The sequence below is a fragment of the Nocardiopsis alba DSM 43377 genome (genome assembly GCF_000341225.1).
GTDB classification, from domain to species: Bacteria; Actinomycetota; Actinomycetes; order Streptosporangiales; family Streptosporangiaceae; genus Nocardiopsis; species Nocardiopsis alba.
In genome coordinates, this window is sequence record NZ_ANAC01000022.1 from 1 (window position 1) to 56,673 (window position 56,673).

At 67.3% G+C, this 56,673-nt stretch carries 62 protein-coding genes; 8 read left to right on the plus strand and 54 right to left on the minus strand.

Going from position 1 to position 56,673, the window contains the following annotated elements:
• Positions 1-162 precede the first annotated feature (162 nt).
• Together D451_RS0120960 and D451_RS0120965 are read right to left on the minus strand one after the other, a co-directional pair.
• On the minus strand, positions 163-567 hold the full coding sequence (locus D451_RS0120960; protein ID WP_234305794.1) for a hypothetical protein: 405 nt from the start codon (positions 565-567) through the stop codon (positions 163-165).
• A 36-nt stretch (positions 568-603) separates the two neighbouring features.
• The gene (locus D451_RS0120965) at positions 604-1,455 is read right to left on the minus strand and encodes a peptidoglycan recognition protein family protein (RefSeq protein WP_026125244.1); all 852 of its coding nucleotides are present in this window, start codon (positions 1,453-1,455) and stop codon (positions 604-606) included.
• Between the two features lie 675 nt (positions 1,456-2,130).
• Between D451_RS0120965 and D451_RS0120970 the strand changes: the two genes are divergently transcribed.
• The 4 genes from D451_RS0120970 (at position 2,131) to D451_RS0120985 (ending at position 9,518) form a co-directional block, all read left to right on the plus strand.
• Positions 2,131-3,585, plus strand: a complete 1,455-nt coding sequence (locus tag D451_RS0120970; protein WP_036568466.1) for a bifunctional cytidylyltransferase/SDR family oxidoreductase — start codon at positions 2,131-2,133, stop codon at positions 3,583-3,585.
• Positions 3,582-5,579, plus strand: coding sequence for a hypothetical protein (locus D451_RS0120975; protein ID WP_017535875.1), 1,998 nt, complete (start codon positions 3,582-3,584; stop codon positions 5,577-5,579). Before D451_RS0120970 ends, D451_RS0120975 begins: the two co-directional genes overlap by 4 nt.
• A 70-nt stretch (positions 5,580-5,649) precedes the next feature.
• Positions 5,650-7,065: a polysaccharide pyruvyl transferase family protein gene (locus D451_RS0120980; RefSeq protein ID WP_017535876.1), complete on the plus strand. Its 1,416-nt coding sequence runs from the start codon at positions 5,650-5,652 to the stop codon at positions 7,063-7,065.
• A 329-nt stretch (positions 7,066-7,394) separates the two neighbouring features.
• Positions 7,395-9,518, plus strand: a complete 2,124-nt coding sequence (locus D451_RS0120985) for an acyltransferase family protein (protein ID WP_017535877.1) — start codon at positions 7,395-7,397, stop codon at positions 9,516-9,518.
• Between the two features lie 16 nt (positions 9,519-9,534).
• On the opposite strand, the gene D451_RS0120990 is transcribed toward D451_RS0120985, so the two are convergent.
• From D451_RS0120990 to D451_RS0121000, 3 genes are all read right to left on the minus strand, one after another.
• Entirely contained in the window at positions 9,535-10,620 is a 1,086-nt protein-coding gene (locus D451_RS0120990) for a DUF6716 putative glycosyltransferase (RefSeq protein ID WP_026125245.1), read from the minus strand.
• A 194-nt stretch (positions 10,621-10,814) separates the two neighbouring features.
• Positions 10,815-11,579 (minus strand): crotonase/enoyl-CoA hydratase family protein, encoded by a 765-nt coding sequence (locus D451_RS0120995; protein ID WP_017535879.1) that lies wholly within the window; start codon positions 11,577-11,579, stop codon positions 10,815-10,817.
• 9 nt (positions 11,580-11,588) lie between these two features.
• Positions 11,589-12,362, minus strand: coding sequence for an SDR family NAD(P)-dependent oxidoreductase (locus D451_RS0121000; protein WP_014910760.1), 774 nt, complete (start codon positions 12,360-12,362; stop codon positions 11,589-11,591).
• A gap of 201 nt (positions 12,363-12,563) precedes the next feature.
• Between D451_RS0121000 and D451_RS0121005 the strand changes: the two genes are divergently transcribed.
• Complete coding sequence (locus D451_RS0121005) at positions 12,564-13,160, plus strand: Uma2 family endonuclease (RefSeq protein ID WP_017535880.1); 597 nt, start codon at positions 12,564-12,566, stop codon at positions 13,158-13,160.
• Between the two features lie 3 nt (positions 13,161-13,163).
• Here the strand turns inward: D451_RS0121005 and D451_RS0121010 are convergent, their stop codons facing one another.
• The 4 genes from D451_RS0121010 to rplM all read right to left on the minus strand — a co-directional run bounded on the left by D451_RS0121010 (position 13,164) and on the right by rplM (position 16,841).
• On the minus strand, positions 13,164-14,192 hold the full coding sequence (locus D451_RS0121010) for an ROK family glucokinase (RefSeq protein WP_199806110.1): 1,029 nt from the start codon (positions 14,190-14,192) through the stop codon (positions 13,164-13,166).
• Positions 14,193-14,349: 157 nt separating this feature from the next.
• Entirely contained in the window at positions 14,350-15,687 is a 1,338-nt protein-coding gene (glmM, locus tag D451_RS0121015) for a phosphoglucosamine mutase (protein WP_014910210.1), read from the minus strand.
• A gap of 157 nt (positions 15,688-15,844) precedes the next feature.
• Entirely contained in the window at positions 15,845-16,354 is a 510-nt protein-coding gene (gene rpsI, locus D451_RS0121020; protein WP_014910127.1) for a 30S ribosomal protein S9, read from the minus strand.
• A gap of 37 nt (positions 16,355-16,391) precedes the next feature.
• On the minus strand, positions 16,392-16,841 hold the full coding sequence (gene rplM / locus D451_RS0121025) for a 50S ribosomal protein L13 (RefSeq protein WP_026125246.1): 450 nt from the start codon (positions 16,839-16,841) through the stop codon (positions 16,392-16,394).
• 1,279 nt (positions 16,842-18,120) lie between these two features.
• Between rplM and D451_RS0121030 the strand changes: the two genes are divergently transcribed.
• A complete protein-coding gene (locus D451_RS0121030; protein WP_017535881.1) occupies positions 18,121-19,128 on the plus strand; it encodes a hypothetical protein in 1,008 nt (335 codons plus the stop codon).
• A gap of 111 nt (positions 19,129-19,239) precedes the next feature.
• Here D451_RS0121030 and truA read toward each other — a convergent pair whose 3' ends face one another.
• From truA to D451_RS27460, 39 genes are all read right to left on the minus strand, one after another.
• On the minus strand, positions 19,240-20,130 hold the full coding sequence (gene truA, locus D451_RS0121035) for a tRNA pseudouridine(38-40) synthase TruA (protein ID WP_234305766.1): 891 nt from the start codon (positions 20,128-20,130) through the stop codon (positions 19,240-19,242).
• A gap of 107 nt (positions 20,131-20,237) precedes the next feature.
• On the minus strand, positions 20,238-20,708 hold the full coding sequence (gene rplQ, locus D451_RS0121040) for a 50S ribosomal protein L17 (protein ID WP_014909900.1): 471 nt from the start codon (positions 20,706-20,708) through the stop codon (positions 20,238-20,240).
• Between the two features lie 66 nt (positions 20,709-20,774).
• Entirely contained in the window at positions 20,775-21,797 is a 1,023-nt protein-coding gene (locus D451_RS0121045; RefSeq protein WP_014908435.1) for a DNA-directed RNA polymerase subunit alpha, read from the minus strand.
• A 180-nt stretch (positions 21,798-21,977) separates the two neighbouring features.
• Positions 21,978-22,382: a 30S ribosomal protein S11 gene (gene rpsK, locus D451_RS0121050; protein WP_013156138.1), complete on the minus strand. Its 405-nt coding sequence runs from the start codon at positions 22,380-22,382 to the stop codon at positions 21,978-21,980.
• Between the two features lie 69 nt (positions 22,383-22,451).
• Complete coding sequence (gene rpsM, locus D451_RS0121055; protein ID WP_026125248.1) at positions 22,452-22,832, minus strand: 30S ribosomal protein S13; 381 nt, start codon at positions 22,830-22,832, stop codon at positions 22,452-22,454.
• A 219-nt stretch (positions 22,833-23,051) separates the two neighbouring features.
• Positions 23,052-23,165 (minus strand): 50S ribosomal protein L36, encoded by a 114-nt coding sequence (rpmJ, locus tag D451_RS27455; protein ID WP_013156136.1) that lies wholly within the window; start codon positions 23,163-23,165, stop codon positions 23,052-23,054.
• A 53-nt stretch (positions 23,166-23,218) separates the two neighbouring features.
• Positions 23,219-23,440, minus strand: a complete 222-nt coding sequence (gene infA / locus D451_RS0121060) for a translation initiation factor IF-1 (RefSeq protein ID WP_013156135.1) — start codon at positions 23,438-23,440, stop codon at positions 23,219-23,221.
• Positions 23,441-23,751: 311 nt separating this feature from the next.
• A complete protein-coding gene (locus tag D451_RS0121065) occupies positions 23,752-24,219 on the minus strand; it encodes a DUF1707 SHOCT-like domain-containing protein (RefSeq protein ID WP_014912703.1) in 468 nt (155 codons plus the stop codon).
• Between the two features lie 87 nt (positions 24,220-24,306).
• A complete protein-coding gene (map, locus tag D451_RS0121070; RefSeq protein ID WP_017535883.1) occupies positions 24,307-25,131 on the minus strand; it encodes a type I methionyl aminopeptidase in 825 nt (274 codons plus the stop codon).
• Positions 25,131-25,790, minus strand: a complete 660-nt coding sequence (locus D451_RS0121075) for an adenylate kinase (protein ID WP_017535884.1) — start codon at positions 25,788-25,790, stop codon at positions 25,131-25,133. Before D451_RS0121075 ends, map begins: the two co-directional genes overlap by 1 nt.
• Entirely contained in the window at positions 25,791-27,104 is a 1,314-nt protein-coding gene (gene secY, locus D451_RS0121080) for a preprotein translocase subunit SecY (RefSeq protein ID WP_014910267.1), read from the minus strand.
• Between the two features lie 282 nt (positions 27,105-27,386).
• Positions 27,387-27,851, minus strand: a complete 465-nt coding sequence (gene rplO / locus D451_RS0121085) for a 50S ribosomal protein L15 (RefSeq protein ID WP_014908878.1) — start codon at positions 27,849-27,851, stop codon at positions 27,387-27,389.
• On the minus strand, positions 27,848-28,033 hold the full coding sequence (gene rpmD, locus D451_RS0121090; protein WP_014912857.1) for a 50S ribosomal protein L30: 186 nt from the start codon (positions 28,031-28,033) through the stop codon (positions 27,848-27,850). Before rpmD ends, rplO begins: the two co-directional genes overlap by 4 nt.
• A 2-nt stretch (positions 28,034-28,035) precedes the next feature.
• On the minus strand, positions 28,036-28,638 hold the full coding sequence (rpsE, locus tag D451_RS0121095; protein WP_014911996.1) for a 30S ribosomal protein S5: 603 nt from the start codon (positions 28,636-28,638) through the stop codon (positions 28,036-28,038).
• Between the two features lie 46 nt (positions 28,639-28,684).
• Complete coding sequence (rplR, locus tag D451_RS0121100; RefSeq protein ID WP_017535885.1) at positions 28,685-29,065, minus strand: 50S ribosomal protein L18; 381 nt, start codon at positions 29,063-29,065, stop codon at positions 28,685-28,687.
• A gap of 2 nt (positions 29,066-29,067) precedes the next feature.
• Positions 29,068-29,604, minus strand: a complete 537-nt coding sequence (gene rplF / locus D451_RS0121105) for a 50S ribosomal protein L6 (protein WP_017535886.1) — start codon at positions 29,602-29,604, stop codon at positions 29,068-29,070.
• A gap of 18 nt (positions 29,605-29,622) precedes the next feature.
• Positions 29,623-30,021 (minus strand): 30S ribosomal protein S8, encoded by a 399-nt coding sequence (gene rpsH, locus D451_RS0121110; RefSeq protein WP_014911657.1) that lies wholly within the window; start codon positions 30,019-30,021, stop codon positions 29,623-29,625.
• A 272-nt stretch (positions 30,022-30,293) separates the two neighbouring features.
• Complete coding sequence (locus D451_RS0121115) at positions 30,294-30,479, minus strand: type Z 30S ribosomal protein S14 (RefSeq protein ID WP_014912578.1); 186 nt, start codon at positions 30,477-30,479, stop codon at positions 30,294-30,296.
• Between the two features lie 10 nt (positions 30,480-30,489).
• The gene (gene rplE / locus D451_RS0121120) at positions 30,490-31,065 is read right to left on the minus strand and encodes a 50S ribosomal protein L5 (protein WP_017535888.1); all 576 of its coding nucleotides are present in this window, start codon (positions 31,063-31,065) and stop codon (positions 30,490-30,492) included.
• Complete coding sequence (gene rplX, locus D451_RS0121125) at positions 31,065-31,370, minus strand: 50S ribosomal protein L24 (RefSeq protein ID WP_014910645.1); 306 nt, start codon at positions 31,368-31,370, stop codon at positions 31,065-31,067. The genes rplE and rplX overlap by 1 nt, the downstream gene beginning before the upstream one ends.
• A gap of 3 nt (positions 31,371-31,373) precedes the next feature.
• On the minus strand, positions 31,374-31,742 hold the full coding sequence (gene rplN, locus D451_RS0121130; protein WP_014911091.1) for a 50S ribosomal protein L14: 369 nt from the start codon (positions 31,740-31,742) through the stop codon (positions 31,374-31,376).
• Positions 31,743-31,846: 104 nt separating this feature from the next.
• Positions 31,847-32,119 (minus strand): 30S ribosomal protein S17, encoded by a 273-nt coding sequence (gene rpsQ, locus D451_RS0121135; RefSeq protein ID WP_014909496.1) that lies wholly within the window; start codon positions 32,117-32,119, stop codon positions 31,847-31,849.
• Positions 32,116-32,370 (minus strand): 50S ribosomal protein L29, encoded by a 255-nt coding sequence (gene rpmC / locus D451_RS0121140; protein WP_014911102.1) that lies wholly within the window; start codon positions 32,368-32,370, stop codon positions 32,116-32,118. The genes rpsQ and rpmC overlap by 4 nt, the downstream gene beginning before the upstream one ends.
• Positions 32,370-32,783 carry a 50S ribosomal protein L16 gene (rplP, locus tag D451_RS0121145; RefSeq protein WP_014912571.1) on the minus strand — a complete coding sequence of 138 codons (414 nt, stop codon included), beginning with the start codon at positions 32,781-32,783 and terminating at the stop codon, positions 32,370-32,372. Before rplP ends, rpmC begins: the two co-directional genes overlap by 1 nt.
• A gap of 3 nt (positions 32,784-32,786) precedes the next feature.
• On the minus strand, positions 32,787-33,578 hold the full coding sequence (gene rpsC, locus D451_RS0121150) for a 30S ribosomal protein S3 (protein ID WP_014911893.1): 792 nt from the start codon (positions 33,576-33,578) through the stop codon (positions 32,787-32,789).
• Positions 33,578-33,943: a 50S ribosomal protein L22 gene (gene rplV / locus D451_RS0121155; protein WP_017535889.1), complete on the minus strand. Its 366-nt coding sequence runs from the start codon at positions 33,941-33,943 to the stop codon at positions 33,578-33,580. The genes rpsC and rplV overlap by 1 nt, the downstream gene beginning before the upstream one ends.
• Positions 33,944-34,018: 75 nt before the next feature.
• Positions 34,019-34,297, minus strand: coding sequence for a 30S ribosomal protein S19 (gene rpsS / locus D451_RS0121160; protein WP_013156115.1), 279 nt, complete (start codon positions 34,295-34,297; stop codon positions 34,019-34,021).
• A 12-nt stretch (positions 34,298-34,309) separates the two neighbouring features.
• Positions 34,310-35,149 carry a 50S ribosomal protein L2 gene (gene rplB, locus D451_RS0121165; RefSeq protein ID WP_014913424.1) on the minus strand — a complete coding sequence of 280 codons (840 nt, stop codon included), beginning with the start codon at positions 35,147-35,149 and terminating at the stop codon, positions 34,310-34,312.
• A 58-nt stretch (positions 35,150-35,207) separates the two neighbouring features.
• Positions 35,208-35,498, minus strand: coding sequence for a 50S ribosomal protein L23 (gene rplW / locus D451_RS0121170; protein ID WP_014908213.1), 291 nt, complete (start codon positions 35,496-35,498; stop codon positions 35,208-35,210).
• Complete coding sequence (gene rplD / locus D451_RS0121175) at positions 35,495-36,166, minus strand: 50S ribosomal protein L4 (RefSeq protein ID WP_014909317.1); 672 nt, start codon at positions 36,164-36,166, stop codon at positions 35,495-35,497. Before rplD ends, rplW begins: the two co-directional genes overlap by 4 nt.
• A gap of 2 nt (positions 36,167-36,168) precedes the next feature.
• Positions 36,169-36,819, minus strand: coding sequence for a 50S ribosomal protein L3 (gene rplC / locus D451_RS0121180; protein WP_014913067.1), 651 nt, complete (start codon positions 36,817-36,819; stop codon positions 36,169-36,171).
• A 12-nt stretch (positions 36,820-36,831) separates the two neighbouring features.
• The gene (gene rpsJ / locus D451_RS0121185) at positions 36,832-37,140 is read right to left on the minus strand and encodes a 30S ribosomal protein S10 (RefSeq protein WP_014908366.1); all 309 of its coding nucleotides are present in this window, start codon (positions 37,138-37,140) and stop codon (positions 36,832-36,834) included.
• A gap of 252 nt (positions 37,141-37,392) precedes the next feature.
• Positions 37,393-38,586 (minus strand): elongation factor Tu, encoded by a 1,194-nt coding sequence (gene tuf / locus D451_RS0121190; protein WP_014908151.1) that lies wholly within the window; start codon positions 38,584-38,586, stop codon positions 37,393-37,395.
• A gap of 83 nt (positions 38,587-38,669) precedes the next feature.
• The gene (gene fusA, locus D451_RS0121195) at positions 38,670-40,781 is read right to left on the minus strand and encodes an elongation factor G (RefSeq protein WP_026125249.1); all 2,112 of its coding nucleotides are present in this window, start codon (positions 40,779-40,781) and stop codon (positions 38,670-38,672) included.
• Positions 40,782-40,829: 48 nt separating this feature from the next.
• Positions 40,830-41,300, minus strand: a complete 471-nt coding sequence (gene rpsG / locus D451_RS0121200; protein ID WP_014911405.1) for a 30S ribosomal protein S7 — start codon at positions 41,298-41,300, stop codon at positions 40,830-40,832.
• A 2-nt stretch (positions 41,301-41,302) separates the two neighbouring features.
• Complete coding sequence (gene rpsL / locus D451_RS0121205) at positions 41,303-41,674, minus strand: 30S ribosomal protein S12 (RefSeq protein WP_014912437.1); 372 nt, start codon at positions 41,672-41,674, stop codon at positions 41,303-41,305.
• A gap of 431 nt (positions 41,675-42,105) precedes the next feature.
• Positions 42,106-43,038, minus strand: coding sequence for a lantibiotic dehydratase C-terminal domain-containing protein (locus D451_RS0121210; protein WP_017535890.1), 933 nt, complete (start codon positions 43,036-43,038; stop codon positions 42,106-42,108).
• Positions 43,013-45,508 (minus strand): lantibiotic dehydratase, encoded by a 2,496-nt coding sequence (locus tag D451_RS0121215; protein WP_161628228.1) that lies wholly within the window; start codon positions 45,506-45,508, stop codon positions 43,013-43,015. Before D451_RS0121215 ends, D451_RS0121210 begins: the two co-directional genes overlap by 26 nt.
• Before the next feature lie 357 nt (positions 45,509-45,865).
• Complete coding sequence (locus D451_RS27460) at positions 45,866-46,012, minus strand: thiocillin/thiostrepton family thiazolyl peptide (protein WP_017535892.1); 147 nt, start codon at positions 46,010-46,012, stop codon at positions 45,866-45,868.
• Between the two features lie 369 nt (positions 46,013-46,381).
• Here D451_RS27460 and D451_RS0121225 point away from each other — a divergent pair, with 369 nt between their 5' ends.
• A complete protein-coding gene (locus D451_RS0121225) occupies positions 46,382-47,596 on the plus strand; it encodes an iron-containing alcohol dehydrogenase (RefSeq protein WP_020379970.1) in 1,215 nt (404 codons plus the stop codon).
• A 61-nt stretch (positions 47,597-47,657) separates the two neighbouring features.
• Positions 47,658-48,467, plus strand: coding sequence for an NshR/TsnR family 23S rRNA methyltransferase (gene nshR / locus D451_RS0121230; RefSeq protein WP_014908930.1), 810 nt, complete (start codon positions 47,658-47,660; stop codon positions 48,465-48,467).
• A 114-nt stretch (positions 48,468-48,581) separates the two neighbouring features.
• On the opposite strand, the gene D451_RS0121235 is transcribed toward nshR, so the two are convergent.
• The 6 genes from D451_RS0121235 to D451_RS0121260 form a co-directional block, all read right to left on the minus strand.
• The gene (locus tag D451_RS0121235; protein ID WP_017535895.1) at positions 48,582-50,447 is read right to left on the minus strand and encodes a YcaO-like family protein; all 1,866 of its coding nucleotides are present in this window, start codon (positions 50,445-50,447) and stop codon (positions 48,582-48,584) included.
• On the minus strand, positions 50,444-52,258 hold the full coding sequence (locus D451_RS0121240; RefSeq protein ID WP_017535896.1) for a hypothetical protein: 1,815 nt from the start codon (positions 52,256-52,258) through the stop codon (positions 50,444-50,446). Before D451_RS0121240 ends, D451_RS0121235 begins: the two co-directional genes overlap by 4 nt.
• 91 nt (positions 52,259-52,349) lie before the next feature.
• A complete protein-coding gene (locus tag D451_RS0121245; RefSeq protein ID WP_014913151.1) occupies positions 52,350-53,051 on the minus strand; it encodes a tpaF in 702 nt (233 codons plus the stop codon).
• Positions 53,041-54,681, minus strand: a complete 1,641-nt coding sequence (locus tag D451_RS0121250) for a nitroreductase family protein (RefSeq protein WP_017535898.1) — start codon at positions 54,679-54,681, stop codon at positions 53,041-53,043. The genes D451_RS0121245 and D451_RS0121250 overlap by 11 nt, the downstream gene beginning before the upstream one ends.
• 11 nt (positions 54,682-54,692) lie before the next feature.
• On the minus strand, positions 54,693-55,307 hold the full coding sequence (locus tag D451_RS0121255) for a TOMM precursor leader peptide-binding protein (RefSeq protein WP_014912030.1): 615 nt from the start codon (positions 55,305-55,307) through the stop codon (positions 54,693-54,695).
• A 15-nt stretch (positions 55,308-55,322) separates the two neighbouring features.
• Positions 55,323-56,669, minus strand: a complete 1,347-nt coding sequence (locus tag D451_RS0121260) for a YcaO-like family protein (RefSeq protein ID WP_017535900.1) — start codon at positions 56,667-56,669, stop codon at positions 55,323-55,325.
• Positions 56,670-56,673: the final 4 nt, after the last annotated feature.

Sequence of the window (56,673 nt, forward strand, 5' to 3'; positions counted from 1 at the left end):
CACAGGAGCGATGAACACATCCGCGTACGCCCACACACTCGCATTACTCGCATTACCCATGAATATCCACCTTTTTTGAATTCGTTCTTCTTTTATGAGAAAACCCGGGGTTTTCACCCCGGGCGCATGGACGGCCCTTCAGGGCCTTTTCGGAAGGGAGGCTCACACCACCCCGGTGGGACGCTGGGTCACCAGCACCGTGAAGGTGGCGTGGGGTTCGGGGACCTCCGGGTCGAACCCGGCGACGACCCCGTCGACCTGACGCACCGACACGATGGCGGCGTCGCCGGCGTGTTCGAGCAGGGCGGCGTGGGCCAGATGGGCCAGGGTCTTGGCGTCGTCACGGTCATCGGCCCAGGCCGAGACGCGCACCAGGGCCTGCTGGGTGATCGGATGGTTCCCGCCCGATTCCTCGCAGCGCACGGTCAGTTCGGGTTCCTCTCCCGGTTCCCTGGACGGAAAGGACTCGGTGACCACGGGGGTCCCCGCCCATTCCGAAGGGAAGTCGGGCAACCGCTCGCGAAGATGGTCGGCGACCAGATCCTCGACGTCGCGGAAGGGTTGCACGATCAACGTCGGTTCTCCTCTCTTGTTCTCCCGTCCTCAGGTGACGGGTGCGTGGAAGGCCTCGTCCCAGGTCTCGCGGCCGATCAGACCATCGACGGTCAGCCCCTGGGAACGCTGGAAGGCCCGTGCCAGGGCCCGGTACTCGGGGCCGTAGACCCCGTCGTTGCCGTGCCGGGCCAGATGGGTACGGCCGCGGCCCACCGACCACCCCCGGCGTCCGAGCTGGGTGGCCCACTCCCGGAGCCACTCGCGGTCGGTCCGTCCGCGGAAGGTGCGCCGAAAGGCACCGGACACGCTCTGGTCCGGGCCGGAGGCGGGGCCGAAGTAGTGGCCCGCGGGCAGGGGAAAGTCGAACCGCGGACCGGGGAGCGTCCCCGCGCCGGGGCTCGGGGCCGGCTCGCCTCCGCCGCCCCCTCCATCGCCCACGGGCATTCCGGCGCGGACCCACGCGCGAAGGTCCGCTCCCGGGCACTCGGTCGAGTTGCCGGACAGACCCCCGTGCCAGGTCCTGGCCAGGGTTCGACCGGAACGCCGGCAGGCCTCGTCGTAGAGACTCCGGATGGAGGCCTTGGCGGCCGGTGTGGCGTCGCCGTCCCGGCCGATGAAACAGACCCCGATATGGCTGGTGTTGTGCGGGGCGGCGTGGGCCCCGGCCACCGTCCATCCGCGTCCCTCGTAAACGGTGCCGGAACGGTCGACGAGGAAGTTGTAGCCGATGTCGGCCCAACCGTTCCCGTCCATATGGAAGTCCTGGATCCGACGCGGGGTCTGGGAGGCCGGGCCGGCCGAATAGTGCACGGTGAAACCGGTACGCCTGCTCCAGGCGACCGTGGTCCTGCCGCGCGGGGACCGTGCTCCCCACGCCGATCTGGAAACGGGTGAAGACATTCTTCGAAGCACTCCTCTCACGCCGGGCACGCCGAAGGGGCGCCGCACGGCGTCGAACAGGTGGGAGGGAAAAGGGGGCGACCTCTCGGAGACGTCACGAGAGGGCCCGGGCAACAAAAAAACCCGGCGGAGGGCCGGGTTTCGGATACAGCTTTCGCGTTGGCGAGAATCGTGCCACAGGGTGGGGCGGCGGGGCAAGCCCCCTCGGTCGATCTTCTCCGGGCCGCCCGCCTCGGGGAGCGGCCGACCCGAGGTCGCTCGCCGGCGAGCGGCACGGCACCTCGGCGGGCACGGACCAGTGCCGAACACCACGGGCCCGCCCGGCGTTTCAGGTGGTCAGCGGCCGGTACCTTCAGAACCAAAGTCCCATATCACGCGTCTGACCTGGATGAACGGGGTTTCTCGGGTTCACGGCGCGGATGTCCTCGCGTGGGGGAAAACGACCGGACACACCGGACGTGTCAACCGGACGATGCCCGACACCGTCATGCCTATAGCGTGCGTTCCCTGAACATCACGCGAACAACCGAAGAATGTCAGGACACCATCTACGGAACGCCTCCCCCGTCGAGGGAGGGCTCCGTGTCTCGACCTCACGTGCTCCACCCCGATCTCGAGCGCGCTGGTCCCCCAAGGTCGGGCACCGCATTCCCACCAGAGCCACGGGAGACGACCTTGCCTGATAACGCCCTTCCCTCCGCCACCAGAACCGTGGCCATCGTCCTGGCCGGCGGCAGCGGTCAACGCATCGGACTGGCCACGCCCAAGCAGCTGCTGAAGATCGCCGGGAAGACGATCCTCGAACACACCCTGCACATCTTCGAGCAGGCGCCGCGCGTCGACGAGGTCATCGTCATGATGAACCCCGGATTCGTCTCCGACGCCGAGGCCATCGTGCGCAAGGCGGGACTGGCCAAGGTCTCGCGTGTGCTGCCCGGCGGCACCTCTCGCAACGCCACCACCCAGCTGGCCCTGGACGCGCTGGCCCACCTGCCCTCCGAGAGCACCAACGTGCTGTTCCACGACGCCGTCCGCCCCATGCTCTCCCAGCGGATCATCGACGACTGCGTCACCGCGCTGGGCACCCACCGTGCCGTCGACGTGGCCATTCCGTCGTCGGACACCATCATCGAGGTGGACGATGACGTCATCACCGACGTCCCCACCCGTTCCCGCCTCCGGCGCGGCCAGACCCCTCAGGCCTTCCGCCTCGCCACGATCAAGGACGCCTACGTCAAGGCCTGGGACGACCCGGACTTCGAGGCCACGGACGACTGCTCCGTGGTCCTGCGCTACTCCCCCGACGTGCCCATCCACGTCGTCGCCGGCGAAGAACAGAACATGAAGGTCACCCAGCCGGTCGACATCTTCATCGCCGACAAGCTCTTCCAGTTGGCCACCGCGGCCACCCCCGAGTACACCGAGCACGACTACACCGAGGGGCTCCAAGGCCGGACCATGGTGGTCTTCGGCGGCAGCTACGGCATCGGCGCCGGAATCGCCGACCTCGCCGAGAAGCACGGCGCCCGCGTCTTCCGTTACTCGCGCGGCGCGACCCGTACCAACGTCGCCAACCCCGAGGACGTGGCCGCCGCCCTGGAACAGGCCCACTCCGCCACCGGGCGGATCGACCACGTCGTCAACACGGCCGGCGTGCTGAAGATCAGTCGTCTGGACCGGACCGACCCGGCCGAGATCGAGGAGACGGTCCGGGTCAACTACCTGGCGCCGGTGCACATCGCCCGCGCGGCCTTCCCCTACCTGGCGCAGACCGGCGGGCAGCTCCTGCTGTACACCTCCAGCTCCTACACCCGGGGCAGGGCCGAGTACAGCCTGTACTCCTCGACCAAGGCCGCCACCGTCAACCTCACCCAGGCCTTGGCGGACGAGTGGTCCGAGGACGGAGTGCGGATCAACTGCATCAACCCCGAGCGCACCCAGACACCGATGCGCTCCAAGGCCTTCGGTGAAGAGCCGGCGGGCTCCCTGCTCAGCGCGGACAAGGTCGCCCACACCTCCGTGGACGTCCTGCTGTCCGACCTGACCGGACACGTCATCGACGTCCGGAGGGAAGATCCTCCCGCGGGTCCGGTCGTGGCCCAGGGCGAGGAAGCGAAGGCCGCGAAGTGACCCCGACCACCGGTAACAAGCGCACCACCCTTTTCCGAACCGGCCTGCTCGGACTCACCTACGCGACGATGCTCGTGGGCGTCGTCACCGGATCCTGGTGGGTCTTCCTGATCGGCGCCGCGGGCAGCTACGTCATGGACGCCCTGCTGCTGCACCGTATGACCGGGTTCGCCAAGACCCTCCAGCAGGTACGACTGGGCATCACGCCCCGCACGCTCCTACGCCAGCTCTTGGCCCTGGGCCTGCTGATCACCACCCCCGAGGCCACCTCCACCGGTATCGGGCTGGTCCTCCTGGCCTTCCTCGTGCTCTTCGGGTTCCAACTCCTGTGCGGTGTCGTCGGACGACTTCTGCGCAACCGTCGGCGCCTGCCCATCGCCACCCGCAACATCCCGCTGGACGCCCTGCGTATCCCCGACAGCCCGCCCATGCCGTTCGTACGCGAACCCATGAGCCGTCTGCTGCCGCTCGATATCTTCCTCATCCTCGGTACCGTCGCCTACGTCGCCCTCGGCGCGGCCTGGCTCACGGTCACGGGCGCCGTCATCACGATCGGAGTGACCGTGATCGCGTTGGCCGTGTTCGTCCGCCACTACCGACGGGCCCTGACCATCCCCGGTGAACAAGAGGTCATGGCGTTCGCCCAGGAATGGCTGGACTCCTACCGCCCCGAGGTGGTCCTGTACTTCTCCGGGTCCTCCGACTCCGTCTACCAGGTCAACATGTGGTTGGAGACTCTGGACCGTCTGCCTCGACGTCCACTGATCGTGTTGCGCGAGCGCACCATCGCCGCTCAACTCGCACCCACACGTATCCCGGTCCTGTGCGTTCCCGCCGCCACCAACCTGATGGCCCTCGACTTCGGCCCGGCCAGAGTGGCCCTCTACCCGGCCAACACCGGCAAGAACATCCACATGCTGCGCAACCCTTCGATGAAGCACGTGTTCATCGGACACGGCGACAGCGACAAGATCGCCAGCATCAACCCCTTCAGCAAGGCGTACGACGAAGTGTGGACGGCCGGACGCGCCGGACGAGATCGGTACTCCCGGGCCCGGGTAGGGGTCCGCGAAGACGAGATCGTCGAGGTGGGACGTCCTCAGCTCGACGAGATCCGCGACGACACCGCGGCCAACTCCGTACGTACCGTCCTGTACGCCCCCACCTGGGAAGGCTGGACCGACGACCCCGGGAACACCTCCCTGATCGAAGCCGGCCCCACGCTCATCGCGAAGCTGCTCGACGCGGAGCCGAAGGTCCGGGTCCTCTACAAGCCCCACCCCTTCACCGGAATCCGTTCACCGGAGGCCCGCAGGGCGCACAAGCACATCGTCGATCTCATCGCTCGGGCGAACCGGGGCGGAGAGGGCTCCGAGGCGGGCCGAGGCCGACTGGTCGAACTCGAGAGACGACTCGCCGCCTTCGACATGGACACCGGGGCCCGGGACGAGGCGCACAACTCACGGCTGGAGGGTGGAGCGCCGCCGGAGGCGGTCTCGGAGTTGAAGGCGCTGACCACCGAGTGGCACCGCGTCTACTGGAACGGCCACGCCGATGAGGAACACCTCGTCGTCCAGGGTCCTCGGCCGAGTCTGTACTCGTGCTTCAACCAGGCCGACCTGTTGATCAGCGACATCTCCAGTGTGGTCGCCGACTTCGTCGCCACGGAGAAGCCCTACGCGATCACCAACTGCGAAGGCCTCACCCACGGCGAGTTCCAGGACAAGCACCCCACGTCCTCCGCCGCGTACATGCTCTCTCCCGACGGAGCGGGACTCGAAGAGGCGCTGGAGGCGATCCACCTCCCCGAGAAGGATCGCCTGGCCTTGGAACGCGGCGAGCTCAGAACCTACCTGTTGGGCGGTCCCGACTCACAGACACGTTTCAACGCCGCCGTCGACGACCTGTACGAACGGGGTTCGCTTCTGCGCCCATTGCCGTCGTCCCCCGAGGCGATGACGAACATCGACTCTCTGGCCCCCGAACCGTCCTGACCCTCCCTCACGGGCTCACCCCCGTGCCGGGCCCCGCGTCGCCCATCCTCCCCAGACCGAAAGCCCCGCCATGAAACGTGTACTCCTCCGCGCCAAGAAGGACCCCTTCGAGATCGTCGGCCCCGGGTCGGCCATCGAACGCAACATCTTCGGCAACAACGCAGGCAACCTGATCTTCAGTCAGGCCTCCTACAAACTGCTGAGCACCTCCGAGACGGAGGTCGTCGCCAACGGCTTTCGCGCCGAGGCCGCCGACGCGGAGCGCATCAACGAGGAGTACGACGCCTTCGTCATCCCCCTCGCCAACGCGTTCCGGGTCTCCTTCATCGGCCATCTCGACGCCCTGAGCTCTCTCATCGAGAAGTTGACCATCCCGGTGGTCGTCCTCGGCGTGGGCGCGCAGTCGAACCTGGACTACGACCTCGGCAGGATGGCGGCGCTCGACGCCCCCGTCACCCGATTCGTACGAGCAGTCCTCGACCGCTCGGCGACCATCGGCGTCCGCGGGGAGTTCACCGAGCGGTACCTCAACAGCCTGGGCTTCCACGACGTGGAGGTCATCGGCTGCCCGTCGATGTTCATGTACGGCGACCGACTCGACGTCTCCAAGGGGCCGGATCGGCTCGACGGGAACAGTCGTATCGCCGTCAACGCCTCTCGAAGCGCCCTGGGCGCGGGAGACGTCGGCGGTATCGTCACGTCGAACTTCGAGCGCTACCCGAACATGCGCTACTTCGCCCAGGAGACGAAGGACCTGGAGCTGCTCTACTGGGGCGACCGCTCCGGGGTGAACGACCAGCGCAACCGTATGCCGTTGCACCGCACCCACCCTCTGTTCCAGGAGAACAAGGTCCGGGTCCACCTCGACCCGGCCACCTGGATCGAGAGCCTGCGCGACCACGATTTCTCCTTCGGCACCCGGATCCACGGCAACATCGCCGCTCTGCTCGCGGGAACCCCCGCCGTGGTCCTATGCCATGACTCGCGCACGCTGGAACTGTGCCGCTACTTCGATATCCCGCATCGTCGGATCAGGGACCTGTCCGCGGAAACGGACGCGGCGAAACTGTACGCGGAGGCCGACTTCACGGCCATGCTCGAAGGGCACTCCGAAAGGTTCTCCCGTTTCACCTCGTTCTTGGAGAAGAACGGCGTCGACCACGTTCACATGGACGGTGAGGACGCCGGGGCCTCTTTCGAGGAACGGGTGCGCACCACCGTCTACCCCCCTGGTGTGGACGCCTGGACCAGCGCGGAAGAAGGTGTATCGGCCAGGATCGGCTGGCTGCGACGTGACCACGCGGACCTCGTGACCAAGACCTCGGAGCTGAACAAGAAGGTCCGTGGTCTGGAGAAGAAGGTCCAGAGGATCGATCGTCTGGAGAAACGTCTCAAGAGGTTGGAGGCGTCCGCCGAGCGGACCCCCTACCGTCGAGCCCGCCGCCTGGCCGGACGCGTCCTGCGCAAGATCGGGCTACGCCGCTGACGGAAGGGTCTCTTCGCCTCACCCATAGAGCGCCCTGCCCGGGGCCGGTCCGCACCTCCCGTTCGGACCGGCCCCGTCGCGTCGCTCGGGGCCTTCGTCCGCGGAGACGATGCGGAGCTATGACCTAGCGCACATTCCCCCTGTTCAGGGCTACGCGTTCACACAGATTCCATCTCGACTCGACAACGGGGCGGCCTTTGCCCGCCGACCCCCCTCGCCGGTTACTGATACTGGTTCGGCGGGGCGCCTCTCTTCGGCCGCACCCTTCCCGCCGAACACACCCCCATGGCCGGCCCCTGCTTCACCTTCGTCGAACTCGAGGCTGTCCAGTGTCCGCTTCCGTCCGAGGCGGCGTCTCCGGGCCCGTCATCTCCCCCGTGACCCCGCCCGTGCGCCACCGCCATCGTCCCGACATCGAGGGGCTGCGCGCGGTCGCCGCCCTCCTGATCGCCGTCTACCACATCTGGTTCGGCACGGTCTCCGGTGGCGTCGACGTCTTCCTACTGCTCACCGGCTTCCTCATCACCGGTTCCCTGGTCCGCGCGATAGAACGCGACGGGCGCATCGCGTTCGGCGCCTTCTGGGCCAAGTTGGTCAAGCGTCTGTTCCCCGCCGGCGCCGTGGTCCTCGGCGCCGTGCTGGCGATGACCTATCTGTTCTTCCCCCGTTCCCAGTGGATGTCCGTCATCGAGAGCGTGCGCGCCGCCGCCCTCTACTACGGGAACTGGCATCTGGCCCTGGACTCGGTCGACTACATGGCCGAGAACTCCGCGGCCGGTCCGGTCCAGCACTTCTGGTCACTGGCGGTCCAAGGGCAGTTCTACCTCCTGTGGCCGCTGCTGATCACCGCCGCCGGCCTGGTCGCCGCGTGGGCCGGGCTACGGACGCGGAGCACCGTCCTGGTGGCCTTGGGCGCGGTGTTCGCCGCCTCGTTCGGTTACTCGCTCTGGATCACCTCCACCGAACCCGTCTGGGCCTACTTCGACACCGGTGCCCGCCTGTGGGAGTTGGCTCTGGGGGGTGTTCTCGCCCTGGTGATCCATCGGGTGAACCTGCCTTCCTTCGTACGCCGGCCGGCGGGCTGGCTCGGGTTGATCGCCCTGATCCTGTGCGGGTTCGTCATCGGAGACTCGCTGCCCTATCCGGGCTACGCCTCGCTCTGGCCGACCCTGGCCGCGCTGCTCGTCATCGTCGCCGGGGCCGGAGAGGAGGAGAACGACCGCTTCTCCGTAGGTCGCCTCCTGGGTACACGTCCGTTGACCTGGATGGGCGGCCACGCCTACACCCTGTTCCTATGGCACTGGCCGATCCTGATCGTCCACCTGGAACTCAACGAGACGGACCGGCCCACCCTGGCCGGCGGCCTCCTCGTCCTGGGGCTCTCGTTCGTCGCGGCCCTGGCCACCTCCTGGCTGATCGACGGGGGCGTCACCCGGGCGACGCGACGGCTTCGCGGTCCGGGCTGGTCACTGGCGGCCGGGGTGATCTTCATCGTCCCGGTCCTGGTGGCGGGGGCTCTCTGGAACCACTCGATCGAGCGGGATCGTCTCCTGCGCCTGGAGCTCAGCTCCAACCCGCTCGCCTATCCCGGCGCGGCCGTCCACCTCACCCCCGGCATGGCCGAGGGGTTGCCGGACCTGCCGATCCATCCGGACACGACGACCGTCGTGAAGGACACGATCGCCCAGACCCGTGACTGCAACGCGCTGGTCGCCGACACCGAGGTCATCACATGCGAGTTCGGTGACCCCGACTCGGACTACACCATCGTTCTGGCCGGCAGCTCGCACGCACGCCATTGGTTCCAGGCGCTGCGGGCCATCACCGAACGACACGACTGGCGGCTGGTCACCATGACCAAGAACGCCTGCCAGTTCGCTTCCGGGGAACAGACCTACCGGGGCGCCCCCTACACGCAGTGTTCGGAGTGGAACGAAGAGGCCATGAGGGAGCTCACGGCCCTCTCCCCCGACGCCGTGTTCACCCTGGCCTCCCTCACCGGTCGTTCCGCCGGGGAGCACGTGCCCGAGGGGTTCGTGGAACGGTGGAGGGAGCTCGACCGGATGGGCATCGACGTCATCGCGGTCCGGGACACACCCCGTTTCGGTTTCCGGCTCCCCGAATGCGTCGACCGCGGCGATTCCTCGGACTGCACCGCTCCGCAGTCCGAGTCGATGGCCGAGACGCCCCCCTTCAAGGACCTGACCAACGTCCCGCACAACACACGTTTCCTGGACATGACCGACTACCTCTGCCAGGACGGGGTCTGCCAAGGGGTCATCGGCAACCAACTGGTCTTCTACGACAGCAACCACTTCTCGTACGCGTTCTCTCGCTCCCTCGCGGTGGTCCTGGAACCCCCGCTGCTGGACGCGGTGGGACGCGCTGTGCCCACGGGCGAGCCGACGTTGTTCGAGGCCGCGCTCGCCCTCCAGGAGGGAGAGCACTCCTAGGTCGGGGCGGGCCCGATCAGGAGATCCGGCCCCGGGTGACGTTGAGGCAGAGTTCGTGCAGCCGCGCCACCCAGTCGTCCTCCGAGGCCGGGTGGAAGTGGTTGTACTCGCCCCAGGCCCGTCTGGGCTTGTGGAAGCGGGCCAGACGGAGGTCGCCGAGGTCGCCGAGCAGACCGCTGTCCTCGAAGAGGTCGCCCCGTTCCCGACCGAAATCGGTGAGGACCAGGCAGGGCACGCGGGCGGAGAGGGCGACCAGGACCGGTTCGGATCCGAGTGCGACCAGGCCTCGCGCGTGGTCGAGTTGTCGCCGTAGGTCACCGGAGGTGACGGTCAGCGCGGACGCGTCGACCCGCCCCGCTCGGGCGAGGGCGTGCCAGGTCTCCATCGGTTCGGGGTGATCCTCGTGCCCCAGGTGCAGGACCACCTCCAGGTCGGGGCGGTTCCTCGCCAGATCGGCCAGGGCCGAAAGGAGGGTCTCGCGTCCCAGGTTCCCGTCGGGCAGCCCGCCCTCGGCGGCGAACACCACCCGGTCACGGCGGCCGGAGACGGGGCCCTGTCCCGTCCTGGGGAAGACGCCCGCCAGGCCCACCTGGGTCCTGATCCCGAGTTTCTCGGCGAGGACGGTGTACTCGTCCATCTCCCGGTGGCTGTGGGCCACCAACAGGTCGGACCTGGACCGATGGAGCCATTCCCCCTCGGTGGCCTCGGGCGCCGGGACCGGCAGGGAGGAGACCACCACCGGACGGTACCGACGGAGGAAGGAGCGGCCGAGCCCGGAGAGGGTCTCGGTATGGGGTCCGGAGCAGTCGAGGAGCACCGCGTCGGGGCGACGGCGTCGGATGAGCCGCCGTATCTGGCCGGTGGTCAGGAGCGGGATGCGTCGCCCCGCCTGCCGGGTGTCCTCGAGCTCGGCCCGGATCCGGGCGGGCGAGGGTGTGGCGGCCGACCGCAGAACGGCCAGACCATGGGCGTGGCCGGGGCCGGGCAGGGTGTCGAGCATGGTGGCCGCGAGGCGGGCACGGGGTGCGGAGTCGGCGATCGCCAGGACCACGAGTGAACGTCCCGGCACGGAGGCCCGGCTCCAGGTGGGTACAAGAGACACTGGTGTCGTTTCCTGGAAGGGACACGCTGAACCCCTTCAGGCTACACAGGCGCGATCACCGGACCGTCCGCCTCAGACGATGGATTCCCCCTGGTCAACAGAGGGACAAAGCATCACATATCCACCATGTCAGGGCGTTCCGGACCGACCGACGGCCGCCCCGAAGGACGGCCGTCGACCAGGTGTGCCCGAGGTCATTCGCCCTTCCATACGGGGGCGCGCTTCTCGGCGAAGGCGATCGCCCCCTCCATCGCGTCCTGGCTGACGAACACCGGGCCGGCCAGCTCGTTCTGGCGGTCCCACATCTCGTCGCCGGACCAGTCGTCCGAGGCACGGATGATCTCCTTGGAGACCTTCACCGCGAGAGGCCCGTTGGGGGTGATACGAGCCGCCAGGGCCTTGGCGCCCTCCAACGCTCCGCCGCTCTCGGTGACCTGGTTGACCAGTCCCAGTTCCGCCAGGCGCCCGGCCTCGACGAAGTCGCCGGTGAGGGCGAACTCCATCGCGATGTTGCGCGGGATGCGGTGCTGGAGACGCAGGAGGCCTCCGGCTCCGGCGACCAGTCCCCGCTTGACCTCGGGGATGCCGAAGCGGGCGTCCTCCGCCGCCACGACCAGGTCGCAGGCGAGTACCGCCTCGAACCCGCCGGCCAGAGCGTAACCCTCGACCGCGGCGATGAGCGGCTTCTTCGGGCCCCGCTCGGCGAAGCCGCCGAACCCGCGCCCCTCCACCACCGGGACCTCGCCCTTCATGAAGGCCTTGAGGTCCATGCCGGCGCAGAAGGTGTCGCCGGCGCCGGTGATGATCCCGACGGAGACGTCGGAGCGGGAGTCGATGTCGTCGAGCGCCTCGGCGATCCGCGCCGCGACCGCCGCGTTCACCGCGTTCTTGGCCTTGGGCCGGTTGATGGTGATGACGGCGACGCCGTCCTCGGCCGTGTAGAAAACCTCGTCGGACACGGTGTCCTCCTACTTCGGGGGCATGCGGAGGGCGCCGTCGATCCGGACGACCTCACCGTTGATGTAGCTGACCTCGACCAGGGTCCGCGCGAGCTTGGCGAACTCGGAGGCGGTGCCCAAACGCTTGGGGAAGGGGACCGGGGCGGCCAACTTCCGCTTGAACTCCTCGGCGTGCTCGCCCTCACCGTAGATGGGGGTCTCGAGGATGCCGGGGGCGATGGTGTTCACGGTGACGCCGATCGCGGCGAGGTCGCGCGCGGCCGGGAGGGTCATGCCGATCACGCCGCCCTTGGAGGAGGAGTAGGCGATCTGGCCGATCTGGCCCTCGATGCCCGCGAGGGAGGCGGTGTTGAGGATCGAGCCGCGCTCGCCGTCCTCGTTGATCGGCTCGGTCCGGGCGATGGCCGCCGCGGACAGGCGCAGCACGTTGAACGTACCGATCAGGTTGACCTGGATGACCTTCTGGTAGCTGTCCAGGTCGTGGGGGGTGCCGTGCCGGTCGACGGTACGGGTGGCCCAGCCGATGCCGGCACAGGAGACCGCGACACGGAAGGGCTTACCGGTGTCGACGGCGGCCTGGACCGCGGCCTGGACCTGGTCCTCCTTGGAGACGTCGGTGGCGACGAAGACACCGCCGATCTCCTTGGCGACGGCTTCGCCGCGCTCGGCGTTCATGTCGGCGATGACGACGGTGGCACCGGCGGAGGCGAGTTCCTTGGCGGTGGCCTCACCGAGGCCACTCGCGCCGCCCGAGACGAGGGCGGAGATTCCGTTGAGATCCATGACCCGCACTCTACAGAGAATGTGACCCACGCACTAGAACCGGGTTCGGTTAATCGTCGACACCCTGCCGACCTGCGACGTCGGGACCCCCTTGACGACCGAGAACGGAAATGTGGTCCTGTCGTCACTCAGCGCCACGGTCCTGTCATGCGAAGAACGACGACACTAGAGTGGCCTCAGGAATCGACCCAGGAGGACTCGATGACCGAGCCGCTCCCCGACTGGTTCCTCACCCCTCCCGGGGGCTGGACCGCCGACGACATGGACGACCTTCCTCCGGAGGCTCCCCGGATGGAACTCATCGACGGAGCACTCGTCTTGCTTTCCCCTCGGACCCGATTCCACTCACGCGTCATGCGTTACCTGGCGAACGCCTTGGAGGACGCGGCACCGAAGAACGTCGACGTTCTCGCCGAGATGACCATGAAGCTGGGAAAGCACCAGCGGCCGGAGCCCGATCTCCTGGTCTACGAATTCGAAGAGGGCGCGGATCGGCACCTCGACTGGTATCGGGCCGCCCACGTTCCGCCCGAAGACGTGCTCCTCGTCATCGAAATCGTCTCCCCCGAGTCCCGGGAACGGGACCGCACCACCAAGCCGATGAAGTACGCCGCGGCCGGGATCCCGCACTTCTGGCGGATCGAACCGGAGGACGAGGGGCCCGCGATCCACGTGTACGAGCTCGACGGCACCACGGCCCCGCGCTACGTCCCGATCACCATCGCCCGGGAACGTCTGAAGCTGGACGTACCCTTCCCGATCGACATCGACGTGAGGGCGCTGACCACCCGACGCTGACCCTCACCGGCCGACGCGTCCCAGACGGCGCCGGTGACGCCGGCGCCGTCCCCGGGGCAGTGCCTCACGCGCGAGGTCGGCGGCTCCGATGAGTCCGGCCTCGTTGCCCAACGCCGCCGCCTCCACCCGGGCCTCGGGCCGGTAGCCGCGCCCGGTCAGCCCCTTCTCGAAGGCCCGTCGGGCCGGATCGAGCAGCAACCCTCCCGCTTCGGAGACGCCACCGCCGATCACGAACAGTTCGGGGTCGAAGGCCGCCGCCAGGTTGGCCAGACCCACGCCCAGCCAGGTGCCCGCCTCCTCCATCAGTTCCCGACAGGCCCGGTCGCCCTTGCGGGCCAGGTCACTGACCAGTGGGCCGGTGATCAGGGTCGGGTCTCCCCCCACCTCCTGCCGGAGCGCCTCCGCCACGGGGGACTCCGCGGCCACCAGTTCGCGGGCCTCCCGGGTGAGGGCGTTGCCACTCGCGTACTGCTCCCAGCAGCCCCGGTTGCCGCATTCGCACCGATGGCCTCCGGGCACCACCGTCATGTGCCCGAACTCTCCGGCGAGACCGTACCGTCCACGCCGCAGAACCCCGTCGGAGACGATCGCGCCACCGATCCCGGTACCGAGGTTGACGACCACCACGTCGTCCACCCCGCGTCCGGCCCCCGCGCGCACCTCGGCCCAGGCCGAGGCGTTGGCGTCGTTCTCCACCACCACGGGCAGCCCCAGACGTACCGCCAGGGCGTCCCTCAGCGGCTCCTCGCGCCAGGACAGGTGCGGGGCGAACAGGACCCTGGAACGTCGCTCGTCGACGAACCCGGCCGCTCCCACGCCCACCGCCCGTACCGGATACCGCCGACGGAGTTCGGACACCACCGAGACGATCGTGTCCTCCACGACCTCCGGGCTCTTGCTGCGTTCGGGCGTCTGGGTGCGCACCCGCGCCAGGACTCTCCCACCCGGTGTCACCACACCGGCGGCGACCTTCGTCCCTCCGACGTCCACACCGATCGTCAGGGAACGTCCGTAACCCGCGTTCATCACCATGACCGCACCACCCATCGTCCCTGGAGGGCCTCGCCCCCTATCGACCCCGTCACGTCGATCACATGAACGAGAACGCGCGCCCGGGCCACTCTGTGCCCGAACGCGCGAGAACGACCCGGCCTCGACCCCACCGGAGGGCCGAGGCCGTCATGGTCCCTCAGGACAGTGCCGTCTTGACCACTCCGGCGAGACGCTCGGCGACGGCGGTGGCCTGGTCCTGGTCGGGGGCCTCCACCATCACGCGGACCTTGGGCTCGGTACCGCTGGGGCGGATGAGGACCCGGCCGGTGTCACCGAGTTCGGCCTCGGCCTCACGGACGGCGGCGGCCAGCTCCTCGGACTCCGCGGCCCGGGACTTGTCGACGTCGGGAACGTTGATGAGGACCTGCGGCAGACGGGTCATCACCTTGGCCAGTTCGGCCAGCCCCTGCCCGTGGTCGGCCATGGCCGCCAGCAGGTGCAGACCGGTGAGCAGACCGTCGCCGGTGGTGGCGTGGTCCAGCAGGATCACGTGTCCGGACTGCTCACCGCCCAGGGCGAAGCCGCCGCGCTTCATCTCCTCCAGCACGTAACGGTCGCCCACCGCGGTCTCGACGACGTTGATGCCCTCTCGCTCCATGGCGAGTTTGAGCCCCAGGTTGGACATGACCGTCACCACGAGGGTGTCCTCGGCCAGCCGGCCCGCGTTCTTGGCCTCGGTGGCCAGGATGGCGAGAATCTGGTCGCCGTCGACCGTATTGCCCTCGGCGTCCACGGCCAGGCAGCGGTCGGCGTCGCCGTCGTTGGCGATACCGGCGTCGGCCCCGTGGAGCCGGACCGCCTCCTTGAGGGCGTCCAGACTGGTGGAACCGTAGCCCTGGTTGATGTTGTGGCCGTCGGGGGCGTCACCGATGGAGATGACCTCGGCGCCCGCGCGTCGCAGGGCGTCGGGCGCGACGGAGCTGGAGGCCCCGTGGGCGCAGTCGATGACGACCTTGAGCCCCTTGAGGTCGTGCGGCAGGGAGTCGAGGATGTGCCGGGTGTAGAGTTCGGCGCCGTCACCGGACTCGGAGACCCGACCGACGGCCTCGCCCACGGCGGGGGTCGAGGGAACGCCGAGCATGCCCTCGATCTCCTCCTCCAGGGCGTCCTCGAGCTTCTGGCCGCCCCGGGCGAAGAACTTGATGCCGTTGTCCGGAGCCGGATTGTGGCTGGCGGAGAGCATCACGCCGAAGTCGGCGTCCAGGACACCGGTCAGATGGGCGACGGCGGGGGTGGGCAGCACGCCCACCTTGACGACGTCGACGCCCGTACTGGCCAGACCCGCCACCACGGCGGCCTCCAGGAACTCTCCGGAGGCGCGGGGGTCACGGCCCACGACGGCCAGCGGACGTCGGTCGCCGTCGGAGCGGGTGAGCACACGCGCCGCCGCGATGGACAGTTCCAGGGTGAGGGTGGCGGTCAGGTCGCGACCCGCGAGACCGCGTACACCATCTGTTCCGAACAGCCGAGCCACAGGCGACAGCCCCTTTCGAAAGCGACGCCCGTTCGGCGCCGATGAGGTTCAGCGTGGCGGAGAACGCCACCGGACAAACGAAAACACCCGTACGCCGTCCCTGTGCGGGACGACGTACGGGTGAGAGCTCAGCCGAGCGGGTGCCGGCGCATGAGCATCAACGCTTGGAGAACTGAGGAGCCTTGCGCGCCTTCTTGAGACCGGCCTTCTTCCGCTCGACCTCACGGTCGTCACGGGTGAGGAAACCGGCCTTCTTCAGGGTCGGGCGGTTGTTCTCGGGGTCCAGCGAGGCCAGGGCACGGGCGATGCCGTGACGCAGGGCGCCGGCCTGGCCGCTGGTGCCGCCGCCGTCCAGACGGGCGAAGACGTCGTAGGCGCCGTCGAACCCGAGGGAGACGAAGGGGTCCTTGATGGTCTGCTGGTGGACCTTGTCCGGGAAGTAGGTCTCCAGCGGCTTGCCGTTGACCTTCCACTCGCCGGTGCCGGGAGCGATGCGGACGCGGGCGACGGCCTGCTTACGACGACCGGTGCCGGCGCTGGGGCCGGAGGCGGTGGGGACGTAAGCGGCGGTCTGCTCGTCCGACTCGCTGGTGTACTCGGAGGGGAACTCCTCCGGGTTCTCGGCGTAGTCCTGGGCGACGTCTTCGATGCCGGTGGGCTCGACCACGGTTAACCTCGTGCTTCCTGTGAAAGTCTGCGAACGCCTACGCGGGCTGCGCGATCTTGGTGATTTCGAACGGGACCGGCTGCTGGGCCTGGTGCGGGTGCTCCGGGCCGGCGTAGACCTTGAGCTTCTTGGCCATCTGGCGGCCCAGGGTGCCCTTGGGCAGCATGCCCTTGATGGCCTTCTCGATGGCCCGCTCGGGGTTCTTCTCCAGCAGGTCGGCGTAGGCGACGGAGCGCAGACCACCCGGGTAGCCGGAGTGGCGGTAGGCGCGCTTCTGCTCGAGCTTGTTGCCGGTCAGCGCGACCTTCTCGGCGTTCACGATGATGACGAAGTCGCCGGTGTCGACGTGGGGCGCGTAGTAGGGCTTGTGCTTGCCCCGAAGCAGCGTGGCGACCTGGCTCGCCATACGCCCGAGCACGAGATCGGTAGCGTCGACAACGTGCCACTGACGCTGGACATCGCTTGGTTTGGGGCTGTATGTGCGCACGATCGTTCGCCTTCGCTCTTCAGTCGGCTGCCCCATCCCGAACGGGATGGTGGACTCGTATTACGGAACACCCCAATGGGTGCGGGGCCGGAAACGGATTCGACGGTTGCGGATCCGTTACATTGGCCGGATGTCCCATGTCCAATCAGGACGACCCGGTCGTGAGTGCGCAGACGATGGTGCGTGGATCGGCACCCAACTTCGGGAGTTTGGGGCCCACGGCAACTCAACGCACAACGACGAAATATCCTACCGACCAACCATAGCGCAGGTCAAAGCGAGCGTCTGGCCGGAAGGCGGGATCATCGTCAGGGCGGGAAAGCGCCGGGACGGGTTCACATCCGTGACCTCTCCGCCTTTTATTATGCCTGTCGTCGGGAGTGCTTCGTCCTGCTCTCGACCGCGGGTTGGCTACCCTTGCTCCGAAAGTCCGGTCTCCGCCCGGTACGACGGGCGATGACGTGACCCATGGAGACGCCCGTCACGGTCGCCCAACCCCACCGAATCGACACGAACGCGCCCGCGCGGGTCACGGCGCCGTGGTCCAGTCCCACCCTCAGAGCCTTCGGAGACTCCCATCAGTACTCATCCGAACCCGCCTCAGTACGGTCCCGACGGATATCCCCTTCCCCCGGAGGGAGATGGCCGGGATCTGCTCGGAGGGCCGGGCTCCCCTTCTGAGGGCCAGCCTTCCACATCCGCACCGCGTGGACCGCACGACGCGCCGACCCCGCCCCGCCCCCCGCAGGGCTATCCGGCCCCCGCCGGCCCGAGCGGCCCCCAGGCCCCACAGAGCGGCGGTCCACAGCTCCCGCCCGGGGCGCCCAGCGGCCCCCAGGCCCCGCCCGTCCCGCCGAACGTTCCTCGGCCTCCGCAGAGCGGTCCGGGGATCCCGTCCGGACCCCAGACGCCGCACGGGCCGGGCGGCGGGCCGCCGCCCGGAGCCCCCAGACCGCCCCAGAACGCCCCCCGGCCGCCATCGATGCCTCCGCATGCGCCCGGGGCTCCCCAGGGCGCGCAGAGCGGCCCCCAGGCCCCGCAGGCACCTCGCCCGCCGGCACCCCAGGGCCCGCCGCCCGCAGGCCCTCGCCAGGGTCCTCCTCAGGGGCCGCCGAACGTACCCACCGGCGGCCACCCCGGCATGGGACATGTCACTCCGAGCGGGCCGAACGTTCCGCCGCACGCCCCTCAGGGCCCCGGCGCCGGCCACCCCTTCCCCCCGGGCGCCCCGACGCCGCCGAACGGCGGACCGCCCCGGCCCCCTCAGGGGCCCCCGAACATGCCCACCGGCGACCACCCCGCCATGGGCCCGGGGCAGCCGGGCGCCCACCCGCAGGGGCCGCCCCCCGGGGGCCCCACTCCCCCTCCGGGCGCTCCCGCCGGTGTGCCGCGTCCGCCCCAGGGGCCGCCCGAGCCCGCGGCCGAGCAGCCGGTCTTCCCTCCCGACGCGATGGGGGCGACCCAGAACCTCAACGCCGTCCCCGCCGCGCCGACGGGCCCGAAGGCCTCGGCCCGTCCCCTGTACCGCGACGAGGTCCCCGAGGACGACGGCGCCGACACCGCGCAGTTCGACGTCCAGAGCATGCGGGACTACGACGACTATGACGATTACTACGACGACGACCGCGGCGCGCCCCGGGACAAGCGCAAGCGCAACATCCTCCTGGGCTCGGGCTTCGCCGTGCTGCTGCTCCTCGTCGGCGGTGGCGTCTTCCTGATCGCCAGCGGTGGTCTGGGCTCCGGAGGCTCCGGCGACGCGGTGAACGTCTCGGACGAGGCCGACGACCCGGGTGCCCTGGACGTCGAGGCGCTCTTCCCCGAAGAGGTGGAGGTCGACGGTCAGGGCACGTTCTCCCGTGTCGCCGTCGAGGACACCGACGACTGCGCGACCGGTACCCACGGCGACTACGGACAGGCGCTCACCGAGAACGACTGCCGTCAGCTGATCCGGGCCTCCTACCTGAGCGAGGACCAGAACCACGCGGTCACCGTGGGGATCGCGGCCATGCCCCGCGCCGACGAGGCGGAGGAGGCCATGAACGCCCAGGACCTCATCGCCGCCGAGTGGTTCGCGGGCCTGCCCGGCGAGGAGGGCAGCCCGGCCGAGCGGCTGGGCTACTCCGGAGGCCACGGGAGCAGCGGCCAGTGGGGCCGCTACCTGGTCTTCTCCCTGGCCGCCAACAGCGACGGCAGCGGCGAGGAGGAGAGCGAGGCCACCGAGCTCCGCGACATCGGCGAGGGCTTCGTCGAGACGGCCTACGAGAGCCTGGCCGACGACCGCGCCTGATCGAAAGAACACGAAACGGCTCCGTCGCCGCCCCACGTACTCGTGGGCGGCGACGGAGCCGTTCCTCTCCGCCCGGTGCCCCGGGAGGGTCGCCTGTCGGCGGCCCCGCCCTCAGGGACGGTCACCGGGGCAGGGCAGCTCCCGCACCCGACGCGTGAGCGTGGCGCGCGCCGCCAACTCGGCGTCGTCGGGGTAGCGGACCTCTTCCAGGCTCAGCCCCTGGGGCCCGACCACGTGCACCGACGAATCGCGCACACCGGCCCCCAGGACGGTCGCCGGCCACTCCACCCCGTGCCGGCCGTCCCCGACCGCCAGAAGGGCTCCCACGAGCGCGCGGACCATGTTGTGGCAGAAGGCGTCCGCCTGGATCGTCCCGGCCAGGAGGTGTTCCTCCTCGCGCCTCCACTCCAACCGGAGCAGTTCACGGATGGTGGTCGCCCCCTCCCGCTTCTTACAGAAGGCCGCGAAGTCGTGTTCCCCCACCAGTCGAGCGGCGGCCTCGTTCATCCGGTCGACGTCCAAGGGGCGACGGTGCCAGAGCACGTCCCGACGCCTCAGGGGCTCCACCCCGTAAGGGGCGTCGCTCACCCGGTAGACGTAGCGGCGGAACAGCGGCGAGAAGCGGGCGTCGAAACCCGGCGGGGCGAGACGTACGCCGCTCACCCTCACGTCCTTGGGGAGCACCCCGGCCAGACGCCGCAGTACCCGCTCCCCCTCCTCGGCCCAGGTCCGCGCCGGTACGTCGAGCTGGGCGACCTGCCCTCGGGCGTGCACGCCCGCGTCCGTACGCCCGGCACAGGTGACCGAGGCCTCGGGCAGGCGCAGCACCTTCGCCAGCGCCGACTCCAGTTCCCCCTGGACGGTGCGCCGGGTCGGCTGGGTCGCCCACCCGGAGAAGTCGGTCCCGTCGTAGGAGATGTCCAGCCGCAGCCGGACGGTCTCCTCGCCCGTCCCCGGCCCGTCGGCGGTCGTCCCCGCCGTGGTCGTCTCGTTCTCTTCCATCCCCACCCCGTTCGTGTCCCGGCAGGATCGTGACATGCGAAAGTGCCCGACCCCCGCAAGGGTCGGGCACTCCAGAGCGTCGTGCGGATCCGTCGGGACCCTACGACCTACTTGCTCTCGGTGGCCTCGGCGGACTCGGCGGTCTCCGTGGCGGCGGCCTCCTCGGCCGGAGCCTCGGTGGCCTCCTCGGCGGGCTTCTCGGCCGGGGCGGCCGGGGCGCGCAGGGCCTCGACCAGCTCGATGACGGCCATCGGGGCGTTGTCGCCCTTACGCGGACCGATCTTGGTGATACGGGTGTAACCACCGGGACGGTTCTCGTAGCGCGGGCCGATCTCGGTGAAGAGCTCGTGCACGACGGACTTGTCCGTGATCTTGGTCAGCACCTGACGACGGGCGTGCAGGTCACCGCGCTTGCCGAGGGTGATGAGCTTCTCGGCGTACGGACGCAGGCGCTTGGCCTTGGCCTCCGTGGTGCGGATACGGCCGTGCTGGAACAGCGAGGTGGCGAGGTTCGCCAGGATGTGCCGCTCGTGCGCGGGCCCGGAACCCAGACGGGCGCCCTTGGTAGGCGTGGGCATGGTGTCGTTCTCCTAGTGATGCGATCCGCGGCCGCACTCGGCCGGGGACCATTGGGCGACGAAGGTCTAGTACTGCTCCGTCTCGACGAAGGACTCGCCCTCGTCGTCCTCGGAGCCGAAGGAGTCGGCGGCGGTGCCGGGGTCGAACCCGGGAGGGGAGTCCTTCAGGGACAGGCCCATGTCGATGAGCTTCTGCTTGACCTCATCGATGGACTTGGCACCGAAGTTCCGGATGTCCAGAAGGTCCTGCTCGGAGCGTGCGACCAGCTCACCAACGCTGTGGATGCCCTCACGCTTGAGGCAGTTGTACGAACGGACCGTGAGGTTGAGGTCCTCGATCGGCAGCGCCAGGTCGGCCGCCAGGGCGGCGTCCGTCGGCGACGGACCCATGTCGATGCCCTCGGCGTCGACGTTGAGCTCGCGCGCCAGACCGAACAGCTCGACCAGGGTCTTGCCCGCGCTGGCCACGGCGTCACGGGGACGGATGGCCGGCTTGGTCTCGATGTCGACGATCAGGCGGTCGAAGTCGGTGCGCTGCTCGACACGGGTCGCCTCGACCTTGTAGGTCACACGCAGCACGGGCGAGTAGATGGAGTCGATCGGGATACGACCGATCTCCTGGCCCTGCTGCTTGTTCTGCGTCGCGGAGACGTAACCGCGGCCGCGCTCGACCGTCAGCTCCATCTCCAGCTTGCCCTTGCCGTTGAGCGTGGCGATGTGCAGGTCGGGGTTGTGCACCTCGACACCGGCCGGCGGAGCGATGTCCGCGGCGGTCACCACACCGGGGCCCTGCTTGCGCAGGTACATCAGAACCGGCTCGTCGTGCTCGGAGCTGACGACCAGGCCCTTGAGGTTGAGGATCATCTCCGTGACGTCCTCCTTGACACCGGGCACGGTGGTGAACTCGTGCTCGACGCCCTCGATGCGGATGCTCGTGACAGCCGCGCCGGGGATGGAGGACAGCAGGGTACGACGAAGCGAGTTACCGATCGTGTAGCCGAAACCCGGCTCCAGCGGCTCGATGACGAACTTCGAGCGCCACTCGGAGATCGTCTCCTCGGTCAACGTGGGACGCTGTGCGATCAACATGGTCCGTGTCTTCCCTTCCACATGGCCGCCCGCTATTTGACGGCCACCGGATGGACGCCGCCCGAACGGCGACGTCCCCTACTCGGATTCCTACCCGGCTCGTCCGAGAACCCTCGGGTTCAAGGACGAGCCGCACCACGAGGCGCCCGTGCGGTAGGAGTCGCGGGCGCCGGTGCCGAATCAGACGCGGCGGCGCTTCGGCGGGCGGCAGCCGTTGTGCGGAACCGGGGTGACGTCCTGAATGGAGCCCACCTCGAGGCCGGTCGCCTGAAGCGAACGGATGGCGGTCTCGCGGCCCGAGCCCGGGCCCTTCACGAAGACGTCGACCTTGCGGACACCGTGCTCCTGGGCACGACGGGCAGCGGCCTCGGCGGCCATCTGAGCGGCGTAGGGGGTGGACTTACGCGACCCCTTGAAGCCGACCTGACCCGAGCTGGCCCACGAGATCACCGCACCGGTCGGGTCGGTGATGCTCACGATCGTGTTGTTGAACGTGCTCTTGATGTGAGCGTGCCCGTGGACAATGTTCTTCTTTTCCTTGCGGCGCACCTTGCGCGCGGCACCCTGACGGCCCTTAGGCGGCATGAGTGAAACTCCCAGAGATCATCGGTCCGTATGTGTCATCTCGGACGCGGTTGACAGGTCCGAGGCGGACTACTTCTTGCCGGCCTTCTTCTTGCCGGCCACGGTCTTCTTCTTGCCCTTGCGGGTACGGGCGTTGGTCTGCGTGCGCTGGCCACGCACCGGGAGACCACGGCGGTGCCGGATGCCCTGGTAGCTGCCGATCTCCATCTTGCGACGGATGTCGGCCTGGACCTCGCGTCGCAGGTCACCCTCGACCTGGTAGTTGGCGTCGATCCACTCGCGCAGCTTGACCAGGTCCTCTTCGGACAGCTGGTGGACGCGGGTGTTCCCGTCGACACCGGTGTTCTTCAGGGTTTCGACGGCGCGGGTGCGGCCGACCCCGAAGACGTACGTGAGAGCGATCTCCACTCGCTTGTCGCGAGGGAGGTCTACGCCGGCAATACGTGCCATGTGGGCGAGACTCCATCCATGCATTCGCGGAGGTCTGACCCGTTCCATCCTCTCGCCGCCCAATCGACGAGGCCCCGGCCTCCGACCGGGGGTTCTCCCCCACCACCTACGGGCGGGAGATCGGAACAGGTTTTCGTTGTTTCATACGCCCGGTCGGGGAACATCTCCCCGCTCCGGGTCTATCGCGACGCGGAAGTCGCGGCCTGCCGGCCGGGGCTGTCAGCCCTGGCGCTGCTTGTGCCGCGGGTCCGAGCAAATGACCATGATCCGACCGTTACGGCGGATCACGCGGCACTTCGCGCAGATCTTCTTCACGCTCGGCTTGACCTTCATGGTGACTCCGAACTCATCACATCACCAGTCTCGGGCCTGATGGCCCCGACAGGCTACTTGTAGCGGTAAACGATGCGCCCGCGCGTGAGGTCGTACGGGCTCAGCTCCACGACGACACGGTCGTCGGGAAGAATACGGATGTAGTTCATCCGCATCTTGCCGCTGATGTGGGCAAGAACCTGGTGCCCGTTGTCGAGCTCTACCTTGAACATAGCGTTGGGTAGGGACTCGACAACGGAGCCCTCGATCTCGATGGCGCCGTCTTTCTTTGCCATGTCCTCCACGCCTCGCTCATCGATTGGTTGATCAGGACAACCCGACGCGACCTGAGTGGCCCCTCGCATGACGCGACGGCCCCGGCGACCACGACAGGCGTGTCACCGACGCCAGGACACACTGGAAGTTCAGGCCATCTGCAGGCCTTACGTCGATGGGAAGACGTGGCACAAAGAAGGCAGACTGACCCAACAGCCCGCGTATGGGCAGTGTCAGTCTATCCCCTTCCGGCAAGTGCTCCCGACCACAGGTGGCAGAGAACCCTACACCGTCGACTCCCGCCGACGGAAACCCCGGCGGAGAGGGAACGTCAGCGTCCCTCCCCCTGTTCCTCGGCGTGGGGATCGCGCTGGGCCGCCAGGACCCCGAAGGTCACCGCGACCATCAGCACGCCCCACGGACCCAGCACCCACAGGAACCACGGATAGGTGAAATCGGTGGTGAAGTAGAGGATGAGCCAGATGGAGAAGCAGAGGATGTTGACCCCGCCATAGAGCCACCACGGCACCATCAGGGCGGGGTCGCGCAGACGCAGCGGATGGACCACCACGCCCGGTTCGGCCCGGGGCGCCCTGCCCACGTCGACCGGATCGCGTTCGGGCAGGTCCGAGGTGACCCTCGCCAGCTCCTCCGCGGTCTTGGACTTGTAGGCACGACCGAGGCGTTCGGTGAACTCCTCATGGTCCAGACGCCCCTGGGCGAAGTACTCCTGGAGCAGCCCCGCCACTCGGTCACGCTCGGAATCGGACGTTCCTATGGACGGCACCGGGTCGGACACTGCGCGCACCTCGCCTTACACCCGTGAGTGGTCGCCACCCCCACCGCCGCCGGTCGGACACCGGCGGTGCGGGGGGTGGGCCCGCCGTCACCAGGTCGGCTGGACGAAGCCCATCCGCGCGATTTTATCGCGGTCGGATTCGCGAGCGGTCAGTACCATCGGCCCGTCCGCGGTGATCGCGACGGTGTGCTCGAAGTGGGCGGCGCGGCGACCGTCACGGGTCACCACGGTCCAGCCGTCGTCGAGCTCCACCACGTCGTGCCGGCCGAGCGTGGTCATCGGCTCGATCGCCAGGCACATGCCCTCGACCAGCTTCAGGCCCTTGCCCCGCTTGCCGTGGTTGAGCACGTGCGGATCCATGTGCATCTGGGTACCGATGCCGTGGCCACCGTACTCGCGTACGTTGCCGTAGCCGCCGTTGGAGGTGATGTGGCCGTCGATCGCGTGACCGATGTCGCCCAGGCGTCCCCCGGGTCGCATCTGCGCGATCCCCCGCCACATGGACTCCTCGCACACCTCCATCATCGCGAGGTCCTCGGAGCGGGCCTCGCCCACCGCGATGGTGACCGCGGAGTCGCCGTGCCAACCGTTCAGGACGGCACCGCAGTCGATGGAGATGATGTCGCCGTCGGCCAGGACGCGATCGGCGGCGGGGATCCCGTGCACGACCTCTTCGTTGACCGAGGCGCAGATCGAGCCGGGAAAGCCGTGGTAGCCCTTGAAGGACGGCACGGCTCCGGCGTCCCGGATCACCTTCTCGGCGATCGAGTCCAGCTCCAGGGTGGACACTCCGGGCCGCACCGCGGCCCGCAGGGTGTCCAGGGCGCGGGCCACCACACGACCCGCCGCCCTCATCTCGGCGATCTGTTCCGGCGTCTTGATCTGGACGTCCGGATCCGCCTTACCGAACATCAGGCGGCCGACCGCTTCTCGTCGATGGCGGCCTTGGCCCGGGCCGTCACCTCGGCCACGGGGCCCGTGGCGGAGATGGTGGCCAGCAGACCCTCGGACTCGTAGAACTCGACCAGCGGCGCGGTCTGCTCGCGGTAGACCTTCAGGCGGTGCCGGATGGTCTCCTCACGGTCGTCCTCGCGCTGGTACAGCTCGGCGCCCTCGTTGTCGCACTTGCCCTCGACCTTCGGGGCGTCGTACTCGACGTGGTACACCCGACCGCACTCGGGGCAGGAACGACGGCCCGAGAGACGCTTGACGACCTCGTCCTCGTCGACCTTCAGTTCCAGGACCACGTCCAGGGACGTGCCGAGATCGGCGAGCATCCCTTTGAGCGTCTCCGCCTGGGGGACGTTGCGGGGGAACCCGTCCAGCAGGAAGCCCCCCGCCGTGTCCTTCTGGGCCAGGCGGTCCTTGACCATGGCGTTCGTGACCTCGTCGGGCACGAGGTCACCGCGGTCCATGAACTCCTTGGCCTTCTTACCGAGTTCGGTACCACCGCTGACGTTGGCCCGGAAGATGTCCCCCGTGGACACCTTCGGAATCGTCAGCTCTTCCGCGAGGATCTGGGCCTGGGTGCCTTTGCCGGCCCCAGGCGGCCCCACCAATACTGCGCGCATTTATCGAAGAAAACCTTCGTAGTTCCTCTGCTGGAGGTGACTCTCGATCTGCTTCACCGTGTCCAGCCCGACACCGACCATGATCAGGATGCTCGTCCCACCGAAGGGGAAGTTCATGTCGGCACCGGTGGCGCCGAGGGCGACCATCGGCAGGAGAGCGATCACACCCAGGTACAGAGAGCCGGGTGTCGTCAACCGAGTCAACACGTAGTCGAGGTACTCGGCGGTCGGACGCCCTGGTCGGATACCCGGGATGAATCCACCGTACTTCTTCATGTTGTCGGCGACCTCAGTGGGGTTGAAGGTAATCGCCACATAGAAGAACGCGAACCCGACGATCATGACGAAGAAGGCCGCCATGTAGACGGGGTGAGTGCCCGTGAGGAAGTAGGTCTGGAAGAACTGCGCCACCGGATGGGTGGAGTCCTGACCCAGGAGACCGACGATGAGCTGCGGAAGGTACAGCAGAGAGGAGGCGAAGATCACGGGGATGATGCCCGCCTGGTTGACCTTCAGGGGGATGTAGGTCGAGCTGCCGCCGTACATCCGACGACCGACCATCCGCTTGGCGTACTGCACCGGGATACGGCGCTGGGCCTGCTCCATGAAGACCACAGCGGTGATCAGGGCCAGACCGGCCATGCAGATGATGGTGAAGATCCAGACCGAACGCTCCTCGTACAGGCCCATGATCGCGGACGGGAAGACCGCGATGACCTGCGTGAAGATGAGCAGCGACATACCGTTGCCCACGCCGCGCTCGGTGATGAGCTCGCCCATCCACATGATGATCGCGGTACCGGCCGTCATCGTGAAGACGATGGTCACCAGGGTGAGGATGTCCTGGTTGGGCATGTAGGACGAGACCGGGATGGCGTTCTGGAACAGCGCGCCGGTTCGGGCCATGGCCACGATGCTCGTCGCCTGGAGCACCGCCAGCATCAGGGTGAGATAGCGGGTGTACTGGGTGATCTTGCTCTGCCCGGCCTGGCCCTCCTTCTTGAGGGACTCCAGCCGGGGGATGACCACCGTCAGCAGGTTGATGATGATGCTCGCGGTGATGTACGGCATGACCCCGAGCGCGAAGACCGCCAGTTGCAGAAGCGCGCCACCACTGAACAGGTTGACCAGGGCGTAGACCCCGGACTGGTCCGCGGCGGTGATCGTCTCCATCTGTTCCCTGATCGCCGCCGAGTCGATGCCCGGTGCCGGGATCACCGACCCCAGACGGAAGATCGTCAGGATGAACAGTGTGAACAGCAGCTTATTGCGCAGGTCGGGCGTGCGGAATGCACGAACGAACGCACCTAGCACGTCTCCTCCTGCGCGGCTTCGGCGGCGGAACGGGTTCCAGACATCGCGGCCGATCCTGAATCGTCGTAGAACGTCAGCAACGGGCATGTCGCCCGGTGCTCGGAAGTAATCACATTACGTCAAGCGGGGAGCTTAAACAGATGGCACTGTAACAGCCATCACCCAACAGCAGGTGCCGTGAGGCATAACGATCGACATTCGCAACGTGAGAAGGGCGCCCGACGGCCGATCCTGTCGGATCATGGCCGTCGAGCGCCCCAGAACGCATCGTAGGGAGTGACCCTACAGCTCGGTGACGGAGCCACCGGCGGCGGCGATCTTCTCCTTCGCCGAGGCGGAGAACGCGTTGGCGCTCACCTGCACGGCGACGGTGATCTCACCGGTGCCCAGCACCTTGACGAGCTGGTTCTTGCGAACCGCGCCCTTGGCGACCAGGTCCTCGACGGTGACCTCGCCACCCTCGGGGTAGAGCTCGCTCAGCCGGTCCAGGTTGACGACCTGGTAGGTCGTCTTGAACCGGGCGTTGCTGAAGCCCTTCAGCTTCGGAACCCGGCGGATGAGGGGCATCTGCCCACCCTCGAAACCGGGACGAACGGTGTTACGAGCCTTGGTGCCCTTGGTACCGCGACCGGCGGTCTTACCCTTGGACGCCTCGCCACGACCCTTGCGGATCTTGGCCTTGTTGGCACCCGGGGCGGGACGCAGGTGGTGGAGCTTGAGCGGCTCGTCGGGGCTGTAGTCGCTCATTCTGCGACCTCCTCGACGGTGACGAGGTGCGAGACGATCGTGATCTGCCCACGAACCTCGGGACGGTCCTCACGGACGGTGGACTTGCCGATGCGGCCAAGACCCAGCGACTGGAGGGCAGCGTGCTGCTTCTCCTTGCCACCGATCTTGGAGCGGGTCTGCGTGATCTTGATCTTGGCCATGATCAGGCTCCTGCCTTCGCCTCAGCGCGAGCGCGCAGCATGGCGGCCGGGGCGACGTCCTCGATCGGCAGTCCACGGCGGGCGGCGATCTCCTCGGGCTGGTTGAGGCCCTTCAGAGCGGCCACCGTGGCGTGCACGATGTTCAGCGGGTTGGACGAACCGAGCGACTTGCTCAGGACGTCGTGGATACCGGCGCACTCCAGGACGGCGCGGACCGGACCGCCGGCGATCACACCGGTACCCGGGGCGGCCGGACGCAGCAGGACGACACCCGCGGCCTCCTCGCCCTGGACCTGGTGCGTGATCGTGCCCTGGATGCGGGGGACGCGGAAGAAGTTCTTCTTCGCCTCCTCGACACCCTTGGCGATCGCGGCCGGGACCTCCTTGGCCTTGCCGTAACCGACACCGACCATGCCGTTGCCGTCGCCGACGACGACCAGGGCGGTGAAGGAGAAGCGACGGCCGCCCTTGACGACCTTCGCGACCCGGTTGATGGTCACGACCTTCTCGATGTAGGAGACACCCTTGTCTGCGGCGCCGCCGCGGCGATCGTCACGGCGATCACGCCGCTCGCCACCGGCGCCGCGCCGCGGTGCTGCAGCCATCAGTGGTTCCTCTTCTCGTGATTGTTCTCGGCCAGTACAGCGGTCATTAGAACTCCAGCCCGCCTTCGCGCGCCGCGTCGGCGAGCTTGGCGATACGACCGGCGTAGCGGTTACCACCGCGGTCGAAGACGACCTGGGTGATACCGGCGTCCTTCGCGCGCTGCGCGACGAGCTCGCCGACCTTGAGGGACTTGTCCGACTTGGTGCCCTCGGCGCCACGCACGTCGGCCTCGACACTGGAGGCCGCCACCAGGGTGTGACCCTTGGTGTCGTCGATCACCTGAGCGACGATGTGCTTGGAGGAGCGGAAGACGGCCAGGCGGGGACGCTCGGCGGTGCCCACGACCTTCTTGCGCACGCGGAACTGACGACGCTTGCGAGCGATGGTCGCCTTCGCGGCGCGCTTGCGGCTCACAGAGATGCCCATGCCTACTTACCAGCCTTTCCGGCCTTGCGGCGGATGTGCTCACCCTTGTACCGCACGCCCTTGGCCTTGTACGGGTCAGGCTTGCGCAGGCTGCGAATGTTCGCGGCGACCTGTCCCACCAGCTGCTTGTCGATGCCCTCGACGTGGAGGACCGTCGGCTTCTCGACCCGGAAGGTGATGCCCTGCGGGGGCTCGATCACGACCGGGTGGCTGTAGCCCAGAGAGAACTCCAGGTTGGAGCCGCGAGCCTGGACGCGGTAACCCACACCGTGGATCTCCAGCGTCTTGGAGTAGCCCTTGGAGACACCCTCGACGAGGTTGGCGATCAGCGCACGGGTGAGGCCGTGCAGCGACCGGTTCTCCGGCTTGTCGTCGGGACGAGCGACCGTGACGACACCGTCCTCCATGGAGGCGGTGATCGGCTCGGCGATCGTGTGCTTCAGTTCGCCCTTCGGCCCCTTGACAGTGACGTCTTGCCCGTTAATCGTGACCTCGACGCCCTTGGGGACCGAGAGCGGCAGTCGACCGATGCGCGACATGCTTTTCGTCTCTCCCTATTACCAGACGTAAGCGAGGACTTCGCCGCCCACGCCACGCTTCTTGGCCTGCTTGTCAGTCATCAGGCCGCCGGACGTCGAAATGATGGCCACGCCAAGGCCACCCAGCACGCGAGGCAGGTTCTCCTTCTTCGCGTACACCCGCAGACCGGGCTTGGAAACCCGGCGAATGCCGGCGATGGAGCGCTCACGGGTGGGGCCGTACTTCAGCTCCAGGACGAGGCTCTGGCCCACCTGGGCCTCCTCGGTCCGCCACCCCTGAATGAAGCCCTCCTGCTGGAGAACCTCGGCGATGTGCGCCTTGATCTTGGAATACGGCATCGTCACGGTGTCGTGGTAAGCCGAATTCGCGTTGCGCAGACGTGTCAACATGTCTGCGATCGGGTCGGTCATCGTCATGGCCGACTGGCCCTTCCTCACCGCGGTTTCCGAGTGCGGGCCTTCCCAGAGCCTGCCTCTCGCGGGGTCTCCCCCACGGAGTGCACAAACGGACCTTCGGCGTGGTCGTGGGCACCGCGGTCCCTCTTCGGGACTGCCGTGCCCTGGTGAATGGATGTTGCCTCCCCGTCACCGCCTACGAGAGGCGGTGGCGGGTCGAACGTCGAGCCACCGGGAGGGTGGTCCGGCGGGGGGCCGACCACGCTGAAGCGTTCGATCGGCCCCGCCGGAAACTACCAGCTCGACTTGGTGATGCCGGGCAGCTCGCCCCGGTGCGCCATCTCGCGGAAGCAGATACGGCACAGGCCGAACTTCCGGAAGACCGCGCGCGGGCGGCCGCACCGCGAGCATCGAGTATACGCCCGGACGCCGAACTTCGGCTTCCGGTTCGCCTTCGCGATCAGGGACTTCTTAGCCATCGTTAACCCCTCAGGCTTCCTTGAACGGGAAACCGAGCCGCTTGAGCAGGCTGCGGCCCTGGTCGTCGGTCGTAGCGGTGGTGACGACGGTGATGTCCATCCCACGCTGGCGGTCGACCTTGTCCGGGTCCACCTCGTGGAACATGACCTGCTCGGTCAGACCGAAGGTGTAGTTCCCGTTCCCGTCGAACTGCTTCGGGGAAAGGCCTCGGAAGTCCCGGATCCGGGGCAGGGCCAGCGAGAGCAGCCGGTCGAGGAACTCCCACATCCGGTCGCCGCGCAGCGTGACGCTGGCGCCGATCGGCTGACCCTCGCGCAGCTTGAACTGCGCGATGGAGTTCTTGGCCCGGTTGATCTTCGGCTTCTGGCCGGTGATCGCCGAGAGGTCGGCGATCGCGCCCTGGATCAGCTTCGCGTCACGCGCGGCCTCACCAACGCCCATGTTGACCACGATCTTCGTCAGACCGGGGATCTGCATGACGTTGTCGATGCCGAACTCGTCCTTGAGGCCCGCAGCGATCTCGTTGCGGTACTTCTCCTTGAGCCGCGGCATCGGAGGGGCGGTGATGTCGTTCGTAACCGTCATCAGATGTCCTTACCGGTGCGGCGGGAGACGCGAACCTTGGTTCCGTCCTCCTCGAAGCGGTAGCCGACCCGGGTGGGCTTACCGTCCTCCGCGAGCGCAACGTTGCTCACGTGGATCGGGGCCTCCTTCGTGACGACCTCACCCTGCTGGCCGCCGGCCGGATTGGCCTTCCTGTGCTTCTTGACCAGGTTGACGCCCTCGACGATGACACGGTCTTCCTTCGGCAGGGCCTTGACGACCTTGCCGGTGGCACCCTTGTCCTTGCCGGCGAGAACGATGACCTCGTCGCCAGATTTGATCTTCATCGCTTAGAGCACCTCCGGCGCCAGCGAAATGATGCGCATGTACTTCTTGTCACGCAGCTCACGGCCGACCGGGCCGAAGATGCGAGTGCCTCGCGGGTCCCCACCGTCCTTGATGAGCACGGCAGCGTTCTCATCGAAGCGGATGTAGGAGCCGTCGGGCCGGCGGCGCTCCTTGACAGTGCGCACGATAACGGCCTTGACGACGTCGCCCTTCTTGACTCCAGCGCCAGGCAGGGCGTCCTTCACCGTGGCGACGATGGTGTCACCGATCCCGGCGTAGCGCCGACCCGAGCCACCGAGAACACGGATGGTAAGGATCTCCTTGGCACCCGTGTTGTCGGCGACCTTGAGTCGCGACTCCTGCTGAATCACGTCTGCTCCTGATGTGATGCGTGCGGTCCACTGCCGCACGGCTAGGTGGTCTCACCCCTCGCGTCGGCGGCCGACACCTGGTGTCGGCCGCCGACAGGCCGGGGTTACTTAGCCTTCTCCAGGATCTCCACGACGCGCCAACGCTTCGTCGCGGAGAGCGGCCGGGTCTCCATCATGCGGACCCGGTCACCGACGCCACAGGAGTTCGCCTCGTCGTGCGCCTTGTACTTGGTCGTCCGACGGATGACCTTGCCGTACAGGGCGTGCTTGACTCGGTCCTCGACCTCGACAACGACGGTCTTGTCCATCTTGTCGCTGACGACGTAGCCCTCGCGCACCTTGCGGTAGTTGCGGGTCGCGGTCTGGTTCTCACTCATTCGGCTGCTTCCTTCGTCTTCTCAGCCGACTCACCAGACAGCGGGACGATGCCCAGCTCGTGCTCGCGCATGACCGTGTAGATCCGCGCGATCTCGCGCTTGACCGTCCGAAGACGGCTGTGGTTGTCGAGCTGGCCGGTGGCGGCCTGGAAGCGGAGGTTGAAAAGCTCTTCCTTGGCTTCCTTGAGCTTCGTGACCAGGTCCTCGACGGACTGGTCGCGCAGCTCGTGGGCAGTCACGGACTTGGCCATCACTCCCCCTCCCGCTTAACAAACTTGCACTTCATCGGGAGCTTGTGCATCGCACGGCGCATGGCCTCCTTGGCCACGGCCTCGGGCACGCCCGACAGCTCGAACATCACGCGACCGGGCTTGACCGGCGCGACCCACCACTCGGGCGAACCCTTACCGGAACCCATACGGACCTCGGCGGGCTTCTTCGTCAGCGGACGGTCCGGGAAGATGTTGATCCACACCTTGCCGCCACGCTTGATGTGACGCGTCATGGCGATACGAGCGGACTCGATCTGCCGGTTCGTGACGTAAGCCGACTCCAGAGCCTGGATGCCGAACTCACCGAACGTCACCGACGTGCCGCCCTTGGCCTTGCCGCGCAGGTCCGGGTGGTGCTGCTTGCGGTACTTGACCTTACGAGGAATAAGCACGGGTCAGCTCCCCTCGGTCTTCGCGGCCTCGGCCGGAGCTCCGGCCTTGGCCTCGGTGTTCTGCTGACCGCCACCGGCGCCGCCACGACGACGACGCTGCGGGCGCTCGCGGCGCTGACCGCCACCGGCGGTGCGCTGCGCGGCCTGGGCGGCCTCACGCTCGGCGCGGGTCGCGGGGGCGTCGCCCTTGTAGATCCACACCTTGACGCCGATGCGACCGAACGTCGTACGGGCCTCGAAGAAGCCGTAGTCGATGTCGGCGCGCAGCGTGTGCAGCGGGACGCGACCCTCGCGGTAGAACTCCGAGCGGGACATCTCGGCCCCACCCAGACGACCACCGCACTGGATACGGATGCCCTTGGCACCGCTCTTCATCGCGCTCTGCATGGCCTTGCGCATCGCGCGGCGGAAGGCCACGCGGCTGCTCAGCTGCTCGGCGACGCCCTGGGCGACGAGCTGAGCGTCGACCTCGGGGTTCTTGACCTCGAAGACGTTCAGCTGCACCTGCTTGCCGGTCAGCTTCTCCAGGTCCGTACGGATCCGGTCGGCCTCCACGCCGCGGCGGCCGATGACGATGCCCGGCCGGGCGGTGTAGACGTCCACGCGGACACGGTCACGGGTGCGCTCGATCTCGACCTTGGAGATGCCCGCGCGCTCCATGCCACGGGTCAGCATCCGACGGATCGCGACGTCTTCCTTGACGTAGTCCTTGTAGGACTTGTCGGCGTACCAACGGCTCTTGAAGTCGGTGGTGATGCCGAGGCGGAACCCGTGCGGGTTAACCTTCTGCCCCACTATCGGGTCCTTTCCTTCGTCTTGGACGAGGCGACCGAGTCCGCGACGACCACGGTGATGTGGCTCGTGCGCTTGGTGACCCGGAAAGCCCGGCCGAAGCCTCGGGGGCGAATGCGCTTCAGGGTCGGACCCTCGTCCACCCACACGCGCTCGACCACCAGGGTCTCGCGGTCCAGCTTGTCGTTGTGCTCAGCGTTGGCGATGGCGCTAGCCAGCACCTTGCCAACAGGCTCACTCGCCGACTGGGGAGCGAACCGGAGCACCGCCTGTGCCTCGTCAGCGGGCAACCCGCGAATAAGGTCCGCCACCCGGCGAGCCTTGCGGGGCGTAACGCGGACGAACCGCGCCTGTGCCCTCGTTCCCATCGCTTTTCCCTCGCTCACGGAAAATTTCTTCCCCACTCACCGTGGAGAAAATTGTTCTTACAACTGCTGCAACCGCTAACGGCGGCTACGGCGGTCTTCCTTGACGTGGCTACGGAAAGTACGCGTGGGAGCGAACTCACCGAGCTTGTGGCCGACCATCGACTCCGACACGAACACCGGAACGTGCTTGCGGCCGTCGTGGACGGCGATCGTGTGACCGATCATCTCCGGGACGATCATGGACCGCCGGGACCACGTCTTGATGACGTTCTTGGTCCCCTTCTCGTTCTGCGACTCCACCTTCTTGATGAGGTGGTCGTCGACGAAGGGACCCTTCTTAAGGCTACGTGGCATCAGACGTGCTCCTTACCGCTTCTTCTTACCGCTACGCCGACGCCGCACGATCAGCTTGTCGCTGGCCTTGTTCTTGGCCCGGGTCCGGCCTTCCTTCTTGCCCCAGGGGCTGACCGGGTGACGACCACCGGAGGTCTTGCCCTCACCACCACCGTGCGGGTGGTCGACCGGGTTCATGACCACACCGCGGACGGTCGGGCGCTTGCCCTTCCAGCGGGAGCGGCCGGCCTTGCCCCAGTTGATGTTGGACTGCTCGGCGTTGCCGACCTGTCCGACCGTGGCGCGGCAGGAGATCTCGACCATGCGCATCTCGCCGGAGGGCATACGCAGCGTGGCGTAGCGGCCTTCCTTGGCCAGAAGCTGGATCTGGGATCCCGCGGAACGGCCCAGCTTGGCACCGCCGCCCGGCTTCAGCTCGACCGCGTGCACGAACGTACCCGTGGGGATGTTGCGCAGCGGGAGGCAGTTGCCCGGCTTGATGTCCGACTGGGGGCCGTTCTCGACCGTGTCGCCCTGCTTGAGGCCGGCGGGCGCCAGGATGTAGCGCTTCTCACCGTCCACGTAGTGGAGCAGAGCGATACGAGCGGTGCGGTTCGGGTCGTACTCGATGTGAGCGACCTTGGCCGGCACGCCGTCCTTGTCGTGACGACGGAAGTCGATCACGCGGTAGGCCCGCTTGTGACCGCCGCCCTGGTGGCGGGCGGTGATCCGGCCGTGGCCGTTACGACCGCCCTTGGAGTGGAGCGGACGAACGAGGGACTTCTCCGGCTCCGAGCGCGTGATCTCGACGAAGTCGCTCACGCTGGAGCCGCGACGACCCGGCGTCGTCGGCTTGTACTTACGAATGCCCATCTTCTTCGCGCATTCCTTTACGTGTTGCTTGGTGTGTAGCGGTCAGACCCGAGAAAGGTCACCGACCGAAGATGTCGATGCGGTCGCCCTCGGCGAGGCCGACGATCGCGCGCTTCGTGTCGGGACGCTTCCCGAAACCGAAACGGGTCCGCTTGCGCTTGCCCTTCCGGTTGATCGTGTTCACGCTCGTGACCTTCACGTCGAAGATCTTCTCGATCGCGATCTTGATCTGGGTCTTGTTGGCGTCCGGGCGAACGATGAACGTGTACTTGTTCTCGTCCATGAGCCCGTAGCTCTTCTCGGAGATCACCGGCTCGACGATGATGTCCCGGTGGTCGGCGATCCTCACTGGTCGTCCTCCTCGGACTCGGCGGCCTTCGAGGCACCGGCCGCGTGGGCCAGGAACTCGGCGTAACCCGCCTCGGTGAAGACCACGTCGTCCGAGTAGAGGACGTCGTAGGTGTTCACCTGGTCCGCGTCGAGGATGTGCACCTCTTCGAGGTTGCGCAGGGCGCGCCGGTTGTGCTCGTCCTCGCGGGCCAGGACGACGAGGACCTTGTCGGACTCGGTGACCTGACGCAGCGACTTCAGAGCGGTCTGCGTGAGCTTGCTGTCCGCGTCCTCGGCCACGAAGTGGCTGATGACGTGGATGCGACCGTGGGCGGCCCGGTCGGAGAGGGCGCCACGCAGGGCGGCGGCCTTCATCTTCTTCGGGGTCCGCTGGGAGTAGTCGCGGGGCTGGGGCCCGTGGACCGTGCCACCGCCGGTGTACTGCGGGGCGCGGATCGAACCCTGACGGGCGCGGCCGGTGCCCTTCTGGCGGTAGGGCTTCTTACCACCACCGCGGACCTCGCCGCGGGTCTTGGTGGCGTGGGTACCCTGCCGGGCGGCGGCCAGCTGGCCGTTCACGACCTGGTGGATCAGCGGGATGCTGACCTGCTGGGCGAAGACGCTCTCGGGGAGCTCGACGCTGCCCTTGGAGCCGCCCTCGGGGTTCTTGACCTCGATCTGGGCCATGACTACTTGTCCCCCTTCACAGCGGTGCGGACGAGCACCAGACCGCCGTTGGGACCGGGCACAGCACCCTTGACCAGGATGAGGCCCTTCTCCGCGTCCACGGAGTGAACGGTCAGGTTCTGGATGGTCTTGCGCACGTTGCCCATGCGACCGGCCATCCTCATGCCCTTGAAAACGCGGCCGGGCGTGGCGCAGCCGCCGATGGAACCGGGCGAGCGGTGGACACGGTGGGCACCGTGCGAGGCGGAGAGGCCACGGAAACCGTGACGCTTCATCACACCCGCGAAGCCCTTGCCCTTGCTCTTGCCCGTGACGTCGACCTTCTGGCCGATCTCGAACGAGGCGGCGTCGACCTCCTGGCCGAGCGTGTACTCGGAGGCGTCGGAGGTGCGGACCTCGACGTAGTGACGGCGCGGGGTCAGGTCGTTGGCGCGCAGGTAGTCGCCCAGGGGCTTGTTCACCTTGCGCGGGTTGATCTGCCCGTAGCCGAGCTGGATGGCGGAGTAGCCATCGGTGTCAGGGGTCCGGATGCGGCTCACGACGCACGGACCGGCCTTCAGGACGGTCACGGGCACGATCTTGCCCGTGTCGTCGAAGACCTGGGTCATGCCGAGCTTTTCGCCCAGAACTCCCTTGATCTGCTTGGTGGCCATGTCTGTGCGTCCTTAAAGCTTGATCTCGATGTCAACGCCGGCCGGGAGGTCGAGTCGCATGAGCGAGTCGACCGTCTTCGGCGTGGGGTCGATGATGTCGATCAGCCGCTTGTGGGTGCGCATCTCGAAGTGCTCGCGCGAGTCCTTGTACTTGTGCGGCGATCGGATGACGCAGTAAACGTTCTTCTCCGTCGGCAGCGGCACCGGGCCCGCGACCTGTGCGCCAGTTCGCGTCACGGTCTCGACGATCTTCTTCGCCGAGCTGTCGATGACCTCGTGGTCATAGGCCTTTAGCCGAATGCGGATCTTTTGTCCCGCCATGTGGCCTGTTCGTCCTTCGCTTCAGTGTCCGTAACGGTGAGCAGTCCCGGTCACAGAAACCCAGGCCCGGCGGAGTCCGCCGCTTCGGCCTTGAGCCTCTATTCCCTTGAGAAACCGCAACAGGGCTTGCCCCTGCGGTGCGTCACCGTCACAGAGCCCGATGACGTCTTGTCAGTGGGGCGGGTGGGCCGCAGAGGGCGACCCACCCACCACGTCGGGGCGGCTCCGACAGGGGCCGCCCCGACGTTCGTACTACTTGAGGATCTTGGTGACGCGACCCGCGCCCACGGTCCGGCCACCCTCACGGATGGCGAACTTGAGGCCCTCTTCCATGGCGACCGGCTGGATGAGCTGGACGGTCATCGCGGTGTTGTCACCGGGCATGACCATCTCGGTGCCCTCCGGCAGCGTCACGACGCCGGTGACGTCGGTGGTGCGGAAGTAGAACTGCGGGCGGTAGTTGTTGAAGAACGGCGTGTGGCGGCCACCCTCGTCCTTGGACAGGATGACGACCTGGCCCTCGAACTCGGTGTGCGGCGTGGTGGTGCCGGGCTTGATGACGACCTGGCCGCGCTCGACGTCCTCGCGCTTGATGCCGCGCAGGAGCAGACCGACATTGTCACCGGCCTGGCCCTGGTCGAGAAGCTTGCGGAACATCTCAACACCGGTGACGGTGGTGGACTGCTTCTCTTCCTTGATGCCGACGATGTCGACGGTCTCGTTCACGTTGACGATACCGCGCTCGATACGACCGGTGACGACGGTGCCGCGACCGGTGATCGAGAAGACGTCCTCGATCGGCATCAGGAACGGCTTGTCGGTGTCACGCTCGGGCTCGGGGATGTACTGGTCCACGGTGCCCATGAGCTCCAGGACGGTCTTGCCCCACTCGGCGTCGCCCTCGAGGGCCTTGAGCGCGGAGACCTTGGTGACGGGGATGTCGTCACCGGGGAACTCGTACTCGCTGAGGAGCTCACGCACCTCGAGCTCGACGAGCTCGAAGATCTCCTCGTCGTCCACCATGTCGGCCTTGTTCAGGGCCACCACGATGTAGGGCACGCCGACCTGGCGGGCCAGGAGCACGTGCTCCTTGGTCTGCGGCATCGGGCCGTCGGTGGCGGCCACGACCAGGATGGCGCCGTCCATCTGCGCCGCACCCGTGATCATGTTCTTCACGTAGTCGGCGTGACCGGGGCAGTCGACGTGGGCGTAGTGACGCGCCTCGGTCTGGTACTCGATGTGCGAGACCGAGATCGTGACGCCGCGCTCGCGCTCCTCGGGAGCGTTGTCGATGTCCTCGAACGGGGTGAACGGGTTCAGGTCGGGGAACGCGTCGTGCAGCACCTTGCTGATCGCGGCGGTCAGCGTGGTCTTGCCGTGGTCAATGTGACCGATGGTGCCGATGTTGACGTGCGGCTTGGTCCGCTCGAACTTTTCCTTCGCCACTGGAAGTCTCCTAGACGTACAGATCTATCTGACTGTGGTCCAACCCCGCGGGTACGGGGAACAGCCGGGTTACGAATTCGCGACTACTCGCCGCGAACCTTCGCCACAATTTCTTGGGCGACAGCGGACGGAACCTCCGCGTAGGAGTCGAACACCATCGAGTAGTTGGCTCGACCCTGCGTACGGCTGCGCAGGTCACCCACGTAGCCGAACATTTCCGAGAGGGGCACCAGGGCCCTGACGATCCGGACGCCGGAACGCTCGTCCATGGACTGGATCTGTCCACGGCGGGAGTTCAGGTCGCCCACGACGTCGCCCATGTACTCCTCGGGCGTGGTGACCTCGACGGCCATGACCGGCTCGAGAAGAGTCGGCTTCGCCAGCCGGACGGCCTCCTTGAAGGCCATCGAACCGGCGGTCTTGAACGCCATCTCCGAGGAGTCGACCTCGTGGTACTGGCCGTCCTGGAGCGTCACCTTGATGCCGACCAGCGGGTAGTGCGCGAGCACACCCAGCTCGGCGGCGTCCTGGCAACCGGCATCGACCGACGGGATGTACTCACGCGGGATGCGGCCACCGGTGACGGCGTTGACGAACTCGTAACCCGAGGCGACGCCCTCTTCGGTCTCCAGCGGCTCAAGGTCGATCTTGACCTTGGCGAACTGACCCGAACCACCCGTCTGCTTCTTGTGGGTGTAGACGTGGCCTTCGACCTTCTTGCGAATGGTCTCGCGGTAGGCCACCTGGGGCTTACCGATGTTCGCCTCGACCTTGAACTCGTCGCGCATGCGGTTGACCAGCACCTCGAGGTGCAGCTCGCCCATGCCCGAGATCACGGTCTGACCGGTCTGCTCGTCCGAGGCCACCTGGAAGGAGGGGTCCTCGTCGGCCAGACGCTGGATCGCGATGCCCAGCTTCTCCTGGTCGCTCTTGGTCTTGGGCTCGATGGCCACCTCGATGACCGGAGCCGGGAAGGTCATGGACTCCAGGACGATCGGGGACGACTGGTCGCACAGCGTCTCACCGGTCGTGGTGTCCTTCAGACCCATGACGGCGACGATGTCACCGGCGCCGGCCTCGGCGATCTCCTCACGCTTGTTGGAGTGCATGCGGTAGATCTTGCCGATGCGCTCCTTGCGGCCCTTCAGGCTGTTGAGAACCTGGGTACCGCTGCTGATGACGCCGGAGTAGATGCGCACGTAGGTCAGCTTGCCCAGGTGCGGGTCGCTCATGATCTTGAAGACCAGGGCGGACATCGGCTCGTCGACGCTCGGCTTGCGCTCGAGCTTGGTCTCCTCGGTCTCGTCCTTGGGGTCGTGGCCTTCGACGGCCTCGACGTCCAGGGGCGAGGGGAGGTAGGCGGTGACCGCGTCGAGCAGGGGCTGGACGCCCTTGTTCTTGAAGGCGGTGCCGCAGACCACGGGGATCGCGGTGCCGGCGATCGTGGCGCGACGGATCGCGGCCACGAGCTGGTCCTCGGTGGGCTCCGTGCCCTCGAGGTAGAGCTCCATGATCTCGTCGTCACCGTCGGCCAGCGTCTCGATGAACGAGTCGCGGGCCTCGCGGGCGACGTCGGCGTGGCTCTCGGGGATCTCGACGGTGTCGTACATCTCGCCGAGGGCGGCCTCGTCGTTCCAGACGTAGGCCTTCATCTTCACGAGGTCGATGACGCCCTTGAAGTCGCTCTCCGCACCGATGTTCAGCTGGATCGGCATGGCGTTCGCGCCGAGGCGCTCACGGAACATGTCGACACAACGCTGGAAATCGGCCCCGATCTTGTCCATCTTGTTGACGAAGCAGATACGGGGAACGTTGTAGCGGTCGGCCTGACGCCAGACCTGCTCCGACTGCGGCTCGACGCCTTCCTTGGCGTCGAAGACGGCGACCGCGCCATCGAGAACACGCAGCGAACGCTCGACCTCGATGGTGAAGTCGACGTGGCCGGGCGTGTCGATGATGTTGATCGTGTGATCGTCCCAGTGCGTGGTGGTAGCAGCCGAGGTAATGGTGATACCCCGCTCCTGCTCCTCCTTCATCCAGTCCATCGTCGAGGCGCCGTCGTGCGTCTCGCCGAGCTTGTGGTTCACACCGGTGTAGTAGAGGATCCGCTCGGTCGTCGTGGTCTTGCCCGCGTCGATGTGGGCCATGATGCCGATATTGCGGACTTTGGCCAGGTCAAGCAAAGTCTTAGCCATGAGGCTCGTCTTCCCTAGGTCGTCTCAAGGAATCGATTCGCCGCGGGGTTACCAGCGGTAGTGGGCGAAGGCCTTGTTCGACTCGGCCATCTTGTGCGTGTCCTCACGCTTCTTGACGGCCGCGCCCAGACCGTTGCTGGCGTCGACCAGCTCGTTCATCAGACGCTCGGTCATCGTCTTCTCACGACGCTGACGCGAGTAGGAGACGAGCCAGCGCAGGGCCAGCGTGGTGGACCGGGAGGCGCGAACCTCGACCGGCACCTGGTAGGTCGCGCCACCGACACGGCGGCTGCGGACCTCGAGCGCGGGCTTGACGTTGTCCAGGGCTCGCTTGAGAACGACGAGCGGGTCCTGTCCGGTCTTCTCGCGAGCACCCTCGAGAGCGCCGTACACGACGTTCTGAGCGATGGAACGCTTACCGTCGAGCAGCACCTTGTTGATCAGTGCGGTGACGAGCGGCGAGCCGTAGACCGGGTCGGTGATGAGCTGGCGCTTCGGCGCCGGGCCCTTGCGCGGCATGCTTACTTCTCCTTCTTGGCGCCGTAGTGGCTACGGGCCTGCTTGCGGCCCCGGACGCCCTGGGTGTCGAGCGAACCGCGGACAATTCGGTAGCGGACACCCGGCAGGTCCTTCACACGACCGCCACGAACCAGCACGATGCTGTGCTCCTGGAGGTTGTGGCCGATGCCGGGGATGTAGGCCGTGACCTCGATGCCGCTGCTCAGCTTGACGCGAGCGACCTTACGCAGAGCGGAGTTCGGCTTCTTGGGCGTGGTGGTGTAGACACGAGTGCACACACCACGACGCTGCGGACTCCCCTTCAGCGCCGGGGTCTTGTTCTTTGCGACCTTGTCCTGTCGGCCCTTACGGACCAGCTGCTGGATGGTGGGCACCGCGTCTCCGTCTTCCTCGTGACCTACGCCGGTTCTCGTAGCCGATATCGCTATTGACCTGCTGAATTTCCCGAACCTCCCCGACCCCCGGGGTCGGGCGTGTCGCCCTCGTTCTCACGCACGGAAAGAACGGAGAACACTCACCCGGCCGTCAGGCCGATTCACAGGAGGGGGTTCACATGCGTCGCGCGCCTTGTGTCCGTCCTGTAGAGGACTGGGGCGCTGCACACACACGCGTGACCCGTCGACTCACGGGCACAATCACACAGGCTACCGCTACCAGACCAGGCGGTCAAAACGGTGTGCGACATGGCGAGAACAAACGGAACCGGTCCTCACGTAGCCGTGGGTCTCCCTCAGTCTACGTGCTCTCCGACTCGTTTCGCCCCAGGTTCGGGGCGAGATCCCGCGCACTTCGCACGGCGACGGGCTCACAGCTCCCGGAGGGCACAGTGCATGAGATGGGCCGCGAGCGCCTCACCTGCGGGGACCAGCCCCAGGCGGTTGTTGGTCGTGTGGAGGTACTGCGCCACGCACTCCATGTAGGAGGTTCCCGGCATCCTGATGTCGGTCAACCTCTGGTCGGGCCCCTCCCCGAACAGCGCCCGGGCCCTCGCGGTCGCGGTCGCGTAGGCATCGGAGAAGGCGTCGCCCTCGGTCGGGCCCCAGATCTTTCTGCACATGTTCACCAGACCGTCCCTCGCCTTGTCGTACATGGAGTTCCAACCGGCATCGGAGCTCTCCGGCAGGAAGGCGCTCCACCGCTGTTCGTAGCCGCGCAGCAAGGGGACACTCTCCTCCGCGCTCAAGCCCACGCCGCGCAGGGACATGGCCATGGCCCGCACTGCCTCGCCGACGGGCATCGTGGTCGACCTCCTGGTGGCCGCCAGGAGGTCCAAGACCGCCCCCGAGGTGTCACAGAACACGGTCTCGGCGATCTCGATCCCCTGTGGCCCGCCGTACTTGTCGTACTCGGGGAGGTAGTCGAAGCGCTCCACGGCACCGAAGGGCCTGGCCGCCATGACCTCCTCGTTCTCCATACGAGCAAGTCCGGCCTGGGAAGCGGCCTGGAGGTCGTACTGGCCCCTGGCCTCCTGGTCCCCGTGGGGGACCAGCGACTCCAGACGCTCGACGACCTCCTCAGGACCGACCTGCGTGTGGCGACCGTCGAACCGGAGCCGCAGGTGCGGCCCGCCCTTCCAGTAGCGCAGGAAGAAGAAGCGACCGCGTGCCCCCAGGTCCCCGACCAGAGGCGCCACGTCTTCACATAGGAAGGCGGTCTGCAGTGAGTAGGGCAGGTACACGTGGACCGCGAACCACTCAGCCCTCTCCGCGGTCTCAGTCCCGGTCTCGGTAAAGCTCAACGAAGAACTCCTCTGTGGCGGTGATGTCGGGGTCATCGGCGTAGTCCTCCACGGCCGGCAGGCACTCGGTGACCGAGACGAAGACGCCCGACCGCGACGTCGCCGACCTCGCGAAGCTGCGAACCAGGTAGGGGTTGCGGAAGTCCACGTACATAGGCTTGTGCACGCTCGCCCGGTTCAGGTTCGCCAGTTCGCCCCAGACCTTCGACATGTCCGTCATCCGGCCGGTGAGCGTGTTGAACTCGTCGAGTGTCCGGCACATGACGAAAGCGTGCCGGGGCAGGCCCCGTGCACGGCGCCACTCGTCGAAGCGCAGGAGGGCCTCATAGGAGTCCCGGCTCAGGTCCTCCAGGCCGGGGACGTCTTCCGCTGGAACCGTCCATGTCCTACGGTCGGCGACCACGTCCCCGACCTCTAGGCGGTGGAAGGACTCGGGTAGGGACTCGAAGTACCCGCAATTGCGCATGTCGTTCACCGGCTGCCAGGTCGAGAAGACCGTGGGGCTGAGCGCGTCGAGCACCTGGTACAGCAGGGGCGCGTTGACGGGGAGCAGGAAGTTCATCGGCAGCAGGTCGACGCGACGGTCCTGTAGGGGGTCCCAGAGCAGCAGCGACCTGCTCTCGTGGTCGACCCGCAGCCGCAGTCCGTCGAGGCCGAGGAACTCTTGGGAACCGCCGCTCGCGACGCTCCCCGGGTAGAGCACAGACCGGTCGGTCAGCGGCGGGTGCAGGTTGAAGTTGAACCCGAGGACGGCGTGTAGGTCGGTCTGGTCCGGAAAAGTCCGACCGATGTGCCGACGCAGGGATGAGCGCAGTGACCAGTCGTCGTTCGTGCCCGGGACGAAGTCGCTGAACCTCGAGTAGAAGGCACCGAAACCGGTGAAGACCCCGTTCACCACCGGCTGTCTGCGGCTCCGGGTCCCCCCGTCGCTGGAGAACTGAAGGCGGAAGGTGATGGAGGCGGGGTCCCGGAGGTCCTCGACGGACGCACACGCCGCCAACAGTTCGGATGGGTCCAGACGCAGGACGTCGCCCTCGAGGACCGTCTTCCTTCGGATCTCGCGGAGGGCCGCGTCGCGTTGCTCGAGGAAGAGGTCCGTCAAGTCACCGCCCCGCCCGGCGAGCAGAGCCCACTGCTCCTGGTTCGGCAACCTCGCGAAGGCGGCGAAGTAGTCGAGGAAGGGGATGTCTTCACGGTCTCCGAAGCTCTGGACGGCGAAGGCGTACAGCGCCAGCCGCTTCGTCTGCCCCTGCTCCAAGAGGGAGGAGAAGCGCCACAGGCCCTCCAACGCGTCGAGCCCCCCGGTGACGGTCTCGGGACTCCATGTCCGCGGGCGCGTCCGGGTCGGCACATCCTCGTAGACGGGTGACCGCATCATCACCTCCGGTGGGAGGGTCGTGCCGCAGGCCTCCGCGATGGCGGAAACCGACCGCTGCGCCGAGAGCAGGAGGGCCTCGCGCTCGGGGATGGTCGCGCCGGGGAGCCCCGCCTCGACCTCGCGCAGGGCGGAGAACTCGTCCGCCAATCGGGCGAGCTGAGGAGTTCCCCCCTCGCGGAGGAGTTCCTCGAACTTGCGCGAGTACTCCGCGTCCTGGTCGTCGATATCCACCCGGAAGAACACCAGCCCGACCCGCATCAAGGCCGTCAGAATACGCCGCGCGTAGCCTTCGTCTCCCGTGGCGTCGGCCAGAGCGCCGGCCACATCGGCTGCGGCCCGGGGCCCGCCCGAGAGCAGTTCCAGTAGGCACTCGACGACGCGGTCGCGTTTGATCCGCACCATCTCGCCGTGGATGCGCCCTTGGAGGAAGGACTCGTTGGAGGTACCGCTGAACTCGATCTGCTCCCCGTCGACTCTGACCGTGGGGTTCAGGAGGAAGACGCCGACCCCCCAGCCTCCCGGCACCCCCGTCAGAGCTCCCACGATCCAGTTCATGAGGAAGACGTTCAGCTTGGCGACCGACGCGTCCCCGTCCGCGACGGTGGCCGCGGCCGCCGGTCCGACCGGGGAGCCGGTGCCCTCGTCCTCGCCGTCTGCCCGGTTCCCTTGGCCGAGGTCGGCCGGGAACGCCCCGACCTCCGTGAACCAGCCGAAGGGGGAGGGCTTCAGGCTCGCCCGGTAGACGTAGTTGACCAGTGTCGACTCGAAGTTGCGGACCTTGCTCGGTTTGAAGGCGCCGGGTCCCTGTTCGACATAGTTGAGCAGGCTCTGGTAAAGCTGCCCGCCCGAGAGCTGGATGCTCTTGCCGATCGCCTCGTACCCGAACAACGAGGTGAAGGCCGCCCTGGCCTCCTCCTGTTCCCGAGCGAAGGCCTCCCGGGCCTCCTTCTCACGGTGGTACGCGCCCTCACTGGCCTCGACCCAGTCCTGGATTTCCCCGAAGATCCGTTCTCCCAGGTAAGGGCGGAGTTCCGAGGCCCTCGACACCACGCGCTCATGCCGACCGTTGTGCACGTCCCTTCTCAACTGCACGATCTTCGATCGTACCGGTTTCTCCGTCTCCGGCACGATTCCTGCCAGGAGAGAGGAGAGGGAGTCCGCGAACTTCTCCGCTTCCGCACGCAGGATGTTCGCTCCATCGATCCCCGACCAGGAATCGCCAAAATTGATGCAAGCGACCTCCGAAACAGGAATCCTATTCCTCCGAAAGAGAACGTACGGGCTCACATTTACACTCATCGAACACCCCGTCAGAAACCGCTCGGTCAGCACATGGAAGGGAGGGCTCCGCTTTCCCTTTAAAAGAAAAGCGGAACCCCATGCCACCAGGCCGATTCACTTATTACTTGAACCGACCAAAACCCACCAGGAGAGGCATCGAACCACTCGTCAGGTGGAGGAGGATGTGGAGCTGCAGGTGCAGGCGGTTCCCACGCAGGATGCCGCCATGACCTGCGAGAACGTGTCCTCCCCCTGCTCCACCTCGTGAACCAGGTCAGAGATCTCGATGGCACTCAGGTCGATTTCATGATTCATATATCAAAGCCCTTCTCATCTTTGCAATCAACAGCCCTCCGGCTGCGTTTTGAACGGTAACACAGGGCCCCGGAGAAGAAAAGGTTCTACTCTGCCGTCCAACCGTCCGACACCAGCCTCGGACGGCTGACTTATTCGCAGGTCAAGGACCTGCGACAGTAGCGAACATGAAATCTGACCAAAGGATTCGGATTTACCTAATTGACCGGAACCGGTCACGCCCGCGAAGCGGGGACGGTATCGCGATACAAAGACGACAGGAGATAGTATTCGGGATCTGCCATCGGAGGCCTGACCTCCCTCCCCGACGCCTCTTCACAGGCCCGATCGGAGATAACCTGGCGACGGTTCATTCCTCCAGGTCAAGAAGTGGCAATTTCCCGTCCGGCCATAGAGAACACGAAGAAGATCAAGGATATTTTCATGCAGGCGGACATTCACTGGATGGCGGGGACACGACTCCGAAGCGGGAGCGATTTTCTGACGCAGCTGAAGGAGGAGTTGATGCCTCTCCCTCAACCGACGCTCTTCGTTTCCGACCCCACCCCGGTACACTCCGACGCGGTTTTGAGCGACCTCCACACGCAGATTCCGGAAAAACTGTGTTTCTTCAGAAAGGCCCGCACCCCTTCATCGGAGGAGGTTCGGAACACCGCCGAGGAATGGCTCCGCCGGGGCATCGCGAGCGTGGTCGTCACGGGCGGAGGTTCGACCATCGACTTCGCCAAGGCGGTCGCCCATTGCATGGCCTATCCTTCGACATTCGACCAGGAGCCTTCAAGTGGGCTCGTGTTCAACACTTCGTGGTCGCCTCCGCACCTGCCGATGATCGCCGTCCCCACGACCATGGGAACCGGGAGCGAAGTCAACGGAAAGTCGGTCGTGGACTTCGCTGGCAAGAGACGCCTGGTCTTCCATTGGGGGATGTATCCGCAGTCCGCCATCATCCATGCCCCGTTCTTCCGAGGGATGCCCGAGGAGGTGCTGGTGGGCGGCGCTCTCGAAACCATGGCGCGGCTCGTCGTCCCGGTGGTCTCATCGGAGAGCCCGGTCAGGGTGGCCGACTCCCTCGCCGTCGCGCAGGTCCGGGCCCTGACCGAGGTCGTGAACCGGCTGTTGACCGACCCCGGCGACGAACAGGCCAGGTTCGACCTCGCGATGATCACGGTGACGAGCGTCCTCACCCTGCATCAGCTCGGCCGGAGCCAGTTCTCCTACTGGCTGTGGTACCTGGTCAACGAACTGAACAACTTCGATCTGACGAAACAGCAGTCCCTCGCGACGCTGATGCCGGTGTGGCTCGAGCTCGTCCGCGACGGCGAAATCCCCGGTAGGGAAGGACTGAGCCGAATGGAGGCGGAGCTCTCCCCGACCGCGCACTCAGCGAAGACGTCCCCTTCCGGGCTCACGGGCACACTGCTCGGTATGACCTCCCGCCTCACACCATCCCCCTCTACCGGGCTCAATGCCCGGACACTGACCGACTCCACCTGGCGGGACTGGGGTCAAGGGCTACGACAGGTGAACATCGGCGAACACCATGTCGAGCGCGTCTTCTCCGAACTCCTGTCCCCCGCCACCTGAGGTACCACCCCGGGCGACCGATCCCATCTCGGTGTTCGAAGTGATCTGCTAGGGTTTCGCCATGGCCGAATTTGAAACAATTGATAATCCTTCCGATCCGGCAATCCGGAGGATTATCGACGTCACCAAGCCATCCAGGTCCAATATCAAGACCACGTTGATCGAGGACCCCGAGCCCCTCGTTCAGTCCATCAATGCCGGCGTCGAGTTCATTGAAATCTATTTCAGTGACGCCACTCCGGTGGATCCCAAGATCGCCGATCTCTGCGAGAAGAATCGAATCCCGATCAGACTCGTCGACTACACCGTCGTCAACAAGATCTTCAAGGGAGAGAGAAAGGCCAAGGCATTCGGCCTCGCGCGCGTTCCTCGTCCCGCGAAGTTCCACGACATCGAGAATCGCCCGGGGGACATCATCGTTCTCGACGGCGTGAAGATCGTCGGGAATATCGGCGCGATCGTGCGAACCTCGCTCGGGCTCGGCGCGGCCGGGATCGTCCTCATCGACAGTGATCTGACCAGCATCGCCGACCGGCGCCTCCTCCGAGCCAGCCGCGGTTACGTCTTCTCCCTCCCCATCGTTCTAACCGACCGCGAGAGTGCCGCCTCCTTCATCCGGGACAGCGGCGTCGAACTGGCGGTCCTGGACTCCCATGGTGAGACCCCCTTGAAGGAGATCGGCAACATCGACCGGAAGATGACCCTGCTCTTCGGGAGCGAGAAGGGCGGCCCTTCGGAGCGGCTCCGCGAGCTCGCCTCGACCACCGTCTCCATCCCGATGATCAGTTCGACCGAGTCGCTCAACGTCTCGGTCTCGGTCGGGGTCACCCTCCACCAGCGGGTGGAAAGGAACATCTCCCTCAGGCGATGATCCGACCGACCGTCGAACCAAAACGGCGCGCTCCGGCCGGGTCTCCCACTCGCCCGGGACCCCGGGCCGGAGCCCGGGGCGGCGACCCGGTCACCAGAACCCCTGCGCCGGACCTCAGGCAAAGGGATGCGGCGGGACGTCCCGCGGCGACTCCCCCGGTTGGAGCAGCGATCGATGCGGGAGTGCGTCGGCGTACAGACGCGGTAGACCCTCCATCCTCCGAAAGGGGTGTCCGAACGTAATCGGCAGGAGACCAGGGGTGATGGCCCGGACGCACACGAGATCGCGCCATCGCAGTTCCCTGGTGGTGACGTCGGCGAAGTACACCGACGCCCCCGCGCCCCCGATACGTTCGGCCACGTAGTCGAGGTCCGCGCGGACCGTCGCGTGCCCCGGGTTCTCCTTCAACAGCTCCGCCATGCGGACGATCGGACGATCGGCCCTGGTCAGGAAGTCGAACCACCCTCTGGAGGAGGGGAGGGCCGCGACCAGAGAATGGTCGTCCAGCCCACGCACCTGGTCAAAATCGAGTGACATCGCGTGCGCCCGTTCGGTCCTGTCCTCGAAATCGACGCACATGGCGGCTACCAGCCCCGCGAGTTCGACGAGCGCCGACTCCGCCGCTGCTGCGGGGAACAGACTGGCCCCGGCCGACAAGAACCTGCACGGACCCGAATCGGCGTCGCGAGCGGCCAGCGCGATCACCACGGGGATACCCGTATCGACCGCGGCCCAGAACAGCCGGACCCGGAACCCGGTGAAGACCTCGATCCGGTCGACCAGGTCAGCCAAGTCACGGTCCTGCCTTCCCAGAACGATCTCGGGCAACAGCAGCCGACGGTACCAGGTGAGCATGAACGCGTCCCGCTCCACGACCTCGAGGGCCGCGTGCAGTGCGGCTTCCTCCGGTGTCTGTCCGAGCGCGAAGCCGTTCGACGTGTCCGCGAAGAAGGACTTGTACCGGGTACCCCTCCGTGCCCAATAGAGGACGTTCTCCGGAAGGTAGCGGCAGGGGGCGTCAGCGCCCGGCGGGGACACCTCCACCCAGTCCACCTCCTCCTCGTCCCCGAGTGGCGCGAAGGGAAACCCTTCCAGGTCGTACTGCTCCTTGGAGTGGTGGCCCAGATCCCGAGGGTCGATGGCGAGATCACCGAGCTGGCGCAGGGACGCACGGATCTTCCCGGAGGACGCGCGGTGGTGGAACCCGGCGTAGCGTTCCAGGCCCTCGAGGATTGCGGTCACCCTGCTCCGGCCGAAGGACCTCGATCGGCCGGCCGTCAGTTCCCGCTCCCCGTTCAACAGCGGAATGGTCAACTGAGCGTTGGCGGCGGGGGAGTCGACATCGATGAGCGGTTCCCTGAACAACGACTGGGGGCCCACGTAGTCGGTCGCCAGCGATGGCGCGGGCTTCCTAGGTCCGCGCAGCTCGCCTTCGGCCTTGACCAGGGTTTCCGGAGGGGAATCGAACCGTACCCGGGTCGTGGTCTCCTCCGTGTCGCAGCGGGGGCAGGCCGTCCGCGGCGGCACCGTCCGGCGTTGCGTCGCACAGGTTACGGTGTCGAGCACGAGAAGGGTCCCCGGCGGGTGTTCCTCGTCCATCAGCGCGCCCGCGAGCCGGAGCACCAGCGCGCGAAGGCTCGAGGAGAGCAGCTCCCAGAACGGGTCGCCACCCTGACCGGCGGCGCGGCCCCCTTCCGTGACGTCGTGCTCCTCAGGGACGAATCCCGACACCTGCTGCCAGGTAGTGAAGCCCGCGAGGCAGTACGGGCACCCGCCGGTGCCGGAGAGATCGTACTTGAGCAGGTGGACGCGTCCCCGCCAGTGCAGGACTCCGACGCACGTCTCCAGAGAGAGCGAGGCCCCCTTCGGCCGGTGGCTCGTGGGGTCCGTCAGCGGGCCGTGGCTCACCTCGCGAACGCGGCTCAGGCCGCCGTCCGCCGTGAGCTGTCTCAGGAGTGCGTCGACGAACAGGTCGGTCACGGGACGGACACCTCCGCGAGATCGTAGGGTCGGCGGGCTCCGGACTCTGGCACGAACCCGACGATCCGGGCCGGGCCTTGGGCGAACGGCAGGGACACGTCCTCGAGACCCACGGGCGCCGTGACCTGTGTCCAGAAGTCGCCCCAGGTGGTGTGGTGGGGGTTGACGTGTACGAGGACCCCGTCGTTGACCGTGCGCAGCAGAGCCATCGCCACAGCCTCGCCGTAGCAGGCTCCGTAACCGCTGACGGCGGGCCCGCCCTCTGCGATCAGGGCCGCGTGGCAGAGCCCGTTTCCGAGGTGTTCGCCCAGCCAGGTGCCGCCGATACCCCGGTTCCCGAGGCGCCGTTCCAGGTACCGGGCCATCCGGGCGCACTCACCGTCACTCGAGTCGTCCAGGTCGAGCGGAGCCATGGTCCGCGGGTCGGAGGGAGCGCCGGGCAGGGAGCGCAGAAGTGCGCGGTAGGTGGCCTCGCCATGTGTCCAGCCCGCGCCCGTGTACCGCGCCGGGTCGGTCTCCCCGGCACCGTGCCTCGAGGTGACTTCGAGCACGTTGAGTGCCGCCTGGTAGTAGGCCTCTCGGGAGGAGAGCGTGCGAACCGTGGCTGCGATCCCCCCGTGTTCGTCAACAAGGTTCAGGGCCCGCGCGTAGGCGGCGCCCAACGGAACCTGTGGGAGGGTGTCGCGATCGATTTCCAGGAACGGGCCGACGCGTTCGTCCGTCCAAGAGGCGAGGGTGCCCATGATCTCCGCGTGGTGCTCGTCGGAGCGGTCGGAGTCGTCGGAGGCATAGAAGTTCCGGCGAATGACCGCCTCGGCAGGGCCGGAGCCGTGTCTTGGTTTCCGTGACTCCGTGCAGCGACAGGCACAACCGGGCCGCCGCACGACCGTGTGCGTGCGCACCGACAGTTCGTGTACGTCCGCCGAGAGCGCGTCAGCGGTCCCGAATGCGTCGTCGATCCCTGCAGCGCGGGCGAGCAGAGACCGGACCAGGTTCGCCACACTCACATGGCCGGCTACGTCCGTGAGCGCTCCGACACCGGTGTCCGGGGCCGCCACCTCGGCCGCCAGGGCCAGGCTTCGAAGACACCGCCAGCAGCCGGTCCCACCGTCGCGCGACCAGAGCAGCCAGTACCGGGAACCTATCCGCCCGGCCACGCAGTGCGGCGCCCCGTGGTTCCACAGGCTCTTCTGTTCCCGGGCCAGTTCGTCGGCGGAGAACGCGTCGGCTTGAAGCGCGACGACATCGCCCGCCTGCCACGACGCGGACGCCGGTTCTCCCGGATACGTGTCTAGGAGAGGGGCGCGCGTTCGACCGGGGGTGACCGGAAGGTCCTCCACTCGGAGACCGGGGGGCACCAGGCCGTCGAGCTCCGAGCGCACCCGTTCCAACCACCCGGGCTCTCCGACCAGCCGGAGGCTCTTTCCGGACAGTCGTGCCACCGCCGCGGAGGAGTCCTCGGTCCAGTGCGCGAACTGCCTGATCAGGGGATCAGGCGCCGACCCGGCCCCGGCTCCACCCAACGGCTGGTCGAGCAGGACCACGTAGCGGCGCCGGACCAACGCCTTGAGCAGTGTGTCCGCCACCGGGCGTACCTGCTCCGGGCCACGGTCCAGGACGTCCTGGACCGTGGCCCTGCCGTCGCATCCGGCGACCAGGTCGCGAATGAGGCGATGGGCTCCGTTCCCCCGCACCGTGAACGAGGAGTCGGAGATGCCGATCCACGCACCTTCGTCCGTCCCGGCGACCTCCACGTCGGAACGCGCCAGGACGAACCCCCGGTGGCCGGTGTCCTCAGTGCTCTGGCTCAAGATGTGAACTCTCCCTGTGTCGGTGGGTATGTCCGCGGTGAGGCGTGCGTGCCCCGGCCAGGCCCGGGAGGCCCGCCGGTGTCAGGTCCCCTCACAGGCCGATGGGATGCGCGTACGTGCTGGACAGGAGCGGTTGGCGGGTCACCCCGTCACTCTTGGCCGTATCGCGTACGGACGCGGCTATGAAGCCACCGAAGATCGTTCCGACCAGGCCGGTGGACTGGAGTCGCATGTGGAAGTCGTAGGCGACCATGGCGGCCCGGACCAGGCAGATCCGGTAGCCGTGGGAGCCCGCCCACGAGTCCGCCCGGTCGAGGTCTCCGAAGACACTGATGACTCCGCCTCCGGTGACGAACTCGCGCTGAACCCCCAGTTCCTCCGGTTCACCGATGACCTCCACCGGCGCCACCCGTGAACAGCCGCTTGCGGTGACCCGGTACACGCCCGTGGGGAGGCCCTCGCTGCGCAGGGCGAAGACGAACCCCTCGAGCGGCCCGGCCTCCTCATCGAGCGACCAGGTGCTGGTGTCCCGGGCCAGTGCCTCCTGGAGCAGTCCGATCACGAGCTCGGTGCGGACAGGGGCCCGCGAGTACCGGAGCATGGACCGCCGCGCGGTAAGCGTCGCGAACAGGTCACGCCTCGACTCGAGGTCGTGTACCGAGAGGTCGATGTCGACGGGCTCCGCTCCCTCGAAGGGCTCGGGCACCCGCAGCGCCGCCCGGCCGTCGGATGTGGGCTTCCTGGACTCGAACCCGTCCAAGACGGAGCGCAGGGGCCGTTGGTCAGATCTCACGGGGGGCCTCCAGAACGGCGGCGGCGACGACGGGTTCGGTGTTCCGGGACGTGCCCAGAGCTCGGGCCAGGTCACCGTCGTCCCAGTCGGCCACGGGGCGTACGAACAGGCCCAGGGCTTCGGCCACATCACGCGCGCTCGTAAGTTCGCAGCCGGCGTCGAGCATCGTCAGCCGCAGACCGAAGGTGCCGTACTTGCGCATCACCTTGGCCAGGTCGCCGACGATCACCAGCTCGATCTGGTCCTCGCCCGGAGGGATCTCGCCCGGTAGTCGAGCGAGAACGTGGTCACGTTCCACGTAGGCGTAGACACCGGCGGGCAGCACGCTGTCGTCGCGGCAGAGAACGTAGGCGGTGGTACAGCCGATGTTGCCTGCGGCCGCGGTCCAGCGCCGCACCCTTCCGCCCTCGGCGGTGGGCAGTTCCCGAACCCCGAAGGCGACTTTGAGCACCAGGCTCAGGTCCTCCAGAGTCACGGTGCGGTCGTGTCCAGGTGCTTCCGGGCGGCCGACCAGGCGGGAGAGATCGGGTTCGGGCAGGTCGACTTTGGGTGAGCTCGGCCATGACCGGAACTCAGCGGTGATCCGGATGTTCCCGGTCTGGTAATGGCCGAGGTGGCCCTTCGGGTCCAGGAACGCGCGCGGCGGCATGGCCACGGAGGCTTCGTAGACCGCGCTGTCGGGCACAGTATCGGCGATGGGCCCCTTGCTGTGGGAGCACGTGCGACACCCGGGTCGGCTCACGGCGGAGGTGTACGAGGTCGACAGATCGGTCACCTCGATCCGGCTCGCATCGAGCGGCAGGTGGGTCATGGTCGCCCGGGTGAACAGGGCCATAACGTGGTGCGCTGTGACCCCGGCGGCGAGCTCCACCACGTGTTCGGACGGTTCGCCGCCATGGTCGGTCTCATCGCACGTGCCGCACTCGACGCACGGAGTCAGAGCCGGATCGACGTACGGGCCGAGGGTCACCGCGCCCGAGCCCACCCGGACCCGCAGCAGGGGGACCCCCTCCCTCCAGCACCGGTCCGCCGACTCGCCCAAGGCGAGTCGGGTGGCTCCGGTCTCGAAGAAGACGGCCAGTTCCCCTTCGACTGCGGACCGACCGTCTCCCGGTGGGCCCTCCACAACCGTGCAGACCTCCCCGAAGGCGCGGCCAGCCGCCGCCACCGAGAGGCCATGCCCCTCCAGGCGGACGGTGCGGTGCCCGAGGCGGTCGACGCATTCGGTCCAGGAACGGTTCGCGCCTGTGGAATTACCGAGGCGGGACAGCAGGGTCGACAGCTCCGGGCTCACCGGCCGACCGGTCTCACCCGGGCTCTCCTCCACTCCCCCGGCGGCCCAGAGCAGCGCGAGCGCCTTGTACACCGTTTCCTGCTCCAGGCCGAGCCTGTTCGCCAGCTCACGGTGGCCGCGGGTTCCGTCGCAGAGGTCGGTGAGCGGGATCAGCGTCTCCCGGGCAAAGGCACCATTGAAGGCCTGCGGCTGGTCCGATCCGTCCAGGACCACCGCGTCACCGACCCCTCGGAACCGCACCCCCCGCCGCACGGACGGCTGTAGGGGCACGGTGAGTTGGAGGTCTCCGCCCCGGGCCGCCCGGCCCACCGTCTCCGCTCTCACCTCTTTGGACATCAGGACCCTCCTCAGGGCAGTTCTCTGAGAGCGGACACAGTGTCGCTCCGGTCATCGCGAAAGCGGGGGCCGCACCTCGGGCAGCGATCCACTGCCACGGTCTGCGAGCTGGAGAATGCACCCGTCACGAGGTTGAAGGAGCGCACTGTGCCGCCCAGGCCCCGAAGCCCGTCACGGATCTCACCACACGCGAGGGCGATCATCCCCTCGACGATGGACAGGTGGGCGGGGGCGAACCCCTCGGCTATTCCCCGGGACGACGCCTCCACGTCGTGGAGGCCGGGGGAACCCCGGTGCTGCTCGATGCGGCGCAGATAGCACGCATAACAGGCAGTCCTCCCCGGAACCACGACGGGACCACAAGTGATCCTCCCTGGCAGGAGTTCGACCCCGACCGTGGCCGTACCGCGCTCGAACCCGACCCGGTCGATGGCGTCACGCAACGCGGTATCCCTGCCGGAATGGATGCCGACCAAGACCTCCGCCTCCGGCAGATCGGCCGCCTCGGGCAGAGACGACACCGTCAACCTGCGCCCACACGGGATTCCGCGGGTGTCGGCGTACTGTCGCCCGAACTCTCCGCTGAGCACGTAGAAGCAGCGGTCATCGGACATAGAAGTGTTCACTTACCCACCTTCGGCTTACGCGAATGGCTGTGGCTCGGGATTGACGAACTCCGGACCGTGGCTCTCGACTCCCATGGCCCGAGGCGCCGTGCGCAGTCGCTCGGTGGCCAGGTAGCGCTCGGCGTGGATGAAGGAGAGCGGCATGGCCTCGGGCACCACCACCTTGACCGCGTGCATCCCGACCTGTCTGGCCTCGTCGGTGGTGATGTCCACAGCGAGAACCTCGGCGCCCCGGTCGGCCAAGCGCTCGACCGCGTCACCGAGCGGATCGTCCTTGTCCAAGGCCCCTGGCATCGTGGCGATATGGCGTCTCTCCCGCTCCCCCCGCAGGAGGAAGTCGAACACGCGGCGGCGCGAGATGTCGGCGTTATAGGCGGCGCCTCCGGCCACACTCACCTCTCCGGGCTCGGGCCTGACCACGGGGTTTCCGGCGGCGTGAGCACGCACCGCCACCCGCAGGGAGGCCAGCTCCCGGTAGATCTTGGCCACCGCCCTTCCCGGATCGCTCTCACACGTGGCGCACACGACCTGCGCGATCCTTTCGTCGACGTCGGACAGCTGCAACGCGTAGACGACCGGGACACCGAAGTCCGTCGTGGCGTCGAAGAACCGGACGTCGAAAGGGCCGGAGGCCCCCTCCCGAACATGATCGCCGTCGATGGGATCCATGAGCCCGGCATCCACCGACAACTCCGGGAGACGCAGTCGCCGCAGCCACACCAGGGAGATCGAATCGCGTTCGACCACTTCGAGCAGTCCACCCAGGACGGCGGATCTGAGGTCGGTGTGCACCGCCGATCCGGTCGTGATCCCTCGGGTGAAGCGCTCCGACGGCGAGCGCTCGGGCATGTGCATGTACACCGCCTGAGCCGGGACGAGGACCTCGCGCCGCCTAGTGAGCGACCATCCGCGTACCCATCGGATCGGCAGGGTCGGGTCGTACTCGCGCAGGCCGCAGTGCTCGCTCCGTAGTTCCTCGGCGGAGCAGCGGGGCCAGCGAGACGGGGACACGTATTCCACGTCGAGCTCGGACTCGGACGCGACCGTCAGTCCGCCCTCGTCCCAGGCACACGTCGAGTAGCGTTCGAGGGACTCGGCGAGCGAGACGAGTCGAGCGCGTTCGGGGGTGAGAGCGCTGCCCGCACCGTTCATGTTGCCCATGTCGGCCCCGCGGTTCCAGCCACGGAGGTTGTCCAAGACCTTCGAGGGATCACCGAGGCTCGCGGCGTAGACCTCGAAGCCGGGTTCTCCCTCGGGTCGGGGCAGCGCGAGGCTCCCGGACACCAGCCCGTAAGGGGAGAGCAGGGCCGTGACACGGCGCAGCTCCGTAAGGGGGTCGATCGTCGCCTGGTCGGGATTCATGCGC

Bases quoted from the DNA above. Each gene is read 5' to 3' on its own strand.
- D451_RS0120965 (WP_026125244.1), bottom strand. From the start codon at position 1,455: ATGTCTTCACCCGTTTCCAGATCGGCGTGGGGAGCACGGTCCCCGCGC.
- D451_RS0120980 (WP_017535876.1), top strand. From the start codon at position 5,650: ATGAAACGTGTACTCCTCCGCGCCAAGAAGGACCCCTTCGAGATCGTC.
- D451_RS0121000 (WP_014910760.1), bottom strand. From the start codon at position 12,362: ATGGATCTCAACGGAATCTCCGCCCTCGTCTCGGGCGGCGCGAGTGGC.
- D451_RS0121005 (WP_017535880.1), top strand. From the start codon at position 12,564: ATGACCGAGCCGCTCCCCGACTGGTTCCTCACCCCTCCCGGGGGCTGG.
- D451_RS0121010 (WP_199806110.1), bottom strand. From the start codon at position 14,192: ATGGTGATGAACGCGGGTTACGGACGTTCCCTGACGATCGGTGTGGAC.
- D451_RS0121030 (WP_017535881.1), top strand. From the start codon at position 18,121: ATGCCCACCGGCGACCACCCCGCCATGGGCCCGGGGCAGCCGGGCGCC.
- truA (WP_234305766.1), bottom strand. From the start codon at position 20,130: ATGGAAGAGAACGAGACGACCACGGCGGGGACGACCGCCGACGGGCCG.
- rplQ (WP_014909900.1), bottom strand. From the start codon at position 20,708: ATGCCCACGCCTACCAAGGGCGCCCGTCTGGGTTCCGGGCCCGCGCAC.
- D451_RS0121045 (WP_014908435.1), bottom strand. From the start codon at position 21,797: ATGTTGATCGCACAGCGTCCCACGTTGACCGAGGAGACGATCTCCGAG.
- rpsK (WP_013156138.1), bottom strand. From the start codon at position 22,382: ATGCCGCCTAAGGGCCGTCAGGGTGCCGCGCGCAAGGTGCGCCGCAAG.
- rpsM (WP_026125248.1), bottom strand. From the start codon at position 22,832: ATGGCACGTATTGCCGGCGTAGACCTCCCTCGCGACAAGCGAGTGGAG.
- rpmJ (WP_013156136.1), bottom strand. From the start codon at position 23,165: ATGAAGGTCAAGCCGAGCGTGAAGAAGATCTGCGCGAAGTGCCGCGTG.
- infA (WP_013156135.1), bottom strand. From the start codon at position 23,440: ATGGCAAAGAAAGACGGCGCCATCGAGATCGAGGGCTCCGTTGTCGAG.
- map (WP_017535883.1), bottom strand. From the start codon at position 25,131: ATGTTCGGTAAGGCGGATCCGGACGTCCAGATCAAGACGCCGGAACAG.
- D451_RS0121075 (WP_017535884.1), bottom strand. From the start codon at position 25,790: ATGCGCGCAGTATTGGTGGGGCCGCCTGGGGCCGGCAAAGGCACCCAG.
- rplO (WP_014908878.1), bottom strand. From the start codon at position 27,851: ATGAGCGACTACAGCCCCGACGAGCCGCTCAAGCTCCACCACCTGCGT.
- rpmD (WP_014912857.1), bottom strand. From the start codon at position 28,033: ATGGCCAAGATCAAGATCACGCAGACCCGCTCCAAGATCGGTGGCAAG.
- rpsE (WP_014911996.1), bottom strand. From the start codon at position 28,638: ATGGCTGCAGCACCGCGGCGCGGCGCCGGTGGCGAGCGGCGTGATCGC.
- rplR (WP_017535885.1), bottom strand. From the start codon at position 29,065: ATGGGCATCTCTGTGAGCCGCAAGCGCGCCGCGAAGGCGACCATCGCT.
- rplF (WP_017535886.1), bottom strand. From the start codon at position 29,604: ATGTCGCGCATCGGTCGACTGCCGCTCTCGGTCCCCAAGGGCGTCGAG.
- rpsH (WP_014911657.1), bottom strand. From the start codon at position 30,021: ATGACGATGACCGACCCGATCGCAGACATGTTGACACGTCTGCGCAAC.
- D451_RS0121115 (WP_014912578.1), bottom strand. From the start codon at position 30,479: ATGGCTAAGAAGTCCCTGATCGCGAAGGCGAACCGGAAGCCGAAGTTC.
- rplE (WP_017535888.1), bottom strand. From the start codon at position 31,065: ATGACGGTTACGAACGACATCACCGCCCCTCCGATGCCGCGGCTCAAG.
- rplX (WP_014910645.1), bottom strand. From the start codon at position 31,370: ATGAAGATCAAATCTGGCGACGAGGTCATCGTTCTCGCCGGCAAGGAC.
- rpsQ (WP_014909496.1), bottom strand. From the start codon at position 32,119: ATGAGTGAGAACCAGACCGCGACCCGCAACTACCGCAAGGTGCGCGAG.
- rpmC (WP_014911102.1), bottom strand. From the start codon at position 32,370: ATGGCCAAGTCCGTGACTGCCCACGAGCTGCGCGACCAGTCCGTCGAG.
- rplV (WP_017535889.1), bottom strand. From the start codon at position 33,943: ATGGGAACGAGGGCACAGGCGCGGTTCGTCCGCGTTACGCCCCGCAAG.
- rpsS (WP_013156115.1), bottom strand. From the start codon at position 34,297: ATGCCACGTAGCCTTAAGAAGGGTCCCTTCGTCGACGACCACCTCATC.
- rplB (WP_014913424.1), bottom strand. From the start codon at position 35,149: ATGGGCATTCGTAAGTACAAGCCGACGACGCCGGGTCGTCGCGGCTCC.
- rplD (WP_014909317.1), bottom strand. From the start codon at position 36,166: ATGGCCCAGATCGAGGTCAAGAACCCCGAGGGCGGCTCCAAGGGCAGC.
- rplC (WP_014913067.1), bottom strand. From the start codon at position 36,819: ATGGCCACCAAGCAGATCAAGGGAGTTCTGGGCGAAAAGCTCGGCATG.
- rpsJ (WP_014908366.1), bottom strand. From the start codon at position 37,140: ATGGCGGGACAAAAGATCCGCATTCGGCTAAAGGCCTATGACCACGAG.
- fusA (WP_026125249.1), bottom strand. From the start codon at position 40,781: ATGGCTAAGACTTTGCTTGACCTGGCCAAAGTCCGCAATATCGGCATC.
- rpsG (WP_014911405.1), bottom strand. From the start codon at position 41,300: ATGCCGCGCAAGGGCCCGGCGCCGAAGCGCCAGCTCATCACCGACCCG.
- D451_RS27460 (WP_017535892.1), bottom strand. From the start codon at position 46,012: ATGAATCATGAAATCGACCTGAGTGCCATCGAGATCTCTGACCTGGTT.
- nshR (WP_014908930.1), top strand. From the start codon at position 47,658: ATGGCCGAATTTGAAACAATTGATAATCCTTCCGATCCGGCAATCCGG.
- D451_RS0121250 (WP_017535898.1), bottom strand. From the start codon at position 54,681: ATGTCCAAAGAGGTGAGAGCGGAGACGGTGGGCCGGGCGGCCCGGGGC.
- D451_RS0121260 (WP_017535900.1), bottom strand. From the start codon at position 56,669: ATGAATCCCGACCAGGCGACGATCGACCCCCTTACGGAGCTGCGCCGT.